Source organism: Rhodoferax sp. (genome assembly GCF_030646845.1).
Classification (GTDB): Bacteria; Pseudomonadota; Gammaproteobacteria; order Burkholderiales; family Burkholderiaceae_C; genus Rhodoferax.
The window spans coordinates 1-56,020 of the sequence record NZ_JAUSLE010000059.1 but is presented as its reverse complement, the minus strand read 5'-3'; the positions used below and the strand labels follow the sequence as shown (position 1 = coordinate 56,020).

Below are 56,020 nucleotides of genomic sequence, written 5' to 3'. Positions count from 1 at the left end.
CCAGCAACGCGATATCAACCTGGCCACCGCGCGCGAGCAGAACCGCCTCCATCGCGATGATGCGGGCAACGGCGCGCAGCGCCAGGTGTTCCCGGCCCAAAATGCGCATCGCCGGTCTCATGGCTGTTTCTCCTGGGTGGACGCAAAGCGGACACGCCGCTGGACCGCGAAAAAATGCAGGTCAAAGCGGCTGCTCATCAGCCCCCAGACACCGCGCGGAATCCAGAGCATGAATGCCACCGCAACGCAACCCAGCACAATCATGTACCAGCTGCCATAGTCGCTCAGGAACTGGCGCAGCACAAAGTAGATGAGCGTGCCGACGATCGGGCCCTCAATGGTGCCGATGCCGCCAATGATGACGACAAAGAACATCGCGGCCGTCCAGTCCATGGAAAACGCCGCCTCGGGCGCAATGCGCAACTTGGTGATGAAAATCAACGCACCCACCATGCCACAGCCCGCGGCGGCGGCAATATAGACAAACCATTTCATGCGGGCGACCGACACCCCCAGGCTCTCGGCCGCGTGTTCGCTGTCGCGCACGGCGGTCAGGGCCAGGCCATGGCGTGAACGCAGCAGCCAGTAGACCGCCAGCGTCGCCCCGCCGCCCAGTGCTATCGCCAGCCACAGCGTGGTGGACTCGCGCCACCAGGCGGGAATACCGGTCACAGTCTGGGTGATGGACGTGCCCGAGCCGCCCCCAACACTGGCGGTGTTGGCCACGATCAGCCGAAACACTTCGGCTACCACCCAGGTCCCGACCGCAAAGTAAGCGCCCCGCAACCGAAACAGCACCGCTGCCGTCGGGATCGCCACCAGCGCCGTCACCACCCCGGCCAGCGGCACGATCAGAAACGGGTTCAGCCCGAACTGCAGCCCCAGCACCACCAGGCAATAGCCGCCCAGGCCAACAAAGCCCTGCTGCCCAACTGACAGCAAGCCGCCATAGCCCGCCAGCAGATTCCACATCTGCGCCAGCGCCAGGGTGTAGAGAATTTCGGTCATCAGGCGTTGCGATGAGCGCTCCGCCCACCAGGGGGCCGAGGTCGCCGCCAGCAACACGAGCAGCGCCAACACCAGACCGGCCTGGCTGGCCCGTGTGCTGCGCTCAACGGAGGGGGTTTGGGTGTTCATGATGTCAGGCCGGTTAGCGGTCACGGGTGCGCGGGAACAAGCCATTGGGGCGCACCACCAGCACCGCCAGAAAGGCCAGGTGACCAGCCAAAATGCCCCAGCCTGGGTCGGCCTTGAGCCCGATCGACTGCGCGACGCCGAGAATGATGCCGCCGGCCAGGGTGCCCCAGATCGAGCCCAGACCGCCAATGATGACTGCCTCGAAGGCGTAGAGCAGGCGCAGTGGCCCGTCGGCCGGGCTGATGTTAGTGCGCATCGCCAGAAAGACGCCCGCCACGGCCACGATGGCCATGGCCGCGGCCATGGCCAGAGCGTAAATGTGGCGGTTGTCAATGCCCATCAATTGGGCCGCTTCACGGTCGTCCGATGCGGCACGAAAAGCCCGCCCCAAGGCAGTGGCCGAAAACAGCCACTGCAACCCCCCCAGCACCGCGAGCGCCGCCGCAAAAGTGAGCAGGGGCAGCACGCCCACCGCCACCTCGGTGCCCAGGTTCAGGCTGGCGGTGGCCAGATCGCCCGACGGCAAGCTGCGCGTATCGGCGGAAAACAGCACCAGCAGCAGGTTCTGGATGATGATGGAAAAACCAAACGTCACCAACAAGGGCGGCAAGATGTCCTGCCCCAGGGTGCGGTTCAGCACCACACGCTGCAGCAAATAGCCCAGGCCACCCATCAATGGCACGATGAGCAACAGCACCACAAACGGGTTCCATCCCAGGGGCTGCACCACGGCAATGGCGGCGAAGGCGGCCAAAATGGCAAAGTCCCCATGGGCGATGTTGATCATGCGCATGACACCAAACGACAAGGCCAGGCCTGTGGCAAACAGGGCATACAGGCCGCCCAGGAGCAGGCCTTGCAGCAGGGTGTTGATCCATTCCGTCATGACCTAGATTCCAAAATATGCATATGAAATCTGTTCACGCGTCAGGTCCGCCGAGCCACCGGTCAGTGACACCCGACCTTCCTGGAAGCAGTAGACCCGGTCCGCCACTTTCATGGCCTGGCCGACGTCCTGCTCCACGATCAACAGCGAGGTGCCCGTCGCCTTGATGCCCGGCAGCGCGGCGTAAATGTCCTTGATGACAACCGGTGCCAGCCCAAGCGAAATTTCGTCGCACAACAACAGACGCGGGTTGGACATGAGCGCCCGCCCGATGGCCACCATCTGCTGCTGCCCACCCGAGAGCGCCGTACCCGGGGTGTGGCGCCGCTCGGCCAGAATGGGGAACAAGGCGTAGAGGCGTTCCAGGTTCCACGGGCCGGGACGACGTGAATACGATCCCACCAACAAGTTCTCTTCGACCGTCAGACTGGGGAACAGGCGCCGCCCCTCCGGCACCAGCGCCAGTCCCATCCCCACGATGCGGTGCGCCGCCATGCCGCCGATGGCCTGGCCCGCAAACACAATGCTGTCCGCCGCGGCTTTTTGCAAACCAGTCAGGGTCCGCAGGAACGAGGACTTGCCGGCGCCATTGGAGCCAATGATGGCCACGGTCTCGCCCTCTTCCACACGCAGGTCAATGCCGTACAGGGCCTGGAAATCGCCATAAAAGGCGGTCACGCCGGTGGTGTTGAGCAAGCTCATTCGACCGCCATCCCGAGGTAGATTTCCTGGACTTCCGGGCTGGCCATCACCTCGGCCGGATTGCCCTGCAACAGCAGCTTGCCAAAGTTGATCACCAGCAGACGGTCCACCACGGCCAGCAAAGCGTGCACGATGTGCTCGATCCAGATGATGGACGTGCCGCTGGCGCGGATGTCCTGAATCGACTCGATCAGTTCGGCCACCTCATGCTCGGTCAGGCCACCGGCAATCTCGTCAAGCAACAACAAATCGGGCTGGGTGGCCAGGGCGCGCGCGAGTTCCAGCCGCTTGCGGTCCAACAACGGCAGTGCGCCGGCCAGACGGTTGGCTTTGGACAGCAGGCCGGTGCGCTCAAGCGCTGCCAGGGCCAGAGGCGTGCCCCCGCGCTCAGAGCGGCCGGCGCCAAAGGTCGCCCCTACCAGCACGTTTTCAAACACCGTCATGCCGCCAAACGGGTGCGGCACCTGGTACGAGCGGCCAATGCCAAGATGGCAGCGTGCCGACGGCGTGAGACGGGTGATGTCACGGCCATTGAAATGGACCGACCCCCGATCGGGCTGAACATTGCCTGCAATCAGGTTGAACAAGGTGGTTTTGCCCGCGCCATTCGGGCCAATGATCCCCAAAGCCTCACCTTTGCCCAGCGTCAGCGACAAGCCGTCGGTGACCGTGAGGGCACCGTAGGCTTTGCTGACATTATCGAGTCGGAGCAGTTGCATGGCTTGGGGCAAAGGGCTTGAGTGCGAGGCTTGATGGGCGGCGGCTTGCTTACTTCAAGGGCTCAAATTTGGCCTTGACCGGCACCATAGGGGCCTGGCTGTTTTCGACCACCACCAGGTCAAAGCCTTTGGCGGTTTTCTTCCACTGGCCACCGACCAAAGGTGTTTTGGCCACATTGGGCACGGGACCTTTCTTGAAGTTGATCGGTCCGACGATGGTGTTGAGGTTGGTGTCGCGAATGGCGTTGCGGATCGACTCGGGTTTGAGGTCGGCCGAGCGCTTGAGCGCATCCACAGCCACTTCAAACAGCGAGTGTTTAAACGCCAGCGGCATGGCCCAGGGCCGGCCGGTGGCCTTGGTGTAGGCGTCGGCCAGAGCCGCTGACGACTGGCCATTGAGGCTGGAGCTGAACGGGTGCGTGGGCGACCACCAGACTTCGACCGACAGGCCTTCGGCACGCGGGCCAAACGACTGGATCGCTGCCGGGAACTCGGTGGCTTTGGCCGCCGTGACGATTTTTGGTTTGAAGCCCTGCTGCGCGGCCTGCGACCAGAAGTTGGCAAAGTCAGGCGGCGGCAACACGCCGGTCACGATTTCGACGTTGTTCTTCTTGAACTCGGCGATGTAGCTCGAGAAATCGTCCGCTGGCGACTGGAAGCGCCCCTTGTCGATGAGCTTGAAGCCTTTTTGCGCCAGCACCGGCGGGAAACCCATCTTGGCGTCACCCCAGGCATTGCCATCGGAATCATTCGGGAACAGCGCGCCGACAACCTTGTTGGTCGGTGTTTGCGTCCACAGGTTGGTAAACACACCAATCACATCTTCCAGACCCCAGAAGAAGTGGTAGGTCCACTGAAAGCCGACTTTGGGATCGCCACCACGGCCGAAGAAGTGGGGCTGCCAGGGTGTGTCGTTGGTGATGCAGGGCACACCATTGAGCTCGCACTGATCGGCCACCGGGTTGGTGGTCGCCGGGGTCGAGCCGGCCACCACGATATTGACCTTGTCCTTGAGAATCAGTTCCGAGGCCGCCTCGGCAGCGCGGTTGGAGTTGGACTGGGAGTCCTTCACCACGAACTCGACGGCGTAGGTTTTGCCGCCGACCTTGATGCCACCGGCCAGGGCTTTTTTCATCTCTGCCAGGGTGAACGCGTCGGGCTCTGCAAAGATGGCCAATGGCCCGGTTTGTGGGCTGACATAGCCGATTTTGATGGTGTTGCTGGCCGCATGCACCCAAGGCGTCTGCAGCAGCGTGCCGGCAGCGAGTGTTTTGATGACGGTCCGACGGTCGATGTTGCTGGTCAATTCGCGGTTCATTGTGTCTCCTGTTTGTAGGTAAAACCCCAGCTCTGAGGCAGGCTCAAAAGGTCCAGGGTCGGGCTATCGTAAAAAGTAGTCTTGATACCGTCCAATACCATTTCGGCGATATGTCGATACCTTTTTGGTATTGCCAAAGTCCTCAAACCCGCTTGAACAGCGGGCTGCGCTGCCGGTTCGTATCTGCCGCCGAGAGAAACTTCTCGGTGTAGATATCGCGCTCGTACAAACGTCCCTGCATCAGGGTGGAGATACAGGCCTCGATCATCACGGGCGGCCCGCACAGGCAGGCCTGGTGGCCCGCAAACGTGCCGCCAAAGTGGGCCTTGGCTACCTCGTGCACAAAACCGCGTGCACCCGGCCAGTCGGAGCCCTCAGCTTCGCTGGAGAGCGACGGCACGTAGGTGAAGTTGGGGTGCCTGGCGGCGAGTGCACGAAACTCGTCGTCGTAATACAGTTCTTCGCGCACGCGTTGGCCATACAGCAACGTGATGGGCAGTTGGCTGTTCTCTTCCAGCAGGTCATGGATCATGGCGCGCGGGCTCGACAGGCCCGATCCGCCCGCCATGAAGATCATTGGCACGTTGGCGGACTTGCGCACAAAGAAGCGGCCATACGGGCCGGAGATCTGCAAGCGGTCACCCACGGCCAGCTGCTGGTGCAGCCAGGTGGTGCCTGCGCCGCCGGCCACGATGCGGACATTCAGCTCGATTTCACCACTGGCCTGCACCTGCGCGGGTGAATTGGCAATCGAAAACGCCCGGCTGCCTTCAACGCCGGGAATCACCACTTGCACATACTGGCCCGCCTGAAAATGAATCGGCTGGTTCAGCTTGAGGAAGATGGCCTTGATCGTGGGCGTCAGGGTCTCGATGCGCGACACCGTGGTCAGGAAGTCGCGCACCGGGATCACTTGCGCATCGGGGTCTTCGTCAATGTCCGCCTCGATGGTGGCATCGCTTTGCAGCGTGGCGCAGCAGGCCAGCGTCTTGCCGGCATCGCGCTCAAAGTCCATCAGCGCAAACGGGTTGGCATGGCCGTGCTCCACCTCGCCCTCACTCACCTGCACCTTGCAGGTACCACACAGGCCGTGGCCGCAGGCGTGCGGAATGTAGAGCCCAGAGCGCAAGGCGGCATCCAGCAGGGTCTGGCCTTCCTCCACCTCGATGGTCGCGCCCAGCGGCTCAATGGTCAGTTGGTAACTCATCGTCGGATCGGTCAGGGCTTAGTTGCAGGAGCCGTTCAGGCCCGAGAGTCCGGGTGTGCGAAAGCGGATCACGTCCTTGTGCTTCAAGCCGTTTTCGGCCAGCGACTTGGCCGGATCGGGCTTCCAGGGCTGGCCCGATTTCAACCACTCGACCTTGTCCCAGTCGATCCTGGCAAAGTCCGGGTGGTAGCCATAGGTGCCGGGCAGCACCGCCGCGCCCAGTGCGCCAAAGGGCGTGTCTGGTGGCAGGGGCAGGGCAATCGGCGCGCCGAACATCAGGTGGTCTTCCCAACCGATGAACAGCAGCGGCGCGGGGAAGTTCTCCCGCACGTCCTTGGCGGGAAAGCTGTAGGGTTTGAGGGCGACAACGCTCATTTTTGTGCTCCTTCTACGGAATCGCCGCGCCAGGCGGCAAAGTTCTTCTGGTCTTCCGAGCCGTCAAAGTCGAAGTTGTCGCTACCGACCTTCATGTTGTAGTAGTCCAGCACGGCCAGCAGCGGATCGAAACCTTCCTTGGCGGGATCGACCTCGGGCTTGAAGCAGTTGCCCTGGTAGATCTGCTGGGGCGGCAGCCAGGCCTGCACATACTTCTCGGGCTCGTTGTCAAAGATTTCCTTGCAGTGGTCACTGCAGCAGTGGTACTTGTTGCCCAGGTAGTCGGACTCGCGGTAGGCGATCTTGGTCGCATCACCCAACTCGGTGAAGATCATCGGGATCTGGCAGGTCTGGCACAGCATGGGCAAGGTCTTCTGGTAGAAACGGTTGCCCTTGTCGGCCTGCTCGCGCCAGTAGTCCCAGCGCGGCTTGTAAACCTGGTCAAAGGTCTCGGGGTACTTCTCCGACAGCCATGCCATTTCCTCCTCCTTGGGAATCCAGGTGTGGATGGCGGCCGCCGCGTTGTAGTTGTAGAAGATGGCGTAGGTCTGGTGGCTGATGTGGTCCTTGCCTTCGCAGGCCTGTATCCAGCCCTTGGGCTTGCGGATGCCGTAGCGGGCCAGGTCCTTGAACAGGGCTTCGCCGTTGTCTTCCACATACATTTCCCAGCTCTCGCGCCAGCTCATCACGCGCTTGGGCAGCATGTAGTCCTGCATCATGGCCACGATGCTCAGCAGGCGGTAGCCGCGCCAGAACCATTTGTCGATCCAGCCCTGCACGATGGGAACGTTGTCCGGGTCCTGCTCCAGCATGAACTTGATGCACTCGATGCCCAGCGTCATGTGGCGCGATTCGTCCGATTGCGCGCTGAAGCCAAAGGTCACGGTAGACATGTCGCCGTTGTGCGCGGCCCCCGACATGAAGGGCACGAACAGCAGGTTGGTCAGCACGTACTCGAACGAAAAGCTGACAGCGGTGAGGAACTCGAACGGGCCCCCGGTGTAGGCATCTTCAAAGAAGGACTTGGGCACCGACAGGTACCAGACCCGGTCAAACATGTGCTGCGGGCTGTGCAGGCCATTGAAGTACTTGTTGTAGTGGCTCAGCGCGTGGGTTTCGGTCTGGTAGTGGCGCAACTCGTCAATCGACTGCATCTGGCAGGCGACGCGGGCACCGGCACCGGTGAACTGGCGGCCGGCATGGGCGAAGCCACGGTAGGCGTAGTACTCCAGCGGCGTGACACCGGTCAGAAACAGTTTGAGGGCGTTGATGTAACGCGCATCGGACACGCCGAGCTGGCCGTTGTTCTGGGCGAAGGCTTCGATCACCGCGTACAGCTTTTTCTCTTTTTCGCCCTGGTACTTCCAGTAGGCGTCCATCGTCAGACGGAACGGGTCCTCCCATTTGTCCCAGTCGTGGATCTTGATGCCCTCGTATTTGTCATACGGAAAGACCTTGTCCATGGGCTGGTAGGTGGTGTCCCAGGCCAGGTCGCGGGTCATGGCGGCGTAGCGGTCCTTCAGACCGAGCTTCTTTTTGATGACGGGGGTGTCCATGTTGTCTCCTTCTGTGGTTCGGGTCTAGTGCGTCCAGCTCAGCGAAAACTGGTCGTCGTCTTCGTCAATGTGGCCCGAGAGGGTGACCAGGTTGACGTGGATCTGCTGCAGATTGAAAGAACGTCCAATCAGCCCTTCAATGCTTTCGCGGCGGATCACGAGGCTGCCGGGTGCATTGATCTTCACCAGGCCGGTGGGATACGTGGCCTCGGCGCTGGCGTTGTCGGCCAGAATCGCCTCGATGATGGGACGCGAATCTTCGTTGTCCTGAAAGGCTATGAATACATCTGACATGAGGTGTCTCCTTTTATTTGGGGGGGCCGCTCAGGCGGCGATGCCAGCCTTTTTGCCGCGCTGGTCCAGGCCGTCGCGTGCTTCCTCGAGTGCCTGCTGACCTTGCGCGCCCAGGGCGAGTTCTGCCACCGGTGCCAGCGCCGCCTGCGCGCGATCCGCCCAGGTCTTGACCCAGCCTGCAATCAGTTGCCGGTTGTCTGCCGATTCGGCTGCGGCAACCTTGAGCACCGCGTCAATCCAGCGCGCGCTCTCAAGATGCCACTCGGGCATGAAGGCGGTGAGCATGGCAACCGCCGTGCCGCCCTGCGGCACGATGTGCTCGTCCACAAAGCTGCCAAAGATCAGTGGGTAAAGCTGGCCGTCCAGGGCAAAGTTCTGGGCGATGAAGAGTTCGAACGGGTCCTGCAGCACCAGCGTGTCTTCCACATAGCGGCGCAACTCTTGCCAGCGGGCATCGCCCAGCCAGTCGTTTTTGCCGGCCTGCAACACACCGGGCTCATCCAGCGCCAGGCCCAGGCGGGTGATGAATTGCGCGGCGCCCAGGTGGTCCATGGCATGGAACATGGCCGGCGCCGTGAACGGTGTGCCGTAGCCATAAGCACCAATCGAACTGTTGTTCATATTGCCGCCCCAGGCCACGTGACGCAGCGGCATCAGCACCTGACACACCTTGGCACGCAAGGCGTCGGGCATCCTGGCCACCAGTCCGCGTGAATCCACAAACTCGTAGCTCGCCTCGATGGCGTCCTGCTGGCGCGCCCGTGCCATGGTCCACGTCGCGTAGTAGTACTGGCGCGGGTCGCGCAGCACGTTCCAGTCAGCCAGCTTGATGGCGGAGCGGGAGGCATCAAAGATTTCGTGCGCCGGGTCCCAGGTGGGGCGGTAATGGAAGTTATCGGTCGGCTGGGTACCGAGGGTCGCCTCCTGGTAGCGCGAGGCCGGCTTGTCGTTGCCAGCGTATTTCGCCGTATGGGTAAACGTGTTGCGCAAGGGCTTGATTTCACGGGTGTGGAGATCTACTGACATGGGAACAATCCTTTTAAAAAGATACGACCTGGGACTCAATCATTCAGGCGCTGCACTTGCTGCGCAACGCAGAATTCTTCAAAGGCCGGCCGTGGCAACATCAGGTCCACCGACAACTCAGGCCAGCCAATGGCGAACTCGAAACTGACCATGCCGTCCGGACGGGTTTCCTTGATCCGGACAAACCGGCGTGCAATATCGCAAGCGGGCAACTCGACCGTGGGATTCACAGGTTGGGTCATGGGGTACATCCTGAAAAGCACGAGCGCATCGCAACATGGCGATGGAAGAAACAGGGGCGTGACAAGGCGGGCAGCATGTTCAGTCATTGCAAGTTGCTTGCCACAACCGGCTGAATCAGCCAAATTCTCGAGATTTCTAGGGAAAACCCTAATTCAGAAGACGGATGTTTGCTCTTTTTTGGCGCCAGTCAATCCGAGAATCGCGATCATGGATACGCAGTTTTACCTCCAACCCGGACAGATTTGCTGATTTGATCAACTGAAATCTGCCGGACTTCACCAAATGATCAAATTTAGCGCTGACTTCCGGATTTTTGGCCTCGCCAAAGCCAAATACCGTAATATCGAGAATTCAGGCATGCCACCGGTCACAAAACCATCCGCTTATGAACCTCAAATACCCCCCGGACAGTGACTTGCGGCGCTTGTTGCGCTTTGAGCCCGACAGCGGCGCCATCTGGCTGGGCGATCGGCGCATGGTGCTGATGCACACCATGGCGCTGGCCGCGTTGCGCCAGGACCTGGTCAACTCCATTGGCCCTGAGCACGCCCGGCGCATCCTCACCCGCATGGGCTACGCCTCGGGTCTGTGCGACGCCGAGTACGCCAAAAAGATCCGCCCTGGCGAGTCGCTGATGGACAGTTTTATGGTCGGCCCGCAACTGCACATGCTCGAAGGCGCAGCGCGGGTCATCCCGGTCAAGCTCATACTGGATGTGCCAGCGGGCCAGTTCTATGGCGAGTTCCGCTGGGACCATTCGTGGGAGGCCCATGCGCACCAGCAGAAGTTCGGCCTCGTGGACGACCCGGCCTGCTGGACGCTACTGGGCTATGCCAGCGGTTACACCAGCGCTTTCATGGGACGGCTGATTCTGTACAAGGAGACCCTCTGCGCCGCTTGTGGCGCAGACCACTGCCTGATCGTCGGGCGTCCGATCGAGGAATGGCCCGATGGCGAAGCGCATCGCGTCTACTTCACCGACGACTCATTGATGGAAAAGATGGAGGCCCTGCAGTCGCAGGTCGAAGCCCTGAAATCGACGCTGGAGCCTGTCAGTCAAGGCGGCAAGCTGATCGGCATCTCGCCCGCTTTCCGCAAGGCCTACGCGCTGATGGAGAAGGTGGCGCAGACCCAGGTGACGGTGTTGCTGACGGGCGAGACCGGCGTCGGCAAGGAGCGCTTTGCGCGCACGCTGCACGAGCTCTCCAGCCGTGCCGAGGCGCCGTTCGTCGCGGTGAATTGCGCCGCCTTGCCGTCCGAGCTGATCGAGGCCGAGTTGTTTGGCGTAGAAAAGGGTGCCTACACCGGTGCCCATGCCGCTCGTGCCGGGCGCTTCGAGCGCGCCGACGGCGGCACCCTGTTGCTCGACGAAGTGGGCGAGCTGCCGCTGGCGGCCCAGGCCAAGCTGTTGCGCGTGCTGCAAGAGGGTGAAATCGAACGGGTCGGCGGCGAGACCACGAAAAAGGTCGATGTGCGCCTGGTGGCCGCCACCAATGTCAACCTGGAGGAGGCGGTGCGGGCCGGGCGCTTTCGGCGTGACCTGTTGTATCGGCTCAATGTCTATCCCATTGGTATTCCGGCACTTCGCGAGCGCCAGGCTGACATTGAACTGCTGGCGCAGAGCATGCTCGCGCGCTTCTGTACGCTCCACAACAAGCGCCTCACGGGCTTCGGCGAGCGCGCCTTGCAAGCGCTGCATCAGCATGACTGGCCTGGCAATGTGCGCGAACTGGAGAACCTGGTCGAGCGTGGCGTCATTCTGGCAAGCCAGGGTGGCATGGTCGAAGGCGAGCACCTGTTTCCCAACCAGCCCGAGACGGTGCAGACCGGTCTGGACGCGCACGGCCACCTGGCTGCGCTGCCCAGCGCGCAGGACGACGACCTGAGTGCGCGCATTCTGGACAGCGGCAGCTCACTGGAAGAAATTGAGGCGCGCGTGCTTGACCACGCCGTGGCCCGCGCACGCGGCAACCTGTCGGAGGCGGCACGTCTGCTCGGCCTGACCCGGCCGCAACTGGCCTACCGCCAGAAACGGCGCAACACCAGCGTTGCGGACACACCGCCACCTGATTCCGAACCTCCTCTGGGAACACTGCAATGACCAATTTGAAACTCCTCGCTGGTGTCAGCTCCGAAAGCGCCAGCGCTGCACCGCGCACCCTGGTCGAGCGCGCCTACCTGGGTCTGCGCCATGACGTGGTGTGCGGCAAGCTCGCGCCCGGAGAGCGGCTGCGCGTCGAGCACTTGAAGGACCAGTACGAGGTCGGCGCTGGCACCTTGCGCGAGGCCTTGTCACTGCTGGTGTCCGACGCGCTGGTCACGTCGGAAGGCCAGCGTGGCTTCCGGGTGGCACCCATCTCGCTGGCTGATCTGGAAGACTTGACCAACACCCGTGTCATGCTCGAGACTGAAGCGCTGCGCCAGTCGATCCGCCATGGCGATGCGAACTGGGAGGCCGCGCTGGTGGTCAGTTACGAACTGCTGACCAAGACCGAAACCGACCTTGCGGAATCTGGTTCCGACCTCTGGGAACGCCGCAACAAAGCCTTTCATGAAGCATTGATTGCTGGCTTCGATTCGACCTGGAGCAAATATCTCCTGTCCATCCTGTACCGCCACGCTGAGCGCTACCGCAACATCAACTGGCGGCTCACCGCCGCCCACGCCAGCGGGCGCGATGTGCACCGCGAGCACGAGGACATTTTTCGCGCCGCCATCGACCGCCAGGAAGCGCGCGCGGCGTTGGCTCTGGAAGCCCATGTGCGGCTGACGCACGACATCGTCAAACGTCAGGCGTAGCCCGGATGAAGCTGGGGCTTGATCCGGCTAGCCCGTCACTTTGCGGACAATGGGGCGGCCCACGACGCGGCCGCTGCAGCTTTCAGGGCGCGATAGCGCTCTTGAGCGCCCGTGCAATCGGCTGCGGCAGGTTAGCCAGTGACTGCAGCAGATACGGCAACACGCGCAGCTTCAAGCCGGCCAACGTCGGCGGCACGATCGCCTCAATCAGGTGCGGGCCTGGAGTACGCAGTGCGTGCTCGAAGGCGGCCAAAAACTCTTCGGTGGTGGTGACGCGTCTGGATGCCACACCCATGCCTTCCCCCAGGTGCACGAAATCAATCGGTGGTGTACGCAGGTCGAGCTGAGCCTTGGCCTTGTCGCCAGCACCGACCGCGCCCACACGCTGCAACTCGACGTTGAGAATGGCGTAGGAGCGGTTGTTGAAAATGATATTGATGACATCGAGCTTTTCGCGCGCCTGGGTCCACAAAGCCTGGATGGTGTACATGGCCGAACCGTCACCGGCTAGCGCAATCACCTTGCGCTGCGGGCAGGCAATGGCCGCGCCCACGGCGCTGGGCAGGCCCTGGCCGATGGCGCCGCCCGTGAGCGTGAGCACATCGTGGCGCGGGGCACCCGCGGTGTACATCGCCAGCATGATGCCCGAGGTCTGCGCTTCGTCCACGAGGATGGCGTTTTCGGGCATGAGCTGTCCAATCGCCTTGCATACCTTGTCGGCCGTGAATTTGCCACGTGGCAGGCCCGGGCGCTTGAGTGCCTGCAGCACCGGTGTAGCCTGATCGGCGCCGACGGCCCTGGAGAGTTTGTCCAGACTGCCGGTCACGTCCTGTGTGAAGGATGCCAGGGTGTGCAACTGGCAGCCTTCAGGCACCAGGTAGCTCTCTTTCCCTGGGTAAGCGAAGAACGAAACAGGCGCTTTGGCATCGACCAGGATGAGATGGTCCAGCCCGCTCAACTGCACCGAAGCCAGTTCGGCCAGGTAGGCGATGCGCTCCACTGGCGGCAAACCTGCACCGCGCTCAAGGCGTGTGGGGAAAACGTCGGCAAACAGCTTGGCACCGGTCTTGGCGGCGATGCGTGCCACCGCCATCAGCGCCGGTGTGCGCAGCGCGCGGCCCCCCAGCAGGATGGCCTTCTTGCCTTCGCCCTGGAGGGCCTTGGCAATGGCTGCCACAGTGGCGTCGTCCGCCGCTGCCGGCGGGGTGATCACGGGTGGCGCTGCGGGCACGCCGCCTTCGCCCCACGACACGTCAGCCGGCAGGATCAGGGTCGCGACCTGGCCGGGTGGCCCCATGCAAGCGCCAATGGCCTCCGCCGCGTCTTTGCACAGGTCCTGCGTGTTTTTGGAGGTGCGCACCCAGGGCGACACATTGCGCGCCACGGTTTCAATGTCGGACTGCAACTGCGCGTCGTACTGCACGTGATGGGTGGCGTGGTCGCCCACGATGTTCAGAATCGGCACCCGGCCCTTGCGTGCGTTGTGCAGGTTGGCCAGGCCGTTGCCCAGGCCGCAGCCCAGGTGCAACAGCGTCGCGGCGGGCTTGTCGGCCATGCGGCCATAGCCGTCCGCCGCGCCGGTGGCCACGCCTTCGAACAAGGCCAGCACCGCGCGCATTTCGGGCACGGTGTCGAGTGCGGCGACAAAGTGCATCTCGGAGGTGCCGGGGTTGGTGAAACAGGTGGTGATACCGGCATCGACCAGGGTCTGGATCAGGGCATTGGCGCCGTTGGACATGGAGGGTCTCCTCAGAATTTTTATAGGGAAATGCGGACAGGTCTCAGAGGCCGCGACCTGTATTGATGGATCGTGCCGCAGCACGCGCCGTGAGAATGCAGCCGGGCAGGAAGGTGCCTTCCAGCGAGCGTTTGCCACTGGCACCGCCGCCACCAAAGCCCGCCGCCTCGCCCACGCAATACAGGCCCGGCATGGCTTGGCCTGCGGCATTGAGCACGCGGCTTTGCAGATCGGTCTGCAGGCCGCCCAGGCTCTTGCGGGTGATGAGCTGCATCTGGATGGCAATATACGGCCCGGCGCCCGGCTTTTGCAAGGGCGCGGGTTTGCAGGTGCGCAGTTTGTCCGGCCCCCAGTGGCGCGCGTGTTCGATGCGGCGAATCTGGTCGTCGTTGACCACCGAATCACCGCGCGAAAAGTTCGCGTCGAAGGCGTCGACGGTGGCTTGCAGTACCTCGGGTTTCACATCAGCGGTGCCGGTCAGTGCATTCATTTTGGCGGCCAAGCCGGCCAAGGTATCGTCCACCAGAAAGTTCTTGCTCTCGGCCGCCATCTGCTTGACGAGACGGTGGTTGCCCAACAGGGTTTCCTTCAGGAACAGGGGGAACTGCAAATCGCGGATTCGCTGGTTGTGCTCGGCACCAGAGATGGCGAACTCCTTGACGGCGATGCGCCAGTTCATCAGCTGCCAGGTGTAGGGCTTCTCCTGTGCGGCGACGCGCTGGCACAGCTCGTGGGTGTCAAAGCCGGTGACCAGCGGCTGCGGGCCGATACGCTCACCCCGGTGGTTGAGCCACAACGCCGACTTGGCAGGGATGGCCGACAGGCCATGGCCCTCGAAATGCGGCTGTGGATGGGGAAAACCGGCGGCGTAGTTCCACATCTCGCCCGCATGGGTGATGTTCCCGCCCAACCCGGCCACCAGGTGGTGCAGCTTGCCATCGGCAAACGGGTGGGCGCCATTCAACATGGTGGCAGGCAGGGGGCGGCTCTTGACCCAATTGGCACGCGTCTCTGCGTGGCTGCCGTTGATGCCGCCCATGGCCAGCACCACCGCCTGCGCACTGAAACGTACCTCCTGTCCCGTGGCCTCGTTGATGCCGGTAGCACCCGTGACAACCCCATTTTGGGAATCCAGCGCGGTAATGCGGTGGCGGCTGAGCAGGTTCAAACGCTCGCCCGTGTTGGCCTGCTGCAGCGTCGCTATCATGCGCCGCGTGAGCTGGCGCGAAGTGCCCCACACCACGTGGTAGCGCGGCAGCGTGTTGCCGTCGCCCTGCATGCCACGCTCCACCCAACTGACGGCGGGCATGAACTTGAGGCCGTGGGCTATCACCCAGTCGTATACCTGGGCGCGCGAGTGTTCCACGTAGTAACTGGCCCACTGCCGCGGCAGCACATCGTCCTCACCCAGTTCGCCAAAACGCAGCCAGTCGGCCAGCGCAAGTTCGGGCGAGTCCTTGAGCTTCATGCGCCGCTGCAAAGGCGTATCCACCAGGGCCATGCCGCCAAAGGCCCACAGCGCCAAGCCGCCCAGGCGCTCGGGTGTGTCGCGGTCCACCAGCGTGACACTTTTACCGGCACGCAGGCATTCAATGGCCGTCACGATGCCGGCCAGACCACCGCCAATCACCAGCACATCCGACTGAACACAGGGGGAAGTCATACAACAGGGCTCCTCGGTTGGACCGCATGGGGTGAATCAAAGGTGCAACGATAGCGGCTTATTATGGCGAACCCCTTGACCTCAGGAGCCACCCATGTTGACCGCACAAGCCAGTGTTTCCATGAGCTGGATCAACACCGTGCTCGCTGCCGCCGAACGCCATGGCCTGAGCCGCACACAACTGCTGGCCCATGCCGGGGTGGGTGCCCAGCAGCTGAGCGACGAGCGCTGGCCCATCGACGACATCACCCGGCTGTGGCGTGCTGCCGCCGAGCTGACCCAGGACCCTGGTTTTGGCCTCAAGGCCGGCAGCCTGGTAGGGCCGGCCAGCTTCAATGTGGTGAGTTTCATCTTTCAGTCCTCGCCCACTCTGCGCGAGGCGATTGCGCTGGTACAAAAGTTTCAGCGCCTGATCAGCGACGGCGGGCGCTTCCAGATCGTGGGTGGCGACGACAAGAGCTGGCTGATTTACCACCCGCAGCAAGGCGAGCTGGCCTTCAGCCCGCACCAGATCGAAGCCGTGCTGGCCGCCGTGGTGAGCTTCAGCCGCTGGGTCACCGACCACCGCTTCGTCCCGGCGCGGGTGCAGTTCAGCCACAGTCAACTGGGGCCGCTGGCGGGCTACCAGACGGTGTTTCAAACCGGGGTGGATTTCAACCAGGCTTTCAGCGGCCTGCACCTGGACAACGCCTTGCTGGACCGCCCCCTGCCGCAAGCCGACACCCAACTGGCCGCCCTGAGCGACACCCCCGACTTCTCGGCCCAGGTCCGCCACTGGCTGGGGTCGAACCTGGCGACCGGCGTGCCGGAGCGCTCGGCCGCCGCCGAGCAGTTTGCCTTGAGCGACCGGGTGTTTGCCCGCCGCCTGCAGAGTCAGGGCCTGAGTTACTCCGATGTGGTGGATGCCGTGCGCAAGGAGGCCGCATGCACCGCCGTGGCCGACACCGATGACACGTTTGTCGACATTGCCCAGCGCCTGGGCTTCTCGGAGGCCAGCGCGTTCAACCGGGCCTTCAAACGCTGGACCGGGCACAGCCCCGGCGAATGGCGGCTTACGCAGCAAAGTCGATAGGTTTCGCTATTGTTTTTATAGCTGCTTGCACAGTATCTGCGAGGGCTATAGTGATGAACTGCATTCGGGTGCGGTTGCGCACGGGTAGCGGCACACCGGGAATCCGCTATCCCGCGGCCACGATCACATGCGCCTGAATTTTGCCGGCCACCGGGCCAACGCCATGGCGGCTGGCGATCGCCTCCGTCGCGCGGTCCGTCGCGAGCGCAAGCAAGCTGGCGTCGCGTGTCTCGATTTCGTTGCGCAGCGGCGTTCCCTGGCAATAGGCGGTGGCAACTTCGCGTGCCGAGGGCGCGCGACTCACCTTCTCGCGCGTCTCGATCCTGATGTCGGCGAACCCGGCGCGGCTCAGTTCCTCGCGGATCAGTGCGATGTCGTGGTAGCCGTGCGGCGTGCGGGCGAGGAATCGCGGCGGGTCGTGCGGAAACACCGCGGCGACAGCGTTGGTGACGTCGTCGGCAAAGGCGTTCTCTTCGATGCGGTCCCATACACTGAAGACAAAGCGCCCGCCTGGCCTCAGCACGCGACGCGCCTCGGCATAGCCGGCGACCCGGTTGGGAAAGAACATCGCGCCGAACTGGCAGCACACGACGTCGAACGACGCATCTTCGAACGGCAGGTCGAGCGCGTCCGCCTGCCGCCATGTGATGTGGCTGTCAAGCCCCTGCCGCGTGGCGGCATAGTCGAGCATGGGCTGGTTGAGGTCGGTCACCACGTAGCACGCGTCGAGCTTAAGTTTTGGCGCAAGCAAGCGCGTGACCGCGCCGCTGCCGGCCGCCGTTTCAAGCACCGAGCCGGGCGAGGAGGCCGCGACCAGCTCCGCCATGTCGGCGGCATAGGCCTCGAATATCAGGGGGACCATCAGCGTGTCGTAGAACTTCGGGATCGAGCCCGTGAACACCTTGTCGCTCTCAGCCATGAGACCTCCTCAAAATCTCTGAGAGGCGCCCTTGACCACCCATTCCAGAGCAGGCCAAGCCTCTCCAACGAGTCCGCCGCCTGATTGGGAATTGGCGGTGATGCGTTATTTTGGCCGCGCAATCCAGCTTCGTCAAACCCATCGCAACCGAGGGCATCGGATCACCGTGATTCCTTGGAACAACGAAAATGGGACGAATGCAAACACCATCCCTCTTTCCAGCATCAGCCCGCTGCAGACTTATTCCCGCCTTGCTGGCGATCTTCGTGCTTGCGGGGTGCGCCTCCACCCCGTCGGTCGATACCACAGTGCCGGCCCCATCGGTAGTCGGCACTGTTCCGACGCCGGCCGAATCCATGGAGGTCGAACACAGCCAGAAATTCGCCCGCTGGGTGGCCGAGTTCAGCACCCGCGCACGCGCAGCCGGCATTGATGAGGCAACGCTGCACATCGCGTTCGACAACGTCCGCTTCGTCCCCAGTGCCATCGCGTCGGACCGGGCGCAGCCCGAGTTCACCCGTCCTGTGTGGGACTACCTGGACAGCGCGGTGTCGCCGCAGCGCATCGCGCGGGGTGAGGCCAAGCTGCAGCAACTGCGCTCCGCCGGGAATGTCGACGTAGATGCCATTGCGGCGCGCTACGGTGTGCCAGCCGAGGTGCTCGTCGCAATCTGGGGCCTGGAGAGCAGTTACGGCAGTTTTATGGGCGACATCCCCACCATCGACGCCTTGGCGACGCTGGGTTTTGAGGGCCGCCGCGAGGAGTGGGCGCGTGGCCAGTTGCTTGCCGCTCTGAAAATTTTGCAGAACCGCGATATCGACCGCGCGCAGATGATTGGCTCGTGGGCCGGTGCCATGGGGCAGACGCAGTTTCTGCCATCGGCCTTTTTGGCCTATGCGGTGGATGCCGATGGGGATGGCCGACGCGACATTTGGGGCAGCGTGCCCGATGTGATGGCGTCCACCGCCAATTTTCTGGCACGCTCCGGTTGGCAGACGGGTCAGCCCTGGGGGCTGGAGGTGCGCTTGCCACTCCGTTTTGACTACGCGCGCGCCGATGCCGATGTGCGCCAGCCAAGCGCCCAATGGGCGGATGAGGGCGTGCAAACCCTGGACGGCGCGCCGCTGCCGACCTTGCTTGAGAGTTCCATCCTGCTCCCGGCGGGCGCTCGCGGGCCGGCCTTTTTGGTGGGGCCCAACTTCCGCACCATCCTGCGCTACAACAACGCGACCAGTTATGCGCTCGCCGTCAACCTGCTGGCGCAGCGGCTGGCCGGCGGCGCCGTGGTGCAGGCCCCCTGGCCGCGCGACTTGCAGCTACTGTCGCGCAGCCAGTTGCTGGCGTTGCAGACCGCGCTGAACGCGCGGGGCTTTGACAGCGGCACGCCCGACGGCATGCTGGGCCCGGCCACGCAGCGCGGCGTTCGCCAGTACCAGCGCAGCCTGGGCCTGGCAGCGGACGGCTATCCGACCCTGGACCTTTTGCAGCGCCTGCAGCATGGCGAAAGTTTGCATTAAATCGGGCTGTAGCCCACGTGGAATATGCGCAGGCAGCTACCAAAACGATAGCGAATAGACGCTAACCAGCCGCCAAGCCACAGCCCCGCAAGATCAGCGACACCACATGTTCGGTCGCGCGGGCATGGTCTGGCGCACTCAGGGATTCCTTTCCCAACACCGCGCACACCTGCACATCAAAGTCGGCATAGGTCTGGGTGGCCGCCCAGATGGTGAAGAACAGGTGCACCGAATCCACCGGCGCCATGCGCCCGGCGGCAATCCAGCCGTCGATCACGGCGGCCTTGGCCAGCACCATCTTGCGCAACTCGGTGGCCAGCAGCGCTTTGACCACCGGCGCGCCATGCAAGAGCTCGTTGGCGAACACTTTGGAGGCATGGGGCCGCTGCGCGGACAGGGCCATTTTGTCGCGGATGTAGCGCTCAATCGCTTCCCGCGGGTCGGCCTTGGGCGTGATGCCATGGGTGGGCACCAGCCAGTCTTTCAGGGTGCGCGCCAGCACGGTGCGGTAGAGCTCCTGCTTGCTGCCAAAGTAATAGTGCAGATTGGCCTTGGGCAGGCCCGAGGCTTCGGCAATGGCCGCCATGGTGGCGCCGCCAAAGCCGGCGCCGGCAAACACGCCCTCAGCGCCGGCCAGAATCAGGGCCTCGTTGGCCTGGCGAATCTGGCCTTTTGTCGCGTCATCGGATACGCGCTTCGATTTGCTGTGGGAGATAGGAATCATGGTGTGAAGAAAAAAGGGGTCGTACCCGTCAGGATAAGACCCCTGTTCGCAAGAAACGGTAGCTTACTTGCTGGCGGCTTCCCACACGGCATGTGAGTAGGCAGCTTTGCCCGGATCTTTTTTGATCACCGGTGAGCTGCCCGCGGCCAGCAAGACCTTGACGGTGCGCTCATACGCGGCGGGCTCCAGGTAGCCCATCTTCTTCGTACCCGCCGTGGTGATCAGTTTGGCCACGTTTTCCATCTGGCGCTTTTGCACCTTCTCGGATGCGCTGCCGGAGGTGTCCGCGGCGACCACGATCTTGGCGGCTTCCGCGGGGTTCTTCACGGCATCGTTCCAGCCCTTGAACGTGGCCTTGAGGAACTTGCCCATGCGCGCCACAAAGACGGGGTCTTTCAGCTTGGACTCCAGCACATACAGGCCGTCTTCCAGCGAGGCAACGCCTTCTTTTTCATAGAAGAAAGTCACCAGGTCGCTTTCCTTGACGCCCGCATCCACCACCTGCCAGTACTCGTTGTAGATCATGGTGGAGATGCAGGCGGCCTGGTTCTGCAGCAGCGGGTCGACGTTGAAGCCCTGCTTGAGAATCTTGATGTCGGTGTCGGTCTTGTAGCCGAGCTTGGCCATCCAGTTCAGGAAGGGGTATTCATTGCCGCCGTACCACACGCCCAGGGTCTTGCCCTTGAAGTCTTTGGGGCTGGAGACACCGCTGGCCTTCTTGCAGGTCAGCATCAGGCCCGACTGGTTGAACACCTGGGCGATATTGACCAGCGGCACACCGGCTTCGCGCGCGGCGAGTGCGTCGGGCATCCAGTTCACCACCACGTCCGCGCCGTTGCCGGCGATCACCTGCACTGGCGAGATGTCGGGGCCACCGGGTTTGATGGTCACATCCAGCCCCTCCGCCTTGTAGTAACCCTTGCTTTGTGCCACGTAGTAGCCGGCAAACTGCGCTTGCGGCAGCCACTTGAGCTGAACGGTGACCTTGTCCGCCGCGCTGGCGTTCGCGCCGACGGTCACACCGCACACGGCCAGCACCGCAGCCAGCAGGCTGTTGGTGAACTTGGAAGAACGAATCATGGAAAGCTCCTTGGGTTGGAAAAGAACAAAGAAACGGTCAGCCGGGAATGGCTGGCCACACGGCAGGAAACACGATCATCCTTCACGCACCGAAGGATGCCAGAACGCGGCACGGCGTTCCAGCTGAACCAGCACGGCATAGGCGACCGACCCGGTCACCGCCGCCACCACAATGGCACCCCACACCAGCGGCATGTTCATGCGAGACGCCTCGGTCGAAATACGAAAGCCCAGCCCCGACGTGGGCGAGCCAAAAAACTCGGCCACGATGGCACCGATCAGGGCCAGTGTGGCATTGACCTTGAGCGCGCCGAACATGAAGGGCAACGCGGCCGGCAATCGCAGCGCCAGCAGGGTGCGTGTGTAGCTGGCCGCGTAGCTGTACATCAGCTCGCGCTCCAGCTTGCCCGAGGCTTTGAGCCCGGCCAGCGTGGACACCAGCATGGGGAAGAAGGTCATCAGCACCACGACCGCCGCCTTGGACTGCCACTCGAAGCCAAACCACATCACGGCGATCGGCGCCACCGCCACCAGGGGGATGGTGCTGGTCAGGGACGCCAGCGGCAGCAAGCCGCGTTGCAGGAAGGGCATGCGGTCAATGGCAACAGCCACCGCAAAACCCAGGCCGGAGCCCAGCGCCCAGCCGATTAGCACCGCCTTGAGCACGGTTTGCACAAAGTCGCCCCACAGCGTGGACCAATGGCTGGCGATGGATTGCAGGATCAGACTGGGCGGCGGCAGCAAGACCCTGGGCACCTCAAACGCGACCACCAGCAACTGCCAGAAATAGACCACCCACAGGCCAAACAGGGCTGCCGTCAACATGCCGTAAATGCGGGCACCATCGAGAGCGGCCATGCGCCGGATCGACTGCACGGCCAATACCGCCAGTACGACCGTGGCCAGCCAGAACAGCGGCGTCGGCGGCTCGTCACCGGCGGCAGACGCCAGCGGCATCAACAGTACCGCGCCGGCCAGGCAGGCCAACACCAGCAGCGCGGTCAATTTTGTGGTGCGCGTCATGCCTGGCTCCGGTGTCGCAGCACCAGGCGCTCAACGCCGGCCACGACCGTGGTCAGCGTCAGGCCGAGCAAGGCCGACATCACCAGCGCTGACCAGATTTGCACCGTGTTGCCGTAATAGGAGCCGGTCAGCAGACGCGCGCCCAGGCCGGCCTGCGCGCCCGTGGGCAACTCGGCCACCATGGCCCCCACCAGGCCGGCGGCGATGCCGACACGCAGGGCAGGAAACAGAAAAGGCAAGGCAGCCGGCAGGCGCAGCAGCCACAAGGCCTGCCAGCGCGTGGCGGCATAGGTGTGCAGCATCTCGGTCTCGATGCGCTGGGGCGAGCGCAGGCCCTGCACCATGGCCACCGTGACCGGGAAAAAGCACAGGTACATGGCGATCACCGCTTTGGGCGCGACACCGGCAAAGCCCAGGCTGCCCAGAATCACCAGCACGATGGGCGCAATCGCCAGCACCGGCACGGTTTGCGAGGCCACGATCCAGGGCAACAGGGCCCGGTCCAGCGTGCGCGAATGGACAATGCACACCGACAGGATCAGGCCCAGCAGGGTGCCCATGACGAAGCCCCACAACGTGGACTCCGCGGTCACCGCCACGTGGTACAGCAGGTTGCGCGGAGAGTCCAGCGGCCAGTCCACCAGACTGGACCAGAGATCCAGCGCCACCTGATGGGGCGCGGGCATAAGGGGGCGCTGCATCGACATGGTGGCGCCCAGCAGGTCTTGCCAGTTCCATGCACCGTCCTGGGGCAGCACGCGTTCGATCGCGCCCGGGGCATTGAGCCACCAGGCCGCGCCATACCAGGCCAGCAATACCGCCAGCAGCATGACGGCCACGGGCAAGCCCTGCAGCCTGAGCCGCGCCATGCTGCTGGTGCCGAGGGTGTCAGTCATGGTGGCCATCAGCCAGGGCTTCGCGCACCGCGTGCGCCACTTCGATGAATGCCGCGGTGTCGCGCAGCCCCAGGTGCCGCTCATCCGGCAGGGGTGAGTCAATCACCTTGACAATGCGCCCGGGACGCGGCGACATGACCACGATGCGGGTGGACAAATAGACCGCCTCGGCAATGGAATGGGTGACAAACACGACAGTGCGGCGCTCCCGCTGCCAGAGCTGCTGCAACTGCTCGTTGAGCCGGTCACGCGTGATTTCGTCCAGCGCACCAAAGGGTTCATCCATCATCAGAATACGCGGCTCGAACGACAGGGCCCGCGCGATGGAAACGCGCTGCTGCATGCCGCCGGACAGCTGCCAGGGGTACTTCTGCTCGAAACCCGTCAACCCGACGCGGGCCAGTTGTTCCAGCGCAATCGCCTTGCTGTCAGCCCGGGAGCGGCCCTGAATCTGCAGCGGCAAGGTGACGTTGGCCAGCACGGTGCGCCACGGGAACAGGGCTGGCGCCTGAAAGACATAGCCATACGCGCGGGCCAGACGAGCCTGGTGCGGGGTGACGCCGTTGACCAGGACCTCGCCGGCGCTGATTTTCTCCAGATCGGCAATCACGCGCATCAAGGTCGTCTTGCCACAACCCGAGGGACCGATCAGCGCAACGAACTCGCCCTCACGGATGTCCAGGTCAATGTCGCTGAGGGCGTGAACGGGTGAATCCGTAGCCTGGTAAATCACACTGGCATTGCGGACTTGGACGGCCAAGGGGGAGGCAACCGACAACCTTGACGACACTTCAGGATTTTTCATTGACACGCAAAAATTAAGCGGGGCTGCACCATAAAGAAGAAACTAACCAATTGGTCAAGTTATTCTATCGACACAAGCTAGTTTCGTGCCAAAAATATCACTAGGGTTTGTACCGCCCGGCGTCACCACTTTGCGTGACCGTTGCCCGGGTGTCTTTCGCGTTTGCACAGACCCCGCTGATAAAATTGGCCGGTCACTGGGGAGCAGTCGGATCTCGACTTGGCAAGACCTTTGGCCGCACCCCCTTCGGATGGGCCGGGGGAGTTGAGTGGTCATTGTTTTGTCCGGCCCGGGAATTCATCATGGAAGCTCTCTTCATCTCAACCGGCGTGGTTGCGCTCGCCGAAATCGGCGACAAGACCCAGCTGCTCGCGTTCATCCTCGCAGCGCGTTTCAAAAAACCAATACCCATCATTGCGGGCATCCTGTGCGCCACGCTGGTCAATCATGGCCTGGCAGGCGCGTTGGGGGCGTGGATCACGTCGGTGGTGAGTCCCGAGACCATGCGCTGGGCGCTGGGCCTGTCGTTTATCGGCATGGCGATCTGGACCATGATTCCCGACAAGATCGAGGAAGAAGAAACCCAGGTGGCGAAACATCTGGGCGTCTTCGGGGCCACGTTCATCACGTTCTTTCTGGCTGAGATGGGTGACAAGACCCAGATTGCCACGGTAGCCCTGGCAGCGCACTATGGCGCTCCGCTGCTGGTGATCGCCGGCACCACGCTGGGCATGCTGCTGGCCGATGTGCCTGCGGTATTTCTGGGCAACAAGTTCGCCGCAAAGATCCCCATGAAACTGGTCCACTCCATTGCAGCGGGGATCTTCGCGCTGATGGGATTGTTGACGCTGCTCAAAGTCGAAAAGCTGTTTCAGTAGAAGATCAGCCACAGGACCAAGTCGCAAAGGGCCGAAATAAGATATCGCTTGCTACCGTTCAAGGACCACCATGCGACCCACAGCCAGAATCATCGCCCCGATCATCTTCACATTGGCCCTCCTTTCCAGCAGCCTGTGTCTGGCCGGTCGCCCGCTGGCGGTAGACGATGCCAACGTCAACGAGGTGGGCTCGGGTCATGTAGAAGCCTGGTATGCACAGCAGCCCGGTGGGGCCGATGTGTGGACCGTGGCGCCTGCCTACGGATTGACCGAGGGCATGGAGATTTCCGCCTCCTGGGCACGCGACGCAAGCAACGAGGTCAACACCACCGCACTGCAGGCCAAGTTCCGTCTCACGCCGTCCCTGAAGGACGGCTGCAATGTGGGGGCTGCCATCGGCGCCTCACGGCCCAATGACGGCAGCGGCAACACGCCCTTCATCAATGGTCTGCTGAGCTGCAATATGGACGCGGGCTCCCTGCACCTCAACCTGGGCGCGAATCGCCCGCCTGATGGCCCAACACTGAACACCTGGGGCGTGGCCTTTGAGCGCGAGTTCGGCGCCATGACCGCTCATGTCGAGTACTTTGGCCAGGAACAATCAAGCCCCACTTTCCAGCTGGGGCTGCGCACCGAGCTGGTCAAAAACGTTCAGATCGACGGCACCGTGGGCCACTCCAGTGGTGACGCCCTGTTCAGCCTGGGTCTGAAATTCCAGTTCTAGCCCGTAGTGCAACCACACCCACCCTGCCCTAGCGCAATCAACCCATCACTCCCCCGAGATCATGAACAGACTCCAATTCTGCATAGGGTTCCTGGGCGGGCTGGCGTTTGCAGCGTCGCCATTGTCTGTGCATGCACAAGCGTCCCCAGCGGCGGCGACAAGGATGGATACCGCCTCCGCCGTGAATATGGCCGGGCGTCTGCGCATGCTCTCGCAGCGCATGGTGAAGGCGTACCTCCTGCTGGGACAGGGAATCGCGGCCGATGACGCCCGGACCATCCTGCAAGGATCGATCAATCAGTTCGAATCCGAACTCGCGGCGCTGAAAACGTTCCAGCCGACCCCGATGGTGCGCAGTGCGCTCGCGAAGCTGGAAGGCGCATGGCCAAAATGCAGGGCGCTGCTGTCAGCTGCACCGGGCAAGGCGGGTGCGACTGAGCTCTACGACGCCAACGAGGCGCTGCAGCAAGCGGCACACAGCGCGACGCTGGCCTACGAGCAGGTCAACGCGACGCCACTCGATCACCTGGTGAGCATCGCGGGACGCCAGCGCATGCTCTCGCAGCGCATGGCCAAGTTCTATTTCTATCGCACCTGGGGACTCCATGACGATGCGGCCGATATGGAATTGCACCTCAGCCGCGCGCATTTCACTGCCGTGCTGATCCAGATTGAAAGTTCGCAACTTCCATCGGCGCAGAGCAAGGCAGGCGTTGCGCGAATCCGGCGCGAGTGGGAACCGTATCAACAGCTGCTGTTCGCGAGCCGGGAGCCCGCGAAGATGCGCGGGGATGCCGCGCGCGTCGCCGAGTTGAGTGAGCGCGTGCTCGCGGCCACCGAGGAACTGGTTGCGCAGCTCGTGGCCCAGGCACAGGCTGTGCCCCGTTAGCGGAAGTTGCCGATCATCACCGTGGCGCCACTGCAGCCAGAACGGCTGCTGGCGTGACGTCCTGGTTTCAAGTTCGGCAGACTATTCACTCGCCCCTGACTGACGCGAACGCGCCAGTGCCACATACCACTCCAGACAACCCGGATTGGCCATGGCCTCGCGGTTGACCACCTTCTCCAGCGGTTGGCCCAGCAGCAGCTTCTTGATCGGCAGTTCCTGCTTTTTGCCCGAGAGGGTGCGCGGAATTTCTGCCACCTGAAAGATCTCGTTGGGAACAAAGCGCGGTGACAGGGCAGTTTTGATGGCCTCATTGATCCTGCTGCGAACCGTGTCGTCCAGCGTCACGCCCTCGCGCAGCACCACAAACAGCGGCATGTAGCTCTCGCGCCCCAGGTACTCCAGATCGACCACCATCGAGTCCAGCACTTCGGGCAAGGCTTCCACCGCGCTGTACAGCTCGCTGGTGCCCATGCGCAGGCCGTGCCGGTTGATGGTGGCGTCACTGCGGCCATAGATGATGCAGCCGCCGTGGCGCCCGACCTTGAGCCAGTCGCCATGGCGCCAAACGCCGGGGTACATGTCGAAGTAGCTGGAGAGGTAGCGCTGGTTGCCCTCGTCGCCCCAGAAATACAGCGGCATGCTGGGGATGGGCTGGCTGCACACCAGCTCGCCCACCTCGTCGATCACCGGCTGGCCCTGCTCGTTCCAGGCCTCCACCGCACAGCCCAGCAAGCGGCACTGCATTTCACCGGCGACTTGCGGCAGCTCGCGGTTGCCCCCAATGAAAGCACCGGCAAAATCAGTGCCGCCCGAAATATTGCACCACCAGATGTCCTTCTGGGCCTCGGTGCCGGCCAGCCGGGCGAACTGCTCGGTGCCCCAGCGTTGCGCTTCTGCACTCAGGGGGGAGCCGGTGGTGCCCAGCGCCCGGACGCTGGAGAGATCGCCGCAAGTTGCCAGGTCCACACCCGCCTTCAGGCAGTTGGCAAAAAATGCGGCACCAGCGCCGAAGAAGGTCACACCCAGCTCGGCCGCAAACCGCCACAGCGTGGTCCAGTCGGGCGCCACCTTGTTGCCTGCGGCATCGACGGTGCTGCCACCCGGGTTGCCGTCAAAAATGCAGCAGGTGGTGCCGCTCAGCAGCCCGCTGATCTGCGCGTTCCACATCACCCAGCCGGTGGAGCTGTACCAGTGGTAGCGCTCGCCCAGGGAGTTGGCGTCGTAGCTGCAGCCCACATCGTTGTGCAAGCCTTTGAGCGCCTGCGCCACGATGACCGTACCGCCATGACCGTGCACGATGGGCTTGGGCAGGCCGGTGGTGCCGCTGGAATAGACAATCCACAAGGGATGGTCAAACGACAGCCACATCGGCTCGAACGCATTGGTTTGCGCATCATTTCGGGCTGTAGCCCCCGTGAAATCAGCGCATGTCGCTATCTTTTTAATAGCACTCGTGTCCAGGCCCAGGTTGTCGTGCAGGATCACATGCCGTACCGAGGGCAGTGCCGCACACAACTCGGCCACCACCGCAGTGCGGTCAAAGTCGCGCCCACCATAGGTGACGCCATCGCAGGCGAACAGCACCTTGGGCTCGATCTGCCGGAAGCGGTCCAGCACCGCGTGGGTCCCCATGTCGGGCGCGCAGATGCTCCACACGCCGCCGATGCTCACGGTTGCCAGAAACGCGACCGCGGCCTCGGGGATATTGGGCAGGTAGGCGGCCACGCGGTCACCGGGCTGCACGCCCTGCGCCTGCAGGTGCAGGGCGAGCGAAGCCACCTGGCGGCGCAGCTCGGGCCAGCTCAGATGCCGCGCAGGCGCGGTGCCCAGGCTTTTCTCGTTGTGGCTGATGATGGCTGAGAGACCTGCTGCATCAGCCGCCCCGACATGCCGCAAGACCTGCTGCGCATAGTTGTATTGGGCACCGACAAACCACTTGGTGCGCGGCATGGGCGCGCCGTCACACACCACGCTGTGCGGCGTGGGCGACCGCAGATCGCCGTAGTCCCAGATGCTTTGCCAGAACGCGTCCAGATCGGTCGTGGACCAGCGCCAAAGGTCGTCATACGAATCAAACGACAGGCCGCGCTGCTCGCGCAACCAGTTCTGATACAGGCGAATCTGCGGAACGAAGGGCGGTGTTGTGGGTTGAGTCATATGCCAAGGGTAGCGCGACTCGGCGCATTCGGGCAAGCGCATGTGCGTCAGGGTTTGCACGGATGTTCAATTTCTTGTACGGTTGTCCAATGGCGTCATGAGCCCGCTTTCACCGACCGCTCCCGCCAGCCCACGCCAGCCTCCGGCACGCGCGGCGCGCCGAACCGTCGCGCGCCCCGATCGCAAGGCGGCCATCTTGCTGGCGGCAGAAAAACTGTTTGCGCAGCGCGGCTACCACGCCGTCAGCATCCGGCAAATTGCCGAGGAGGCCGGTGTACCACTGGCCCTGGTCGCTTATTACTACGGCCCGAAGCATGAGCTCTTCTACGCCATTTTTGAGCACTGGAACGACACGATTGAGGAGCGCCTGGCGGCGCTGCGCCGCATCCCGCATGACCCACAAGACCCGCGCACGCTGGCGCGCATTGTTGAAGCCTTCACCGGGCCGGTGCTGCGGCTGCGCACCAGTGCCGAAGGCGAGTACTACGCGCTGCTGGTGGCACGCGAGCTCTACCATGCGACCGCGGAAACCGACCGGGTGCTGCGCGCCTACTTCGACCCGCTGGCCAATGCTTTCATTGACGCCATGCACGGCGTCCTGCCCCATGCCGCACGCGGGCAGGTCGCCTGGTGTTATCAATTTGTCCTGGGCGCGTTGTTGCACCATCTGAGCGACACCCGGGTAGAGCGCCTGTCCAGAGGCGAGAGTGTGCAGGGTGACCCGGCCGCCGGCGTCCTGCTCAACAAGTTCATTGTGGGCGGCATACGCGCTGCCTTGCCCACGCCGGCCCCAACTACAACCAGGTTTCATAAACCGACGAGGAGACAAGCATGAAGAAAAAACTGTTCCAGAAAACTCTGCTGATCACTGTCCTGGCCCTGGTCGCCAGTAGCGGCGCTCACGCGCAGCAGGTGATCAAACTCACCGCTGCGGCCGGCCACCCGCCGGTGTTTCTGTGGATCAAGACGCTCGACGAAGTGTTCATTCCCGAAGTGGACAAGAAGCTCGCCGCGGGTGGCAAGTACAAGATCGAATGGACCAAGGCCTGGGGCGGCACGCTGATGAAACTGGGCAGCGAGTCCAAGGGCGTGGCCGATGGCGTGGCCGATGTGGGCGTGGTGAGCACGCTGTTCGAGGCGGCCAAGTTCCCGCTGCAAAACATCTCCTACTACACGCCCTTCGGCAGCGACCGCATTGACCTGGTGAGCAAGACAATCGCCGACATGCAAAAGAACATTCCCGCCATGTCCGACGCCTGGACCAAGAACGGCCTGGTTTACCTCGGCGGCATGGCGCTGGACTCGTACCACATCTGGTCCAAGTTCCCGATCACCCGGTATGAAGACCTCAACGGCAAGAAGATCAGCGCGCCCGGCCCTGCGGCCAACTGGATCCGCGGCACCGGCGCAGTGGGCGTGGCCGGCTCGCTCAACACCTATTACGAAGACATCAAGTCCGGCGTGTCGGACGGCGCGGTGGTGTTCACCACCGGTGCCTGGGGTGCCAAGCTGCACGAAGTGGCGCCTTATGTGACCAAGGTCAATTTCGGTGCCATGTTCGCCGGCGGCGTCGTCATCAACAAGAACCGCTTCGACCGCCTGCCCCCCGAGGTGCAGACCGCCATCCGCGAGGCCGGCGACACCTGGACGGCGCAATATGCCAAGGCCCAGAGCGCGCTGGTGGACACACGTGTGAAGGAGATGACCGCGGCCGGCGCCAAGTTCAGCGAACTCAGCGACGCCGAACGCAAGCGCTGGGCCGACGCCCTGTCGCCGGTGGCCAAAACCTGGGCGGCCGACGCTCAGAGCAAGGGCCTGCCGGCCAATGAGGTGCTCAACGCCTATATGTCGAGCCTGACCAAGGCCGGCGCCAAGGTGCCGCGCGACTGGAGTAAATGAGGTGACCCAAGCCGCGCAACGGCAAGCCCACGCCGCGCCTGCCGCAGGCGCGATCGCGTCCGACTCCTACGGCACGGCGCTGCCGTTTGGCCTGCACCATCTGGTCAGCGGCATGAACGCACTGGGAACCCTGTGGATCCTGGCGCTGATGGTGCTGATCAACCTGGACGTGTTCGGCCGCAACCTGCTGGGTGTGCCGGTGCGCGGCGTCACCGAGCTGGTGTCGCTGTCCATCGTGGGCATCGTGTTCCTGCAGCTGGGTGACACCCTGCGCAGCGGCCGCTTCACGCGTGCCGACATTCTGCTGGACCGGCTCAAGCACACCCGCCCCGCCCTGACCGATGCGCTGCACGCGCTGTACCACCTGGTGGGCCTGGCGCTGATGCTTGTCATTCTCGCGGCGAGTTGGGAGCCTCTGGTCGAGTCGATCCGCATCCGCGAATACGTGGGCGCAATCGGCGACTTCCAGGCACCGGTGTGGCCGGTGCGGCTGATCACGCTGCTGGGCCTGGCGGTCACGGCGCTGTGTTTTCTGATGCTGGCCTGGCTGGACCTGCGCCGCATGGCCAGCCGCCGCACCACCGGAGGCCGTTCATGAGCAGTGTGACGATTGCCCTGGGCTCGCTGGTGCTGATGCTGGTGTTCATCTACGCCGGCCTGCATGTCTCCATCACGCTGGGCCTGATCAGCTTCGTCGGGGTGTGGCTCATCCGTGATGACGCGGGCGTCGCCGCCAACCTGCTCGCGCAGGCGGTGAGCGACTCCATTGCCAGCCACATCTTCGGCGTGGTGCCGCTGTTCGTGCTCACCGGCTTTCTGGTCGCGTATGCCGACATCGGGAAGGATGCGTTTGACGTGGCCAACCAGGCGTTCCGGCGCATCCGTGGCGGGCTGGGCGTGGCCACGGTGGCCGCCAACGCGGTGTTTGCGGCGATCACCGGGATTTCCATCGCCTCGGCGGCGGTGTTCACCCGGGTGGCCGTGCCGCAGATGCTGCGCTTTGGCTATCAGCCCAAATTTGCGGTCGGCGTGGTGGCAGGCTCATCGGTGCTGGGCATGCTGATTCCACCCAGCTTGCTGATGATCCTCTACGGCTTCCTGGCCGACCAGTCGGTGGGCGACCTCTTCACCGCCGGCATCGTGCCCGGCCTGCTGCTGGCGGTGGCTTTCGCCGTGGTCATCGTCGCGATGGCCCACCTGCGCCCGGATATGGTGTACCGGGACGGCACGCCGCAGGCCGTGGAAGACGACGCGCTGATGCCGGTGAGCGAGATGCTGCTCAAGATCGTCCCTATCGTGCTGCTGATCGGCTCCATCCTGGGCGGCATCTACGCCGGCCTGTTCACCGCCACCGAGGCCGGGGCCGTGGGCGCGCTGATGGCGTTGTTGATCGCCGTGGTCCGGCGCAAGCTCACACTGCGCAGCTTCTGGGGGGTTTTGACCGAGACCGGCCACGTCACCGTCTCGGTGAGCTTCCTGATCATCTGCGCCAACATCTACACCCGTATGCTGGCCATGAGCGGCACACCTCAGGCCCTGCTGGAATGGATGTCGGTGGCCGGCTTCGGCGTGGTGGCGTTCCTGCTGATCTATGTGGTCATCATCATTCTGCTGGGCACCATCATCGACTCGTCATCCATCCTGCTGATCGTGCTGCCGCTGATGCTGCCGATCGCGCAGCAGTTTGGCTTGAACCTGATCTGGTTCGGCGTGATCACGGTGGTGGCGGTGGAGATCGGCCTGCTGACGCCCCCCTTCGGCCTCAGTGTCTACGTCATCAAAAGCACGCTGGGCAACACGCTCGATATCCGGCTGGGCGACATCTTCCGCGGCACGGCGCCCTTCACGCTCACCATGCTGGCGGTGCTGGCGCTGCTGATGGCGTTTCCCCAGATCAGCCTGGTGCTGCTTAAATAATTCCCAAGAGAAAGCGGAGCAATCCATGACACGCAAATTTGTTGATCTGTCGATCTACCTTGAAAACGATGTGCTGAGCGATCCACCGGCCTTTGCGCCCAAGATCGAGTACTTCACGCACGAAAACACCTTCGAGCAGATCGAGCCCTTCTTCCCCGGCCTCAAGAAAGAAGACCTGCCCGATGGCGAGGGCTGGGCGGTCGAGCGGGTGGCCCTGTCGACCCACAACGGCACCCACCTGGACGCGCCCTACCACTTTCACAGCACCATGAACAAGGCGCTGGGGCACCAGGAGCGCGCAATTGCCATCGACGAGGTGCCGCTGGAATGGTGTTTCCAGCCCGGCGTGAAGCTTGACTTCAGCCAGTTGCCTGACGGCTATGTGGTGACCGCCGCGGATGTGGAGGCCGAGCTCAAGCGCATCGGGCACACCATCTCGCCACTGGAGATTGTGGTGGTCAACACGCGTGCCGGTGCGCGCTACGGCGAGCCGGACTACGTGTCGTCCGGCTGCGGCATGGGCTATGAAGCCACCATGTACCTGCTGGAGCGCGGCGTGCGCCTGACCGGCACCGACGCCTGGAGCTGGGACGCGCCCTTTGTGCACACGGCCAAGAAATACGGCGAAACCCATGACGCCTCGCTGATCTGGGAAGGCCACAAGGCCGGGCGCGACATTGGCTACTGCCATCTTGAGAAGCTGCACAACCTTGAATCCCTGCCGGCCACCGGCTTTTACATCTCCTGCTTCCCGCACAAGATTCGCGGCGCATCGGCCGGCTGGACCCGCGCCGTGGCCATCTTCGATGACCGGCTGAACGCCGCCTGAAACCCCATGAGCCCGACGATGCAACTCAACCACACCCACGATGTCACGGCCACGAGCTGGCTTGAATCGGCCAATGCCGCCGGCTGTGACTTCCCCGTCCAGAACCTGCCGTTCTCGGTGTTTCGCCGCACTGGCAGCAACGAAGCCTTTCGCGGTGGCGTCGCCATTGGCGACCAGGTGATTGACCTCGCCGCCTTGAACCGTGCCGATTGCCTGGAGGGGCTGGCGGCCAAGGCAGCCGGCCAATGCACGCAGTCCGTGCTCAACGACTTCCTGGCCATGGGACCGGCGGCCTGGCAGGCGCTGCGCCACGCCCTGTTTGCGCTGCTGCAAAGCACCGCGTCCGCCACGTCGGTGGCGGCCGTGCGCGCCTGCCTGGTGCCGCAAGGCACGGTGGAATACGCGGTGCCGACCCGCATTGGCGACTACACCGATTTCTACACGTCGATTCACCACGCGCTCAACATCGGCAAGATGTTCCGCCCGGATGAGCCCATCACGCCGAACTTCCAGTGGGTGCCGATTGCCTATCACGGCCGCGCCTCCAGCATCGGTGTCAGTGGCCAGATGTTTCGCCGGCCCATGGGCCAGGCCATGCCGCCTGGCGCCAGCGCGCCGGTGTACGGCCCCTGCGCACGCCTGGACTATGAACTGGAGCTGGGCATCTACATCGGCCAGGGCAATGCGCAGGGCGAACCGATTGCACTGGACCAGGCCGAGCCCCACGTCTTTGGCATCTGCCTGCTCAATGACTGGTCAGCACGGGACATCCAGTTCTGGGAGATGGCGCCACTGGGTCCCTTCCTGGGCAAGAACTTTGCCACCACCATTTCGCCCTGGATTGTGACGCTGGAGGCGCTTGCGCCCTACCGCCAACCCTGGAGCCGCCCGCCCGGCGACCCGCAGCCGCTGGCCTATCTGGAATCGAAGGGCAACCGGGCACAGGGCGCCATTGATATTCAGCTGGAAGTCTGGCTGGAAACGGCACAACAGCGCGCGCGGGGTCTGGGTGCGGCCCGTCTGTCGCATACCAGCTTCCGGCACCAGTACTGGTCGGTGGCGCAAATGGTGACGCACCACACCATGGGCGGCTGCAACCTGCAGCCGGGCGACTTGCTGGGCAGCGGCACCATCTCCGGCCCCACCGCGCAGGAGGCCGGCGCGCTGATTGAGCTGACCGAAGGCGGCCGCAAACCGGTGATCCTGGACGACGGCGAGCAGCGCGGCTTTCTGCACGACGGCGACGCGGTCATCCTGAAGGGCTGGTGCGAGAAACCCGGCCATGCCCGCATCGGCTTTGGTCAGAGCCAGGGAGAAATCCTCCCCGCCCTCGGCAACTGAAAATCGGCCTGGCGCTTGCCATGAAACCAACAGCTGGTGACACCTGTTTGACAAGGGAGGGCATCCGGTTTTGTTTATAGTTCCACCAACGAATCTGCCTGGAACCTTGATGCGCATCTGGAAAAAACCAATCTCTGTGGACGAGCTCACCACGATCAGCCTCAACACAGCGACCTCCCATTTAGGCATTGAGTTTCTGGAGGTGGGCGACGACTTCATCCGGGCCCGCGTGCCGGTGGACAAACGCACCGTACAGCCCTACGGCCTGCTGCACGGCGGCGTGAGCGTGGTGCTGGCCGAGACGCTGGGTTCCTGCGGCGCCGCCTATGCCAGTCCCGAGGGTCATGGCGCCGTCGGACTGGACATCAACGCCAATCACCTCAAGGGCGTGAGCAGCGGCTGGGTCACCGGTACCGCACGCCCGGTGCATATCGGCCGTACCACGCAAGTCTGGCAGATCGAGATGCGCAACGACAGCGGCGAACTGACCTGCGTGTCGCGCATCACGATGGCGATGCTGACGCCCCGTTAGGCATCAAATCGGGCCCTAGCCCCCGTCGAATAAGCGCCACATGCTATCTATTTAATAGCAATTGCGTCGGTTCGTTATTCCGAAGCGGCTTGCGCCAGCTTCTCACTCTTCCAGTACACGTCATCACCTGCCGTGCCGTCGGTGCGGTAGCGGTTGAGCACGCGCGCCAGCACAAACATCAGGTCACTCAGGCGATTCAGGTACTGACGCGGCGTGTCTTTCAGTGCCTCCTGGCCTTCCAGCGCCACCACCGCACGTTCGGCGCGGCGCGCCACAGTGCGGCAGACATGGGCCAAGGATGCGGCGCGGCTGCCGGCGGGCAGGATGAACTCCTGCAAGCGCGGCAGTGCGGCATTGTGCTCGGCCAGTGCGACGTCCAGCGCCAGCACGGCCTCCGGCTTGAGCAGCTCGAAACCGGGAATGGACAACTCGCCACCGAGGTTGAACAGCTGGTGCTGGATTTCCACCAAAAGTAAGCGCACGCTCTCGGGCATGACTTCGCACAGCAAGACGCCGATGTTGGAATTGAGCTCGTCCACGTCGCCCATGGCGTGCACGCGCAGGCTGTTCTTGGATACCCGCGTGTTGTCGCCCAGCCCCGTGGTGCCGTTGTCGCCGGTGCGGGTGGCAATTTGTGTCAGTCGTTGTCCCATGATGGAGCGCTCCTTTGTGGCCGCTATTGTCACGCCAATCGCGGCACGACGGCGCCGCAGCGCGGGGCTGCGCCGTGGCTCTGCGTCAGGTCAGGACACAGCCCGCCGTGGTCAGCGCGGCCGCAGCGCCGGCCACTGCGTTTTTGACCTGCACGATCTCGGCCACGATGGACACCGCGATCTCGGCCGGCGTTTTGGCACCCAGTGCCAGTCCGACCGGGCCGTGCAGGCGCTCCAGCTCTTCGTGGCTCAGGTCAAAGTGCTCGGCCAGGCGCCGCTTGCGCGCGTCCTGGTTGCGGCGCGAGCCCAAGGCGCCGACGTAAAACGCATGGGACTTGAGCGCTTCGAGCAAAGCCATGTCGTCGAGCTTGGGGTCGTGCGTGAGGGCCACGATGGCCGTGTGGGCATCGGGCGCCATCTCGCGCACGACGTCATCCGGCATGCCCTCCACCCGGCGGATGTCCGCCATTCCCGGCAGGCCCGCCATCAGGGTGGCGGCGTATTCTTCGCGCGGGTCGCACACCAGCACTTCAAAGTCGAGCATGAGCGCGATCTGCGCCACGGCCTGCGACAGCTGGCCGGCGCCAATCAGCAGCAGGCGCCATTTGGGGCCAAACACGGTGCTCAGCGTGGCGCCGTCAAAGGCCATGGTCTGGCCGCGCACGGCGCTGGAGAGTTGCACGGCGCCGCTGGCCAGGGTGAGGGTGCGCGCCACCAGCTGGTGGTCTGCCGTGCGGGCCAGCAGTTGCGTCACCCAGGCGGTGTCGAGCAGCGGCTCCTGCACCAGGCGCAGGGTGCCGCCACAGGGCAGGCCGAAGCGGGCGGCTTCTTCCTGGCTGACGCCGTAGACGATCATGGCGGGTTTGCGCAATGCGGACGTATCACGATCGGTCGCCTTAAAGCCGGCCTTGGTGCGGGCAATCAGGTCGTCTTCGACGCAGCCACCCGAGACGGAACCGCTGACCACGCCGTCATCGCGCACCGCCAGCAGGGCGCCCGGCGGGCGCGGCGCGCTGCCCCAGGTTTGCACCACGGTGACCAGCGTGACCGCGTGGCCGGCCGTGCGCCAGGCCAAGGCATCGGCCAGCACGCGGAGATCAAGACTTTCCATTACGCCGCCTTTTTAGTCTGGGCGCGGTTGCGCAGGGTGAAGAAGCCGCGGTACAGCGCCACACTGATCACCATACCCCAAGTCATGCCGACGAACATGCCGCCCAGCATGCCCGGCAGTGTGCTGGTACCCGCAGCAAGTTGCCAGCGCGACAGCCACAAGGCACCGGCGGTCATGCCCACCAGCATCCAGCTGGAACACATCAGGTTCTGGGCAAAGAGCGAGCACAGGTAGCGACCGCAATGGGCCCTCAGCAACCGCAGGCTGGGGATCGCCAGCAGTCCGCCGACCAGCATGCCCGCGTGCATGCCGGGCAGGAATTCAAGGTGAAGTTGCAGGCTGTCCATGAAGCCCAGGTTCGCGGACTGGGCACACAGGCTGTCCAGCCGGGCGGGGCCCGCGTCATAGAAGTCGTACAGCAGGCCCAGCAGCATGCCGCCAAACCCGAGCGACAGCATGACATGCGGGGGCGACAGCCCGGCGCGCTGGGGACGTATCCAGGCCAGGGCGGCACAGCCCGCGGCGACCGCAGCCAGCGTCAGAAGGATGACAACGGTCTGGTGACTCTGGGTGCCGACCGCACCGGATTGTCCGACCGCCCACAGCGTGAGCCCCACCAGCAAAATCAATACGGCGGGTGTCAGGGCGGCAGAACCGATGCCGCGGGCCAGCCAGTGGGGAGGGGCATTCATGGCAATCGTTCTATTCACATTAACAAACGAAAAAATGATTCATTAGGGCAAACCCCATATTCACCTGGACCTTGCGACCGCAAAATTCGGCGGCAGACGCGCAAGAGCCGGGTGAGCTTTTTCTTCACAAACCGACCAGTTCAGGCATGCGACTCTAGCGGCGGGTCCACGGGACTGCGCGACCCATGAACGAAGCGCGCCTGAAATGCATGAGCGTCCGTATTCCGGCACGAAGGCGCCCGCAGCGAATCGCACTTAATCTCACGAGCACTTTTTTGATGAAAACTTGCCCCATCGGTTCCCCTTCCGCCCCGCCTTCGAGTTCATGGCTTTATCTGCTGGAACGATTTGACGTCGGTGTCGTTCATCTGGACCTTGAGTTGCGGGTGATGGGGATGAACGACTACGCGCGGCGCAGCCTGCCGCTGCAGGACAAGATGCCCTTTGGCAAGATCGTGACCTCGTTCCATCCGGAGGCGGCACAGACCAAAGTCAAGTTCCTGCTGGGTCAGGCCGAGTGCCCGGTGAACAACGCACCGCCCATGGCCATGATGATCAACATTCCTGATCGGATGCTGCTGATCAAGGTGTCCAAAATCGGGGATGCGCAGGGTGCAACCACCGGGTATACCCTGGTCTTCTATGACATCACCGAGGTGGTGAGCCATGAGACAGAAGTTGGCACGACCGCCCGTGGCGCGCGCGAAGGCGGCGACAAGCGGCAATTGCGCAAGATACCCACCATCAAACAAAACCGCGTGCTGCTGGTGGATGTGCCCAGTGTCTCGTTCATCCGTTCCGAAGGGCACTACACCTGGGTTCACACCGGACAGGGCAGCCAGTTCTGCAACCTCAACATTGGGGACCTGGAGAGCCGGCTCGATCCGCAGCTGTTCCTGCGGGTGCACCGCAGCTACATCGTCAACCTGTCCCACGTCGACGAGATCGTGCGCAACGACGGCCGCATGACACTGCGCATGATGGGATCGGCGCCGGTGGAGATTCCGGTGTCACGCGCGAGTGCGCCGCTATTGATGGAGCAGCTCGGGCTGGGAGACGCCATTCCGGTCAAGCCAGGAACCTGACGCATGGCGGGCCTCGGGCTTATGGGTTCTGCGGCTCCCGCTTATCGTTCGTGCAACGTTATTGCCATTCGTGCAACGTGAGCGACCGTTGATTGCTTAGCTTCCCCCGCCGGATTGGCTGGCGCTAGAGTCGCGCTCCTAAAGGTCAACAAGGCCGTACAGGAGACAAAGTGATTCCACCCTCATTCGCGTACCACGCGCCCCGCTCCATTGGCGAGGCACTCACATTGCTGACCGAACTGGGCGACGACGCCAAGCTTCTGGCCGGCGGCCACAGCCTGTTGCCCATGATGAAACTGCGCTTTGCGCAGCCGGGCACGCTGATCGACATCAACCGCATTCCCGAACTGCGCGGCATCCGCGAGGAAGGCGGCCTGATCCGCATCGGCGCCATGAGCAGCGAGAGCGACCTGATCGCCTCCAAACTGTTGCAGGAACGCCTGCCTTTGCTGCCCGAGGCGGCCCTGCTCATTGCCGACCCGCAGGTGCGCAACCGCGGCACCATCGGTGGCGACATTGCCCATGGCGATCCCGGCAACGACCACCCTGCGATCGCGATGGCGCTGGACGCCACTTTTGTGTTGCAGGGGCCCAAAGGCGAGCGGCAGGTGAAGGCGGTGGACTTCTTCCACGGCACCTACATGACGGCGCTGGCCGAGAACGAAATCCTCACTGCCATTCTGGTGGCGCCGTTCCAGGCCGGCACCGGCTACGCCTACCAGAAGCTCAAGCGCAAAACGGGCGACTGGGCAACGGCCGGCGCTGCCGTGGTACTGCGCATGGCCGGGGGTCTGGTGACGCAGGTCAGCATCGGGTTGACCAACGTGGCGCCCACCGCACTGCGCGCCCGGGACGCGGAAGCCGCCCTGCTGGGCAAGGCAGTCAACGACACCACGCTCAACGCAGTGGCACAGGCGGTGCGTGCGGTGTGCGAACCGGCGGAAGACCTGCGCGGCGACATTGAATACAAGACCGCCATGGCAAGCGAGATGGTCAAGCGGGCGATTCGTGCCGCCGCTGCCCGTTGCCACTGAAACCAGACAAGAACGACAAGGAGACTTTCAATGAGCAAAACACTAGTGTCAATGACCCTCAACGGCCGCCAGGTGGAAGAGGCGGTCGAACCGCGTACCCTGCTGGTGCACTTTCTGCGCGAGAAGATGAACCTGACCGGCGCCCACATTGGCTGTGAGACCAGCCACTGCGGCGCCTGTACCGTGGACATCGACGGGCAGTCCGTCAAGTCCTGCACCCACCTGGCGGTGCAGTGCGATGGCAGCGACGTCAAGACCGTCGAAGGCCTGGCCAATGTCGGCGTGCTGCATGCGGTGCAGGACGGGTTCTACAAGGAGCATGGTTTGCAGTGCGGCTTCTGCACGCCCGGCATGCTGATGCGCGCTTACCGCTTCCTGCAGGACAACCCGACGCCCACCGAAGAGGAAGTGCGGGTTGGCATGGCGGGCAACCTGTGCCGCTGCACCGGCTACCAGAACATCGTCAAGGCCGTGCTGCACGCAGCCAACGCATTGCAACAAAACAAGGTCGCCGCGTAAGCGCGCGCCCACAAAGGAGACATGCATGAACGCACCCGCAAGTGATCGCGAAAAAGCCCTGATGGGCATGGGCGAGTCCCGCCTGCGCAAGGAAGATGCGCGCTTCATCCAGGGCAAGGGCAATTACGTGGATGACATCAAGCTGCCCGAGATGTTGCACATGGATATCGTGCGCTCGCCGGTGGCCCACGCCCGCATCCTGCGCATCAACAAGGAAGAGGCGCTGAAAGTACCGGGCGTCATCGCCGTGCTGACCGCCGAGGACCTCAAGCCACTCAAGCTGCACTGGATGCCCACGCTGGCGGGCGACGTCGCGGCCGTGCTGGCCGACGGCAAGGTCCATTTCCAGATGCAGGAAGTGGCGGTGGTGATCGCCACCGACCGCTATGCGGCCGCCGACGGGGTGGAAGCGGTGGAAGTCGAATATGAAGAGCTGCCGGTGGTGATTGACCCGTTTGAGGCCCTCAAACCTGGCGCACCCGTGATTCGGGAAGACCTGGCCGGCAAGACCGAGGGCGCACATGGCAAGCGCTACCACCACAACCACATCTTCACCTGGGATGCCGGCGACAAGGACGCGACCGATGCCGTCTTCGCCAGCGCCCCGGTCACCGTGAAGCAGGACATGCATTACCCGCGCGTGCACCCGTGCCCGCTGGAAACCTGCGGCGCGGTGGCGTCTTTCGACCCGATCCGCGGCGAGCTCACCACCTGGATCACCAGCCAGGCACCGCACGTGGTGCGCACCGTGGTGTCCATGCTGTCGGGCATTCCGGAATCCAAGGTCCGCATCATCTCGCCCGACATTGGCGGCGGCTTTGGCAACAAGGTCGGCATTTACCCCGGCTATGTGTGCGCGATCGTCTCGTCCATCGTGCTGGGTAAGCCGGTCAAATGGATCGAGGACCGGATCGAGAATCTCTCCAGCACCGCGTTTGCGCGTGACTACCACATGACAGGTGAACTGGCGGCCACCGCCGACGGCAAGATCCTGGCGCTGCGCACCAATGTGATCGCGGATCACGGCGCCTTTGATGCCTGTGCCGATCCGACCAAGTTCCCGGCCGGCATGTTCCACATCGTCTCCGGCAGCTACGACATCCCCACCGCCTATTGCCGCGTCGATGGCGTCTACACCAACAAGGCGCCCGGCGGCGTGGCTTACCGCTGCTCGTTCCGCGTGACCGAAGCGGTGTACCTGGTCGAGCGCATGGTCGATGTGCTGGCGCAGAAGCTGGGCATGGACAAGGCCGAGATCCGCTCGAAAAACTTCATCAAGCGCGAGCAGTTTCCCTACACCTCGGCCTTCGGTTTCGAGTACGACTCGGGCGACTACCAGACCGCGCTCGACAAGGTGCTTAACGCCGTCGACTACAAGGGCTTGCGCGCCGAGCAGGCGGCCAAGCGCGCCGACCCGGAGTGCCCGACGCTGATGGGCATTGGCCTGGTCACCTTCACCGAAGTGGTGGGCGCGGGTCCGAGCAAGATTTGCGACATCCTGGGCGTGGGCATGTTCGATTCGTGCGAGATCCGGGTGCACCCCACCGGCTCGGCCATCGCCCGCATGGGCACGATCTCGCAGGGGCAGGGCCACCAGACCACCTATGCGCAGATCATCGCCACCGAGCTGGGCATCCCCAGCGAAGTGATCCAGGTCGAAGAGGGAGACACCAGCACGGCACCGTACGGACTGGGCACCTACGGCTCACGCTCTACGCCGGTGGCGGGTGCGGCCATTGCCATGGCCGCGCGCAAGATCCACGCGAAAGCGAAGAAGATCGCCGCCCACCTGCTGGAAGTCAGCGAGGCCGATCTGGAATGGGAAATCGACCGCTTCAAGCTGCGCGGCAACGACGCCAAGTTCAAGACCATGAAGGACATCGCCTGGGCCGCCTACAACCAGCCACCGGCCGGGCTGGAGCCTGGCCTGGAGGCCGTGCACTATTACGACCCGCCCAATTTCACCTTCCCCTTTGGCGCCTACCTGTGTGTGGTGGACATCGACAAGGGCACGGGCGAGACCAAGATTCGCCGCTTCTATGCGCTGGACGACTGCGGCACCCGCATCAACCCGATGATCATCGAAGGCCAGATTCATGGCGGCCTGACCGAAGGTTTTGCCGTGGCGATGGGCCAACTGCTGTCATTCGACAAGCAGGGCAACATCCAGGGCAATACGCTGATGGATTACTTCCTGCCCACCGCGGTGGAAACGCCGAAATGGGAGACCGACTACACCGTGACCCCGTCACCGCACCACCCGCTGGGCGCCAAGGGCGTGGCCGAGTCGCCGCACGTGGGCAGCATTCCGACCTTCACCAGCGCCATGGTGGATGCCTTTGCCCACCTGGGCGTGACCCACTTCAACATGCCGCACACCGCCTACCGCGTGTGGCAACAACTCAAGGCTGTCGGCATCGCCAGCTGAGATCCGATTGACCAGGGCGGGTGCATTGCGGTGCACCCGCCCTCTTGTATTTTCAGAAAGTTTCCATGGAAGTTGTGCTCGATAAACAGTACCCGGTCGCGGCCGGTCTTGATGCCGGTTGGGCTGTGCTCTCCAACATGCATGAGCTCGCCACCTGCATGCCGGGCGCGCAAATCACTGAAGATATTGATGCCACCCACTACAAGGGCAGCGTCCGGGTCAAGGTCGGGCCGGCGGTGGCCGCCTTTGCCGGCACCATTGACGTGCTGACGCTGGACCCGGCCACCCGCACGCTGAAGATGATGGGCAAGGGTGCCGACAAGAGCGGGTCTTCCGCCTCGATGGAACTGACGGCCACGTTGGTCGCGGCAGAGAACGGCCACAGCACCCTGCAAGGCCATGCCGAAGTGATTGTCAACGGCAAGTTCGCCCAGTTTGGCGGGCGCATGATGACCTCGGTCTCGGACATGATTCTGGCGCAGTTCGCCGAGGTCTTTTCACAAAAGGCGCAGGCGCTGCAGGGGGCTGCGGCACCCGTTGGCGGTGCCGAGCCGGTGCCAGCACCCAGCGCGCCAGTGGTGGCCAAGGAATTCAATGCGCTGGCCTTCATGTGGGCCATGATCCGCAAGTTCTTCGCCGACCTGTTTCGCCGCAAATCCTGAGCTCTTGCTGCACCATGTCTTCAACTGCCACTGACGCGTTGACCACACCCGAGGGCTTGCGCGAGCGCCTGTTCAAGGCCGGCTACATTGCCGACGAAGACCTGGCCAGCCTGATCTGGATGGGCCTCACGCTGGAGCGCCCGCTCTTGCTGGAGGGCGAGGCTGGCGTCGGCAAGACCGCCATTGCCGGCGCCTGCGCGCGTGCGCTGGGCCGGCCCTTGCTGCGCCTGCAGTGTTATGAGGGGCTGGACCTGAGCCAGGCCGTTTACGAGTGGAACTACAGCCGCCAGTTGCTGGAGATCCGGCTGGCCGAAGCGGGGCAAGGCGACCGCGCGGCGCTGCGCGACAACCTTTTTTCAGAGGCCTTTTTGCTGGAGCGGCCTTTGTTGCAGGCGATCCGTTCGCCAGAGCCGTGCGTCTTGCTGATCGACGAAATCGACCGCGCTGACGAAGCCTTCGAGGCCTTCCTGCTGGAGATGCTGTCGGAGTACCAGGTCACTGTGCCCGAGATCGGCACGCTCACGGCGCGCAGCAAGCCGCTGGTGATTCTGACGAGCAACGGCACGCGTGATTTGTCGGATGCGCTGCGGCGGCGCTGCCTGTTCCACTATCTTGATTTTCCGACGCTGGCGCGCGAGACGCAGATTGTGCGAACGCTGGTGCCCGAGGCCGCCAGCCGGCTGGTCGAAGAGGCCGTGGCATTCGTGCAGCGCCTGCGCCGGGAAGACCTGGAAAAAGTCCCGGGCGTGGCGGAGACGCTGGACTGGGTCCGGGTTCTGTTCCACATGGGCCATGGCGAATTGCCGCTGGATCCGCAGTCGCTGGTGCCGACGCTCGCCGCCCTGCTCAAGACCCGCAGCGACCGCTGGCAGGTGACGGCCGAACGGGTAGGCAAGCTGATTGACGGGCCACGCATCGCGCAGGATGTAGGCGTGGCCGGCGCCATGAAATGAATGGCCCGCCATGAACGCCGCCGATCCGCGGGCCATGGACCCGAGACAGCGTCTTGGTGAGTTCGCCCACTATTTGCGCGAGCATGGTTTTGCGCTGGGCTATGCCGAACTGGAGCTGATGGTGCGTGCCGCCGCCGCATTGCCGCTGGCGCAATGGGCCCGGGTCGAGGCGCTGTGGCGCGGCATCGCAGCAGGCAGCCACAAGCAGTGGCTCAAGTACCCGGAATTGCACCAGGCCTTCTGGTTCCCGCACCAGGTCCGGGCGTCGACGCGCAGCTCGGGGCTGACGCGGCGCGGCCGAACCCTGCCCGAGCTGGTGCAGCAGCTGCACGATGAACTGGGCAACTCGCCGCCCGGGCAAACCACGCCAACGCAGGGCATGGCCGAGCAGCAGGCCGAAGGCGACCTCGAGGCCAGTGAGTCCCCGCCCCGCGCCCAGGGCGGCGCCAGCCGCACCGACCCGCTCGACCAGCGTGATTTCGCCGACTGGATGCCCTCCGACATGGACCGTTTTGAGCCGCTGGTGGAAGCGCTCAAGCGCCGCCTGCGCTCCCAGCTGTTGCGTCGGCTGCAAAGCCACCGTGACAGTGGCGCGATTCATTTGCGGCGCTCCCTGCGCGCCGCGCTGGCAACCGGCGGCGAGCTGGTGAAGTTGCACCATGTGCGACGCCAGCGGCGTCCGCCGCGCGTGGTGGTGCTGGTGGACGTGAGCCGGTCCATGGAAGTGCATGCGCAGTTCTTCTTGCGGTTGACGCGGGCCTTTGTCGAAGTCATGGACGCACGGGCCTTTGTCTTTCACACCCGGCTGGCCGATGTGACGCCGCTGATGCGGCGGCGCAGTGAGCGGGTGCAGGAAAAGGTCAACGCAGTGACCTTCGGCTTTGGCGGCGGCACCCGCATTGCCAGTTGCCTGCACGAGGCGCTACACCAGCATCTGGGCCGGTCCCTGGGGCGGGGCGACCTGTTCATGGTGTTCAGCGATGGCTTTGACACCGACGAGCCCGAGGCCCTGGCCGGGGTGCTGGCGCAGGTGCGCGCCCGCGGGGCCCGCGTGTGCTGGTTGCACCCAACGGTGCAGGTACCCCAGTCGGCGGCCATGGCACTGGCGACGCGCCATGTCACGCGCTTCATGCCGGCGCACAATCTGGCCAGCCTGTCGCGACTGTCCGAGCTACTGGTCTGAACACTTTTTCAACAACGCTCACAACTCCAGGAAACACGACCATGGGATGCTTGCTTAAACAGGGGGGAGGCCTCTTCCCCCGCCTGCGCATTGGGGCGGTCGTGCTGGCCGCCGGCGAGGGTGCGCGCATGGGTGGCGTGGCCAAGTCCCTGATCCGCCTGCAGGGCGTGCCGCTGATCAATCGGCAACTGATTGCGCTCAGCGGTGCCGGGGTGGATGAAGTCGCGGTGGTCACGGGCCACGCGCGCGAAGCCGTGGAATCCCAGGTGCAGAGTTTTCCGATCACGCTGGCCCACAACCCCAACTACCGCGAGGGCCAGCAAGGCTCGGTGCGGGTCGGCCTGGCAGCACTCAGTGGCAACTTCGATGCGGTGTTCATCGTGCTGGCCGACCAGCCGCTGATCGGGACCGGGGATTTGACCGAGTTGATCGCGGCGTTCAAGAAACGCCCCAGCGGCAACGTGGTGGTGCCGGTGGTGAACGGCCAGCGCGGCAATCCGATCCTGCTGGATGCGGACGCCCGGGCACAAATCCTGGCGAGTGACACGAATCTGGGCTGTCGTCACCTGATCGAGCGCCAGCCCGAACTGGTGCATGTGCATGAAACGGCCAACACCCGTTTTGTGACCGATCTCGACACACTGGAGGACGTGCAGCAACTGGCGTTGCGGACCGGCTGGAAGCTGGAACTCCCCGCCAGCGAGGCGACCGCGTGAGTCCGGTGGCAGCACCGGGTGCGCTGCAGCAACACTGGCCGGTGCCGATGGCCGTGCACCGTTTCGCGCGGGCATCGGAGGTGAATCCCGTGCTGGCGCGCGTCTTTCAGGCCATGCGCGTAACCGATCTCCCGGCCGCGCAAGGCAGCTTCTACGCCAGCGCCGATGACTTGCTCAAACGGGTGGACCTCCCTGAATTCACGGCCCTGCTGCAATTCATCGCCGCCTCCTTGCAGACCACGGCAGCCCAGGCGAATGCGGGTGTGTGGCCGGCGGGGCGTCATGGGCTGCAGCTGGAGCTGATGGGGGTCTGGTTCCAGATCCAGAATGGTGCCGCGTTTCATGACATCCACACCCATGGCAATTGCTCCTGGTCCGGGGTGTACTACGTGCAGATTGACCCCGTCGAGCAGCGCCACAGTCACGCCGAGTTCGGCGCGCTCAACGGCGCCACCCGCTTCTACAGCCCGATGTTTCCCCTGCTGGGCGGTGCCCACATCGACATGGGCAATGCCTGGCTGCAGCAGGCCACGCTAGATGTCACCCCGCAGGAGGGGGACCTGGTGCTGTTCCCCTCGTTCCTGCCCCACAAGGCCATGCCCTATGCCGGCGAACGCGACCGCGTCATCGTGTCCTTCAATGCGCAGATCCGCGCGCCGGGTGGTGATCAGCTCTTTCGCTACGCGGGGACTTGACGCCGGGTCGCCGCCCGCGCGACAGTTCGGGATAATGGACCCAATTCCTGGAGAACCCCGATGAACGCTCCCACTGCTCTCGCTCACCTTGTACCTGACATTCACCAACGGGACGTCCCCGCCGCGCTGATTGACGCGCTGAAGAAGCGCTTCAGCGAGCGCTGCTCCACCGCGCTGGTCGTGCGTGAACAGCACGGGCGCGACGAGTCCTCTTTCGAAGCCCCGCCGCCGGCGGCCGTGGTGTTTGCCGAGAGCACGCAGGACGTGGCGGATGCCGTGAAACTTGCCAGCGACTTCAATGTGCCGGTGATTCCCTTTGGCATCGGCTCCTCGCTCGAAGGCCATTTGCTGGCGGTGCAGGGCGGCATCAGCGTCGATGTCAGCCGCATGAACCAGGTGCTCTCCATCAACGCCGAAGACCTGACGGTGACGGTGCAACCCGGCGTGACGCGCAAGCAGCTCAATGAGGCGGTCAAGTCCACCGGCCTGTTCTTCCCGATCGACCCCGGCGCCGACGCCACCCTTGGCGGCATGAGCGCCACCCGCGCCAGCGGCACCAACGCCGTGCGCTACGGCACCATGCGCGAGAACGTGCTGGCGCTGGAAGTGGTGACGGCACAAGGCGACATCATCCGCACCGGCACGCGCGCCAAAAAGAGCAGCGCCGGTTACGACCTGACGCGCCTGATGGTGGGCAGCGAAGGCACGCTGGGCGTGATCACCGAGGTGACGGTGCGGCTCTACCCCCTGCCCGAGGCAATCTCGGCGGCCATCTGTTCGTTCCCGAGCATCGAGGCGGCGGTGCGCAGCACCATCCAGATCATCCAGATGGGTATTCCGATTGCGCGCGTGGAACTGATTGACGCCAACACCGTGCGCATGGTCAACGCCTACGCAAAATTGGGCCTGCGCGAAGAGCCGCTGCTGCTGATGGAGTTCCATGGCTCGCCGGCGGGCGTGAAGGAGCAGGCCGAGCTGGTGCAGGAGATCGCCAGCGAGTTTGGCGGCAACGCCTTTGAGTGGGCCACCACACCGGAGGAGCGCACGCGGCTGTGGACCGCCCGCCACAACGCCTACTTTGCCGCCATCCAGTCCAAGCCCGGCTGCCGCGCCATTTCAACCGACACCTGCGTGCCGATTTCCCGGCTGGCCGACTGTCTGCTGGACTCGGTGGCCGAGGCCGATGCCACCGGCATCCCCTACTTCCTGGTCGGCCACGTCGGCGACGGCAATTTCCACTTTGGCTATCTGATCGACCCCAACAAGCCGGAGGAACGCGATATCGCCGAGAAGCTCAACCATGCGCTGGTGGCACGTGCGCTGCGCCTGGAAGGCACTTGTACCGGTGAGCACGGCGTGGGCTTGCACAAGATGGATTTTCTGGTAACCGAGACCGGCGCGGGCGCGGTGGAGATGATGCGCACCATCAAGCGGGCGCTGGACCCGAAGAACATCATGAATCCGGGCAAGATCTTTACGCTATAAATAGAATAGCTACTCAGGCATACTGCACGCGGGTTGTAGGCCAATTCGGCTTATAACCTGACTTCCTCGGCAATGGCGTTTGCCATGTACTCGATCTTGCGCTGCAGGTCCGCGTCGGTGTCAGCGAAGCGCTGTGCGATGGCGTGGAATTCATCCTGGATTTCAATGAAGGCGTCGACCATGTCGGGATCAAAATGGCTGGCGCGCCCCTGGAAAATGACGACCACTGCCTGGTCGTGCGGCACGCCGGCTTTGTAGACGCGGTCGGTGATGAGCGCGTCGTAGACATCGGCAATCGCCATCAGGCGCGCCGACGCCGGAATCTGGTCCCCTGACAGCCCCTGCGGGTAGCCGCTGCCATCCCACTTTTCCTGATGGGAGTACGCCAGCTCCTTCAGCGTCTGCAGTTGTTCTGCCCGGTAGCCCAGGGTTTTTTCAGCGAGCTCGATCGCATCGCGTGCCAGGGTGGTGTGCGTTTTCATGATCTCGAACTCGGCTGGCGTCAGGCGGCTGGGTTTGAGCAGAATCCGGTCCGGAATGCCGATCGTGCCCATGTCATACAGGGGCGCCGACTGGAACAGATCGCCGATGAACGAATCGGTCAGCACCGCCGAAAAACGCGGGTGCGCCTGCAGCCGCTGCGCCAGCGTCCTGACGTAGTGCTGGATGCGCACGATGTGGTTGCCGGTGTCGGAGTCGCGCGTTTCTGCCAGCGAGGCCATGGCAAAAACCGTCACGGCCATGGCGGCACGCACGGGGTCGGCCTCAAGGTGCGGGCTGCTGTCGGGTGAATTCAAAATAGTGCTCCAGTGTCCAAGTCTTTTCAAATCTTGTTCCGACCGCCAGTTTAGGGGCGACGGGCGCAAACGCAGTGTGATTTCCGCCGTCGCCGTGAACAGCGCCGTTTCAGGCGTTGCGCGTCTGAAACGGTGCGCGGTACAGCCAGACCGGGCGGCCATCGGCGCACTGCAGGGTCGCCTGGGCCTCGAGTTGCGGCGCCTCGAACTCCAGGCTCACCAGCCAGGCGCCCGGCTGGAGTTGGGCCCGCGCTTTGTCCACCGCCCGTGCCATGCTCTCGGGCCGTTGAAACAGATAGACCAGGGCGTAGGGGCGCCAGTCGGCGCGCCAGATATCGCCGTGGCGGATGCGGGCCCAGGGGCAGCGCAGGGCGGCCAGACCGCGCAAGGGCCAGCTCCACTCCAGACCATGCAGCTGGGCCGCCGGGTAGGCCTCACGCAAGGCCTTGAGCCCATCGCCCAGACCGCACCCGGCATCCAGCACCCAGGCACCCGCCGGCAGCGGTGCCTGCGCGGCCAGATCGCGCAAGGCGTGGGCCGGGGTGGGAAACAGGGGGGCGTCGCGCCAGGCGTTCAGGGGATAGATCAGCAGCAACAGGGCCAGCGGCAACAACCAGGCCCAGGCCGGCAAGGTGACCACGCCCGAGAGCGCCAGCGACAGGGGAAAGCCCAGGCCAATCAGGGCACGGCGCCACCAGGTGCCCCCCCACAGGCTGAGCGCCACGCCAAAAGCCGAGGCCACCGCCAGCGACACCCAGGCCGACAGGCCCAGTCTCTGCAAACCCCAGAACAAGGCCCAGGCGCAAGCCCAGGCCAACAGCGCCGGTGCCGGCCAGGGCAGTCGGGCAAGCATGGTTGCGACGCGCCCGGCCTTCAGCGCGTTGCGACGCGCTGAAGCTTCTCGATCAGGCCATTGAGTTCATCGAGCGATCCAAACTGGATGCTGACTTCGCCCATTTCTTCCATGCGCCCTGCCCGCTTGACGCGCTTTTTCACGCGCACCTCGACCTCGGCGGTCAACAGATCGGACAGCTCTTCTTCGACGCGTCGCATGTCGCGCGATTTTTCCTGCCGGGGCTTGGTCGAGGTCAGCGTGAAGTCGGCACTGAGCTTTTTGACCAGGCTTTCGGCTTCGCGCACCGACATCTTTTTGGCGCTGATCTGGCTGGCCGCCGTGATCTGGGTCCCCCGGTCCAGCGCGAGCAAGGCGCGGGCATGGCCCATGTCCAGGTCGCCCGCCATCAGCATGGTTTGCACCGGGTCGGCCAGATTGAGCAGACGCAGCAGGTTGCTGGCGGCACTGCGGGAGCGCCCCACGGCCTGCGCCGCCAGTTCGTGAGTGAGTCCAAACTCCTTGACCAGGCGCTGCAAACCGTGGGCTTCTTCCAGCGGATTGAGGTCTTCGCGCTGAATATTCTCGATCAGTGCCATCGCCGCCGCGGCCTCGTTGGGCACATCGCGCACCAACACCGGCACACTGTCCAGCCCGGCCAATTTGGCGGCGCGAAAGCGCCGCTCGCCGGCAATGATCTCGTACTTGCCCTGGTTCGCGCCGTCCTGGAGCTGACGCACCAGGATCGGCTGCAGGATGCCCTGCACCTTGATGGACTCGGCCAGCTCGTACAAGGCGCCCTCATCCATGCGGGTGCGCGGCTGGTACTGCCCCGCCACCATGTCGATCAGCAGCAGCGAAGCCGGCAGCCCGGGGCTGGTGGGATTGCCTTCGGAAGAGGCAAATGAGGCCATCTCATTCACAATGGGTCCGAGCAGGGCTTCAAGTCCACGGCCCAGGCCTTTGGGTTTTTTGGTAACCATTCAATCTTCCTTTTTTGATTCCTGGCGGGACAGCTCTTTAACGCTGCCCGCCACTGTTGAGGGGGCCAACCGGCGCAGCAACGCTTGTCCGTCGGGCCAGGCGCCCAGACCCGATTCGGCATTGATGTGGCCACGGTCGCCATAGTCGATGAACTCGGAGCCCCAGGCGCGGGCGAAGACCCTGGCGCGCTCGGCACTGCAATACGGATCGTTGCGGCTTCCCACCAGCATGCTTTTGAATGGCAATGTCTGCAGGGCGATGGGCGACCAGCTGGTGAGAACCGGGCGCATTTCCTCGCGCTCGGCGTCACCCGGCGCCACCAGCAGCGCGGCGCTGACGCGGTCGGTGTGGCGCGAGTGCGCCGCCCAGGCCGCCACCAGCAGACACCCCAGACTGTGGGCCACCAGCACGGCCGGCCCGTCCCGTTCCAGATCGCGCTGCAACAGCACGTCTTCCAGCCGGGCAATCCAGTCGCCACGCAGCGGGCGCAGCCAGTCGTGCTGCTCGACCCGCTGATAGCCGTGCGCCGCCTCCCACCGGCTTTGCCAGTGGTCGGGCCCGGAGTTTTGCCAGCCGGGCAGGATGAGGACCGGAGAGACGTTCATTTGCTATAACTTTGGTAGCTACCAGCGCAGATTCGACGTGGGCTGGAGGCCAATTTGTTCACATTTTTTCGATGCGCTCGACCATCTCCTGGGCAAAGGCCACATAGGCCTGTGCCCCCTTGGACGAGGGATCAAACACCACGCCGGGAACCCCATAGCTGGGGGCCTCGGCCAGTCGGACGTTGCGCGGGATCACGGTGTCAAACACCTTGTCGCCGTAATACTGTTTGAGCTGCTCGCTCACCTGCTGCTGCAGCGTGATGCGCGGGTCAAACATGACGCGCAGCAAACCGATGATGGCCAGATCCTTGTTCAGGTTGGCGTGCACCTGCTTGATGGTGTTGACCAGATCGGTCAGGCCTTCCAGGGCAAAGTACTCGCACTGCATCGGCACGATGACGCCGTGCGCGCTGCACAGGCCATTAAGCGTCAGCATCGACAAGCTGGGCGGGCAATCGATCAGGATGAAATCGTAATCCTGATCCACCTCGGCCAGTGCCAGCTTGAGGCGTTTTTCCCGCCGCTCCACATCCACCAGTTCCACCTCGGCCCCCGCCAGTTCCCGGTTGGCACCCAGGATGTCGTAGCCACAGCCGCCTTCGATCAGCTTGTCGCTTTTGACCCGTGCTTCGGCCACCGAGGCCGACTCCAGCAGCACGTCATAGATCGTGAGCGCGAGCTTGCGTTTGTCGACACCCGATCCCATGGTGGCATTGCCCTGCGGGTCCAGGTCGACCATCAGCACGCGCTGGCCGACCTTGGCCAGACCGGCCGCCAGATTGACCGTGGTGGTGGTCTTGCCGACACCGCCCTTTTGGTTGGCGACGCAGAATATTTTGGCCATGGATTGCTTACCTGCTATGGGAATGGATACGGAACGAAAAAATCAGTGTTTCACGTGAAACTATTCAGGCGTGCGCACTCAGCGCGACAGTGCGAGCTTGGCGCCAAAGCCGATGAGAAACAGACCCGCCACCTTTTCAAGCACGCGCGCGATGACCGGGTTGGCGCGCACACGCTCGGCCAGAAAGTGCGTCAGCAACACCACCGTCAAGCCATAGGCAAAGGTCAGCGCGGCAATGGTCACGGCCATGAAGGCAAAGGTCGTCAGGCCCTGATGGCGGGCCGGGTCCACGAACAGGGGGAAGAACGCCATGTAAAACACGATCGCCTTCGGATTGAGCAGCGTGATCGTGAGCGCCTGGCGCAAATAGTGGCGCGGCCGGATGTGCAGGATCGGTGCCGCCCCCGGCTTGGCCAGCAGCATCTTGCCGCCGAGCCAGGCCAGATAGAGGGCGCCCAGCCACTGCACTGCATGGAAAGCGGTGGGATAGGCCGTCAGCAAGGCGGCGACACCGGCGACCGCCAGCCACAACAAGACCTGATCGCCCAGGATCACGCCCAGGGTCGCCGCCAGCCCGCCCTTGATGCCGCCTTTGCCGGTCGAGGTGATCAAGGCCAGGTTGCCCGGGCCGGGAATCAGCAGGAAAACGATGATTGCGACGACAAAGGCGCCGTAGTCGGCTATGCCAAACATGGGGATTCTCTTTCTGGTTGAGGGGTGAGTTTACGTTACGTTTTTGTTCGCTTACTCCGTTTTGCCGGGAGGTTCTCCCCCCCCTATCCCCCCGGCCCCCTTTCCACCCCCGCCGGGGTGGAAAGGGGGAGCCTTCATTTTGATGTTGGTCTCCGGCAACGGAAATACCGGGGGCTGTTACGACTGCGTCTGGTGCGGCCAGATTTCGGGGTGTGAGTTCCGAGCGCCGGAGGTGGACTGGCTGAATGGGAATTTCGCCTCTGCTCTTGCTGCCGGATGAGCCCAGGATCGGATGAGCTGCTGAGCTAAGCTGGGCAAATACTGGAGCTAAAGCGGCGTTTGCCCCAATTATTTCAGGACAAGGTCAACCATCAACCCAAGCCGCCTCCGGCGCTCGGAACTCGCCCCCTGAAACCTCAGCACCCCAACCAAGGCGGCAACCTGTCCCGATATTTCCGTCACCGGCGCGGGTGGTCAAATGAGGCTCCCCTCTTTCGCCCGGCGGGGCGAGAGAGGGGCTGGGGGAGTGAGTGGGGAAATTACGATTTATGCATCCACACAATGCACCGCTCGGCATCCAGCCCCGGCACAGCCAGCTGTTCCACGTGAAACACCCTGACATTCACAGGCAAGACGGCAATTTCATCAGCAGGATGCTTGCCCTTCATCGCCAGCCAGACGCCCTGCTCTGCCAGCGCCGCCGATGACCAGCGCGTGAAATCTACCAGTGAGGCGAACGCCCGGGAGCTGATGACGTCGTATTTCTCCGCCAGACTCTCCACCCGCGCATGCAATCCCCGCAGGTTGGGCAGCTTCAGGGTAGCGGCCACTTGCCGGATGAAGGCGGCCTTCTTGGCCACCGTGTCCACGCAGTCCACCGAGACATCCGGACAGCAAATCGCGATCACCACGCCTGGCAAGCCGGCACCCGACCCGACATCGAGCAGCCGCACTTGGTGGGCATCCGCCACCCCCGCCTTGTCCGCCTGCACCGCCAGCTGCGCACGCAAGGGACCGATCACCGCCAGGCTGTCCAGCAGATGGTGCGTCAGCATTTCCTCGGGATCGCGCACCGCCGTCAGGTTATAGACCTTGGTCCACTTCTGGATCAAGCCCAGGTACGCCAGCAGGTGGTCAATTTGCGCATCGTCCAGCACCAGCGCCAGATCCGCCAAACCCTGGCGCAAGGCCTGGTCCAGCCCGCGCATCAGGCCGCCACCTCGTTGCCGCCACCCAGCTCCGGGGCGACTTTGCCGGCCGCGGCGAAGCCCTTGAAGTTGCCCTTTTTCAGATGGATCAACAGCAGGGAGATGGATGCGGGTGTAATGCCCGAAATGCGCGAGGCCTGACCCAGCGTTTCCGGCCGGTGCTTGGCCAGCTTTTGCCGGGCTTCGATGCTCAGCGCAGACACCTGCAGATAGTCCAGCTCCGCCGGCAGCTTCAGGTTTTCGTAATGCGCCGCGCGGCTCACCTCGTCCTTTTGCCGATCGATGTAGCCCGAGTATTTGGCCGAAATTTCGACCTGCTCAATCACCACCGCCACAAACGCCAGCTCGGCTGTCAACGCGTCACCGGCTTCCAGCGCGGCACTTGGCTTGAGTTCGGGTTCGGCGTACTTGCCACCAGCCAGCGACATCAGACCGGCATAGCTCACATCCGGGCGGCGCAGCAAGTCGGCCAGACTGTATTCATGTTCAATCATCTTGCCCAGCACGCGCTCCGACTCGACCGCAGCCAAATTCTTGGGGCTGACCCAGATCGAACGCAAGCGTTCTGTTTCACGTGAAACAGCATCGCGCTTGCGACAAAAAGCATCCCAGCGGGCGTCATCCACCAGGCCCAGCTGGCGCCCGACTTCCGTCAGGCGCAGGTCGGCGTTGTCTTCCCGCAATTGCAGGCGGAACTCGGCCCGGCTGGTGAACATGCGGTAGGGCTCTGTCACGCCCTTGGTGATCAGGTCGTCCACGAGTACCCCGAGGTAAGCCTCGTCGCGCTTGGGCAGCCAGGCTTCCTTGCCCTGGCATTGCAAGGCGGCGTTGATGCCGGCAAACATGCCCTGGGCCGCCGCCTCCTCGTAGCCGGTCGTGCCATTGATCTGTCCGGCGAAGAACAGGCCGCCGATCTGGCGGGTCTCGAAACTGGTCTTGAGTGAACGCGGGTCGAAGTAGTCGTACTCGATGGCGTAGCCGGGCCGCAGGATGTGGGCGTTTTCCATGCCGGCCATGGAGCGCACCAACGCGTACTGGATGTCGAAAGGCAGGCTGGTCGAGATGCCGTTGGGATAAATCTCGTGGGTGGACAGGCCTTCCGGCTCCAGGAAAATCTGGTGGCTGTCCTTGCCAGCAAAGCGGTTGATCTTGTCTTCCACACTCGGGCAATACCGCGGCCCGACGCCGTCGATCTTGCCGGTAAACATCGGGCTGCGGTCAAAACCCGAGCGGATGATCTCGTGGGTGCGCTCGTTGGTGTGGGTGATCCAGCAGGGCATTTGCCGGGGGTGGGCGATCTGCCCGCCCATGAAGCTGAACACCGGGACCGCGCCCGGCGTGCCGCCGGGCATGCCGTCACCGGGCTGTACCGTGCATTGGCTGAAGTCGATGCTGCGCCCGTCGATGCGCGGCGGCGTACCGGTTTTGAGCCGGCCCTGTGGCAGCTTGAGCTCTTTCAGCCGCGCCGAGAGCGACACCGCCGGCGGGTCGCCCGCCCTGCCCGCCGAGTAATTCTGCAGGCCCACATGGATCTTGCCGTCCAGAAAAGTGCCGGCGGTCAGCACCACGGTGCGCGAGCGGAACCTGATGCCGACCTGGGTGACGGCGCCGACCACCCGGTCGCCCTCCACCATCAAATCGTCCACCGCCTGCTGGAACAGCCAGAGATTGGGCTGGTTTTCGATCATGCGGCGAATCGCCGCCTTGTACAGGATGCGGTCGGCCTGCGCCCGCGTGGCGCGCACGGCCGGGCCCTTGGAGCTGTTGAGGATGCGGAACTGGATGCCGCCTTCGTCGGTGGCCAGCGCCATCGCGCCGCCCATGGCATCGACCTCCTTGACCAGGTGGCCCTTGCCGATACCGCCTATCGACGGGTTGCAGCTCATCTGGCCCAGGGTCTCGATGTTGTGCGTCAGCAGCAGGGTCTTGCAGCCCATGCGGGCAGCAGCCAGCGCGGCCTCGGTGCCGGCATGGCC

56 protein-coding genes (1 of these 56 cut by a window edge) are annotated in these 56,020 nt (G+C 63.7%); 24 read left to right on the top strand and 32 right to left on the bottom strand.

Annotated elements, in window-relative coordinates; translation table 11 throughout:
* The 12 genes from Q7T10_RS14400 to Q7T10_RS14345 all read right to left on the bottom strand — a co-directional run.
* Positions 1-121 carry the beginning of a hemerythrin domain-containing protein gene (locus Q7T10_RS14400; RefSeq protein WP_304749481.1) on the bottom strand. Its footprint begins 449 nt before the window's first position, so the window shows 121 of its 570 coding nt (coding positions 1-121); the start codon lies at positions 119-121; its stop codon lies beyond the left edge, outside the window.
* A complete protein-coding gene (locus Q7T10_RS14395; protein ID WP_304749479.1) occupies positions 118-1,137 on the bottom strand; it encodes a branched-chain amino acid ABC transporter permease in 1,020 nt (339 codons plus the stop codon). Before Q7T10_RS14395 ends, Q7T10_RS14400 begins: the two co-directional genes overlap by 4 nt.
* Before the next feature lie 13 nt (positions 1,138-1,150).
* Positions 1,151-2,023, bottom strand: coding sequence for a branched-chain amino acid ABC transporter permease (locus Q7T10_RS14390; protein ID WP_304749477.1), 873 nt, complete (start codon positions 2,021-2,023; stop codon positions 1,151-1,153).
* Positions 2,024-2,026: 3 nt separating this feature from the next.
* On the bottom strand, positions 2,027-2,725 hold the full coding sequence (locus Q7T10_RS14385; protein ID WP_304749474.1) for an ABC transporter ATP-binding protein: 699 nt from the start codon (positions 2,723-2,725) through the stop codon (positions 2,027-2,029).
* Positions 2,722-3,444, bottom strand: coding sequence for an ABC transporter ATP-binding protein (locus Q7T10_RS14380; protein WP_304749472.1), 723 nt, complete (start codon positions 3,442-3,444; stop codon positions 2,722-2,724). The genes Q7T10_RS14385 and Q7T10_RS14380 overlap by 4 nt, the downstream gene beginning before the upstream one ends.
* Positions 3,445-3,493: 49 nt before the next feature.
* A complete protein-coding gene (locus tag Q7T10_RS14375) occupies positions 3,494-4,762 on the bottom strand; it encodes an ABC transporter substrate-binding protein (protein WP_304749470.1) in 1,269 nt (422 codons plus the stop codon).
* Positions 4,763-4,904: 142 nt separating this feature from the next.
* A complete protein-coding gene (locus Q7T10_RS14370; RefSeq protein WP_304749467.1) occupies positions 4,905-5,969 on the bottom strand; it encodes an NADH:ubiquinone reductase (Na(+)-transporting) subunit F in 1,065 nt (354 codons plus the stop codon).
* A gap of 18 nt (positions 5,970-5,987) precedes the next feature.
* Complete coding sequence (locus Q7T10_RS14365; RefSeq protein ID WP_304749464.1) at positions 5,988-6,344, bottom strand: phenol hydroxylase subunit P4; 357 nt, start codon at positions 6,342-6,344, stop codon at positions 5,988-5,990.
* Complete coding sequence (locus Q7T10_RS14360; RefSeq protein ID WP_304749462.1) at positions 6,341-7,900, bottom strand: aromatic/alkene/methane monooxygenase hydroxylase/oxygenase subunit alpha; 1,560 nt, start codon at positions 7,898-7,900, stop codon at positions 6,341-6,343. Before Q7T10_RS14360 ends, Q7T10_RS14365 begins: the two co-directional genes overlap by 4 nt.
* A gap of 24 nt (positions 7,901-7,924) precedes the next feature.
* On the bottom strand, positions 7,925-8,194 hold the full coding sequence (locus tag Q7T10_RS14355; protein WP_304749460.1) for an MmoB/DmpM family protein: 270 nt from the start codon (positions 8,192-8,194) through the stop codon (positions 7,925-7,927).
* A 30-nt stretch (positions 8,195-8,224) separates the two neighbouring features.
* Positions 8,225-9,220: a phenol hydroxylase gene (locus tag Q7T10_RS14350; protein WP_304749459.1), complete on the bottom strand. Its 996-nt coding sequence runs from the start codon at positions 9,218-9,220 to the stop codon at positions 8,225-8,227.
* Between the two features lie 35 nt (positions 9,221-9,255).
* Entirely contained in the window at positions 9,256-9,462 is a 207-nt protein-coding gene (locus Q7T10_RS14345; RefSeq protein ID WP_304749457.1) for a phenol hydroxylase subunit, read from the bottom strand.
* A 386-nt stretch (positions 9,463-9,848) separates the two neighbouring features.
* On the opposite strand from Q7T10_RS14345, the gene Q7T10_RS14340 reads away from it, so the two are divergent.
* Together Q7T10_RS14340 and Q7T10_RS14335 are read left to right on the top strand one after the other, a co-directional pair.
* On the top strand, positions 9,849-11,564 hold the full coding sequence (locus tag Q7T10_RS14340; protein WP_304749454.1) for a sigma-54-dependent Fis family transcriptional regulator: 1,716 nt from the start codon (positions 9,849-9,851) through the stop codon (positions 11,562-11,564).
* Complete coding sequence (locus Q7T10_RS14335) at positions 11,561-12,262, top strand: GntR family transcriptional regulator (protein ID WP_304749450.1); 702 nt, start codon at positions 11,561-11,563, stop codon at positions 12,260-12,262. The genes Q7T10_RS14340 and Q7T10_RS14335 overlap by 4 nt, the downstream gene beginning before the upstream one ends.
* Before the next feature lie 82 nt (positions 12,263-12,344).
* Here the strand turns inward: Q7T10_RS14335 and Q7T10_RS14330 are convergent, their stop codons facing one another.
* Both Q7T10_RS14330 and Q7T10_RS14325 read right to left on the bottom strand, forming a co-directional pair.
* The gene (locus Q7T10_RS14330) at positions 12,345-14,000 is read right to left on the bottom strand and encodes an acetolactate synthase large subunit (protein ID WP_304749448.1); all 1,656 of its coding nucleotides are present in this window, start codon (positions 13,998-14,000) and stop codon (positions 12,345-12,347) included.
* 43 nt (positions 14,001-14,043) lie between these two features.
* A complete protein-coding gene (locus tag Q7T10_RS14325; RefSeq protein WP_304749447.1) occupies positions 14,044-15,663 on the bottom strand; it encodes an FAD-dependent oxidoreductase in 1,620 nt (539 codons plus the stop codon).
* A gap of 94 nt (positions 15,664-15,757) precedes the next feature.
* Here Q7T10_RS14325 and Q7T10_RS14320 point away from each other — a divergent pair, with 94 nt between their 5' ends.
* Positions 15,758-16,735, top strand: a complete 978-nt coding sequence (locus Q7T10_RS14320; protein ID WP_304749444.1) for an AraC family transcriptional regulator — start codon at positions 15,758-15,760, stop codon at positions 16,733-16,735.
* A gap of 106 nt (positions 16,736-16,841) precedes the next feature.
* Here Q7T10_RS14320 and Q7T10_RS14315 read toward each other — a convergent pair whose 3' ends face one another.
* Positions 16,842-17,654, bottom strand: a complete 813-nt coding sequence (locus Q7T10_RS14315; RefSeq protein WP_304749441.1) for a class I SAM-dependent methyltransferase — start codon at positions 17,652-17,654, stop codon at positions 16,842-16,844.
* 188 nt (positions 17,655-17,842) lie between these two features.
* On the opposite strand from Q7T10_RS14315, the gene Q7T10_RS14310 reads away from it, so the two are divergent.
* Positions 17,843-19,171: a lytic murein transglycosylase gene (locus Q7T10_RS14310; protein WP_370653773.1), complete on the top strand. Its 1,329-nt coding sequence runs from the start codon at positions 17,843-17,845 to the stop codon at positions 19,169-19,171.
* A 61-nt stretch (positions 19,172-19,232) separates the two neighbouring features.
* On the opposite strand, the gene Q7T10_RS14305 is transcribed toward Q7T10_RS14310, so the two are convergent.
* From Q7T10_RS14305 to Q7T10_RS14285, 5 genes are all read right to left on the bottom strand, one after another.
* Positions 19,233-19,895, bottom strand: a complete 663-nt coding sequence (locus tag Q7T10_RS14305) for a TetR family transcriptional regulator C-terminal domain-containing protein (RefSeq protein WP_304749436.1) — start codon at positions 19,893-19,895, stop codon at positions 19,233-19,235.
* 63 nt (positions 19,896-19,958) lie between these two features.
* Positions 19,959-20,975: an ABC transporter substrate-binding protein gene (locus tag Q7T10_RS14300; RefSeq protein ID WP_304749433.1), complete on the bottom strand. Its 1,017-nt coding sequence runs from the start codon at positions 20,973-20,975 to the stop codon at positions 19,959-19,961.
* A 75-nt stretch (positions 20,976-21,050) separates the two neighbouring features.
* On the bottom strand, positions 21,051-21,998 hold the full coding sequence (locus Q7T10_RS14295) for an ABC transporter permease (protein WP_304749430.1): 948 nt from the start codon (positions 21,996-21,998) through the stop codon (positions 21,051-21,053).
* Complete coding sequence (locus Q7T10_RS14290; protein WP_304749427.1) at positions 21,995-22,894, bottom strand: ABC transporter permease; 900 nt, start codon at positions 22,892-22,894, stop codon at positions 21,995-21,997. Before Q7T10_RS14290 ends, Q7T10_RS14295 begins: the two co-directional genes overlap by 4 nt.
* On the bottom strand, positions 22,887-23,654 hold the full coding sequence (locus Q7T10_RS14285; RefSeq protein ID WP_304749425.1) for an ABC transporter ATP-binding protein: 768 nt from the start codon (positions 23,652-23,654) through the stop codon (positions 22,887-22,889). The genes Q7T10_RS14290 and Q7T10_RS14285 overlap by 8 nt, the downstream gene beginning before the upstream one ends.
* Before the next feature lie 347 nt (positions 23,655-24,001).
* On the opposite strand from Q7T10_RS14285, the gene Q7T10_RS14280 reads away from it, so the two are divergent.
* The 3 genes from Q7T10_RS14280 (at position 24,002) to Q7T10_RS14270 (ending at position 26,190) form a co-directional block, all read left to right on the top strand.
* On the top strand, positions 24,002-24,577 hold the full coding sequence (locus Q7T10_RS14280; protein ID WP_304749422.1) for a TMEM165/GDT1 family protein: 576 nt from the start codon (positions 24,002-24,004) through the stop codon (positions 24,575-24,577).
* Between the two features lie 70 nt (positions 24,578-24,647).
* On the top strand, positions 24,648-25,301 hold the full coding sequence (locus Q7T10_RS14275; RefSeq protein ID WP_304749419.1) for a hypothetical protein: 654 nt from the start codon (positions 24,648-24,650) through the stop codon (positions 25,299-25,301).
* Positions 25,302-25,464: 163 nt separating this feature from the next.
* Positions 25,465-26,190 carry a type IV pili methyl-accepting chemotaxis transducer N-terminal domain-containing protein gene (locus Q7T10_RS14270; RefSeq protein WP_304749416.1) on the top strand — a complete coding sequence of 242 codons (726 nt, stop codon included), beginning with the start codon at positions 25,465-25,467 and terminating at the stop codon, positions 26,188-26,190.
* A gap of 81 nt (positions 26,191-26,271) precedes the next feature.
* Here the strand turns inward: Q7T10_RS14270 and Q7T10_RS14265 are convergent, their stop codons facing one another.
* A complete protein-coding gene (locus Q7T10_RS14265) occupies positions 26,272-28,347 on the bottom strand; it encodes an acetoacetate--CoA ligase (protein WP_304749413.1) in 2,076 nt (691 codons plus the stop codon).
* A gap of 97 nt (positions 28,348-28,444) precedes the next feature.
* Between Q7T10_RS14265 and Q7T10_RS14260 the strand changes: the two genes are divergently transcribed.
* The 7 genes from Q7T10_RS14260 to Q7T10_RS14230 all read left to right on the top strand — a co-directional run bounded on the left by Q7T10_RS14260 (position 28,445) and on the right by Q7T10_RS14230 (position 34,865).
* Positions 28,445-29,182, top strand: a complete 738-nt coding sequence (locus tag Q7T10_RS14260; protein ID WP_304749410.1) for a TetR/AcrR family transcriptional regulator — start codon at positions 28,445-28,447, stop codon at positions 29,180-29,182.
* A complete protein-coding gene (locus Q7T10_RS14255; protein WP_304749407.1) occupies positions 29,179-30,246 on the top strand; it encodes a C4-dicarboxylate TRAP transporter substrate-binding protein in 1,068 nt (355 codons plus the stop codon). Before Q7T10_RS14260 ends, Q7T10_RS14255 begins: the two co-directional genes overlap by 4 nt.
* A 1-nt stretch (position 30,247) precedes the next feature.
* Complete coding sequence (locus tag Q7T10_RS14250; protein ID WP_304749404.1) at positions 30,248-30,844, top strand: TRAP transporter small permease subunit; 597 nt, start codon at positions 30,248-30,250, stop codon at positions 30,842-30,844.
* Positions 30,841-32,163 carry a TRAP transporter large permease gene (locus tag Q7T10_RS14245; protein WP_304749402.1) on the top strand — a complete coding sequence of 441 codons (1,323 nt, stop codon included), beginning with the start codon at positions 30,841-30,843 and terminating at the stop codon, positions 32,161-32,163. The genes Q7T10_RS14250 and Q7T10_RS14245 overlap by 4 nt, the downstream gene beginning before the upstream one ends.
* Positions 32,164-32,188: 25 nt before the next feature.
* Positions 32,189-32,992, top strand: coding sequence for a cyclase family protein (locus Q7T10_RS14240; RefSeq protein ID WP_304749400.1), 804 nt, complete (start codon positions 32,189-32,191; stop codon positions 32,990-32,992).
* An 18-nt stretch (positions 32,993-33,010) separates the two neighbouring features.
* A complete protein-coding gene (fahA, locus tag Q7T10_RS14235; RefSeq protein WP_304749497.1) occupies positions 33,011-34,333 on the top strand; it encodes a fumarylacetoacetase in 1,323 nt (440 codons plus the stop codon).
* A 109-nt stretch (positions 34,334-34,442) separates the two neighbouring features.
* The gene (locus tag Q7T10_RS14230) at positions 34,443-34,865 is read left to right on the top strand and encodes a hotdog fold thioesterase (protein WP_304749397.1); all 423 of its coding nucleotides are present in this window, start codon (positions 34,443-34,445) and stop codon (positions 34,863-34,865) included.
* Between the two features lie 74 nt (positions 34,866-34,939).
* Here Q7T10_RS14230 and Q7T10_RS14225 read toward each other — a convergent pair whose 3' ends face one another.
* The 3 genes from Q7T10_RS14225 to Q7T10_RS14215 form a co-directional block, all read right to left on the bottom strand.
* On the bottom strand, positions 34,940-35,518 hold the full coding sequence (locus tag Q7T10_RS14225; protein ID WP_304749394.1) for a cob(I)yrinic acid a,c-diamide adenosyltransferase: 579 nt from the start codon (positions 35,516-35,518) through the stop codon (positions 34,940-34,942).
* Between the two features lie 85 nt (positions 35,519-35,603).
* Complete coding sequence (locus Q7T10_RS14220; protein ID WP_304749391.1) at positions 35,604-36,629, bottom strand: XdhC family protein; 1,026 nt, start codon at positions 36,627-36,629, stop codon at positions 35,604-35,606.
* Positions 36,629-37,321, bottom strand: coding sequence for a hypothetical protein (locus Q7T10_RS14215; protein ID WP_304749388.1), 693 nt, complete (start codon positions 37,319-37,321; stop codon positions 36,629-36,631). The genes Q7T10_RS14220 and Q7T10_RS14215 overlap by 1 nt, the downstream gene beginning before the upstream one ends.
* A gap of 278 nt (positions 37,322-37,599) precedes the next feature.
* Between Q7T10_RS14215 and Q7T10_RS14210 the strand changes: the two genes are divergently transcribed.
* The 10 genes from Q7T10_RS14210 (at position 37,600) to Q7T10_RS14165 (ending at position 48,081) form a co-directional block, all read left to right on the top strand.
* The gene (locus Q7T10_RS14210) at positions 37,600-38,406 is read left to right on the top strand and encodes a LytTR family DNA-binding domain-containing protein (protein ID WP_304749385.1); all 807 of its coding nucleotides are present in this window, start codon (positions 37,600-37,602) and stop codon (positions 38,404-38,406) included.
* Between the two features lie 170 nt (positions 38,407-38,576).
* The gene (locus Q7T10_RS14205) at positions 38,577-39,440 is read left to right on the top strand and encodes a xanthine dehydrogenase family protein subunit M (protein ID WP_304749383.1); all 864 of its coding nucleotides are present in this window, start codon (positions 38,577-38,579) and stop codon (positions 39,438-39,440) included.
* A gap of 30 nt (positions 39,441-39,470) precedes the next feature.
* Positions 39,471-39,959 carry a (2Fe-2S)-binding protein gene (locus tag Q7T10_RS14200; protein ID WP_304749382.1) on the top strand — a complete coding sequence of 163 codons (489 nt, stop codon included), beginning with the start codon at positions 39,471-39,473 and terminating at the stop codon, positions 39,957-39,959.
* A 25-nt stretch (positions 39,960-39,984) separates the two neighbouring features.
* Complete coding sequence (locus Q7T10_RS14195; protein WP_304749381.1) at positions 39,985-42,387, top strand: aerobic carbon-monoxide dehydrogenase large subunit; 2,403 nt, start codon at positions 39,985-39,987, stop codon at positions 42,385-42,387.
* A gap of 65 nt (positions 42,388-42,452) precedes the next feature.
* Entirely contained in the window at positions 42,453-43,049 is a 597-nt protein-coding gene (locus Q7T10_RS14190) for a CoxG family protein (RefSeq protein WP_304749380.1), read from the top strand.
* Between the two features lie 14 nt (positions 43,050-43,063).
* Positions 43,064-44,002, top strand: coding sequence for a MoxR family ATPase (locus Q7T10_RS14185; protein WP_304749379.1), 939 nt, complete (start codon positions 43,064-43,066; stop codon positions 44,000-44,002).
* Positions 44,003-44,012: 10 nt separating this feature from the next.
* Positions 44,013-45,185, top strand: a complete 1,173-nt coding sequence (locus tag Q7T10_RS14180) for a VWA domain-containing protein (protein ID WP_304749378.1) — start codon at positions 44,013-44,015, stop codon at positions 45,183-45,185.
* Between the two features lie 41 nt (positions 45,186-45,226).
* Positions 45,227-45,901 carry a nucleotidyltransferase family protein gene (locus Q7T10_RS14175; protein WP_304749377.1) on the top strand — a complete coding sequence of 225 codons (675 nt, stop codon included), beginning with the start codon at positions 45,227-45,229 and terminating at the stop codon, positions 45,899-45,901.
* Positions 45,898-46,596, top strand: coding sequence for a TIGR02466 family protein (locus Q7T10_RS14170; RefSeq protein WP_304749375.1), 699 nt, complete (start codon positions 45,898-45,900; stop codon positions 46,594-46,596). The genes Q7T10_RS14175 and Q7T10_RS14170 overlap by 4 nt, the downstream gene beginning before the upstream one ends.
* A 60-nt stretch (positions 46,597-46,656) precedes the next feature.
* On the top strand, positions 46,657-48,081 hold the full coding sequence (locus Q7T10_RS14165) for an FAD-binding oxidoreductase (RefSeq protein WP_304749373.1): 1,425 nt from the start codon (positions 46,657-46,659) through the stop codon (positions 48,079-48,081).
* A gap of 50 nt (positions 48,082-48,131) precedes the next feature.
* Here Q7T10_RS14165 and Q7T10_RS14160 read toward each other — a convergent pair whose 3' ends face one another.
* The 8 genes from Q7T10_RS14160 to mnmG form a co-directional block, all read right to left on the bottom strand.
* The gene (locus Q7T10_RS14160; RefSeq protein ID WP_370653772.1) at positions 48,132-48,878 is read right to left on the bottom strand and encodes an HD-GYP domain-containing protein; all 747 of its coding nucleotides are present in this window, start codon (positions 48,876-48,878) and stop codon (positions 48,132-48,134) included.
* 109 nt (positions 48,879-48,987) lie between these two features.
* Positions 48,988-49,731, bottom strand: coding sequence for a trans-aconitate 2-methyltransferase (locus Q7T10_RS14155; protein ID WP_304749371.1), 744 nt, complete (start codon positions 49,729-49,731; stop codon positions 48,988-48,990).
* Positions 49,732-49,751: 20 nt separating this feature from the next.
* Positions 49,752-50,693 (bottom strand): ParB/RepB/Spo0J family partition protein, encoded by a 942-nt coding sequence (locus Q7T10_RS14150; protein ID WP_304749369.1) that lies wholly within the window; start codon positions 50,691-50,693, stop codon positions 49,752-49,754.
* A complete protein-coding gene (locus tag Q7T10_RS14145) occupies positions 50,694-51,299 on the bottom strand; it encodes an alpha/beta hydrolase (RefSeq protein WP_304749367.1) in 606 nt (201 codons plus the stop codon).
* Positions 51,300-51,357: 58 nt separating this feature from the next.
* Positions 51,358-52,143, bottom strand: coding sequence for a ParA family protein (locus Q7T10_RS14140; protein WP_304749366.1), 786 nt, complete (start codon positions 52,141-52,143; stop codon positions 51,358-51,360).
* A gap of 78 nt (positions 52,144-52,221) precedes the next feature.
* A complete protein-coding gene (locus Q7T10_RS14135; RefSeq protein ID WP_304749364.1) occupies positions 52,222-52,836 on the bottom strand; it encodes a LysE family transporter in 615 nt (204 codons plus the stop codon).
* A gap of 539 nt (positions 52,837-53,375) precedes the next feature.
* Complete coding sequence (gene rsmG, locus Q7T10_RS14130; RefSeq protein WP_304749362.1) at positions 53,376-54,044, bottom strand: 16S rRNA (guanine(527)-N(7))-methyltransferase RsmG; 669 nt, start codon at positions 54,042-54,044, stop codon at positions 53,376-53,378.
* On the bottom strand, positions 54,044-56,020 hold a 1,977-nt coding region (mnmG, locus tag Q7T10_RS14125), incomplete at its 5' end, for a tRNA uridine-5-carboxymethylaminomethyl(34) synthesis enzyme MnmG (protein WP_304749360.1). The genes mnmG and rsmG, both read right to left, overlap by 1 nt.

Excerpts from the sequence above, each read along its gene's own strand:
- Q7T10_RS14215 (WP_304749388.1), bottom strand. The coding sequence starts at position 37,321 with ATGAATGCCCCTCCCCACTGGCTGGCCCGCGGCATCGGTTCTGCCGCC.
- Q7T10_RS14375 (WP_304749470.1), bottom strand. The coding sequence starts at position 4,762 with ATGAACCGCGAATTGACCAGCAACATCGACCGTCGGACCGTCATCAAA.
- Q7T10_RS14260 (WP_304749410.1), top strand. The coding sequence starts at position 28,445 with ATGAGCCCGCTTTCACCGACCGCTCCCGCCAGCCCACGCCAGCCTCCG.
- Q7T10_RS14300 (WP_304749433.1), bottom strand. The coding sequence starts at position 20,975 with ATGATTCGTTCTTCCAAGTTCACCAACAGCCTGCTGGCTGCGGTGCTG.
- Q7T10_RS14230 (WP_304749397.1), top strand. The coding sequence starts at position 34,443 with ATGCGCATCTGGAAAAAACCAATCTCTGTGGACGAGCTCACCACGATC.
- Q7T10_RS14200 (WP_304749382.1), top strand. The coding sequence starts at position 39,471 with ATGAGCAAAACACTAGTGTCAATGACCCTCAACGGCCGCCAGGTGGAA.
- Q7T10_RS14185 (WP_304749379.1), top strand. The coding sequence starts at position 43,064 with ATGTCTTCAACTGCCACTGACGCGTTGACCACACCCGAGGGCTTGCGC.
- Q7T10_RS14290 (WP_304749427.1), bottom strand. The coding sequence starts at position 22,894 with ATGACTGACACCCTCGGCACCAGCAGCATGGCGCGGCTCAGGCTGCAG.
- Q7T10_RS14175 (WP_304749377.1), top strand. The coding sequence starts at position 45,227 with ATGGGATGCTTGCTTAAACAGGGGGGAGGCCTCTTCCCCCGCCTGCGC.
- Q7T10_RS14395 (WP_304749479.1), bottom strand. The coding sequence starts at position 1,137 with ATGAACACCCAAACCCCCTCCGTTGAGCGCAGCACACGGGCCAGCCAG.
- Q7T10_RS14210 (WP_304749385.1), top strand. The coding sequence starts at position 37,600 with ATGAAAACTTGCCCCATCGGTTCCCCTTCCGCCCCGCCTTCGAGTTCA.
- Q7T10_RS14190 (WP_304749380.1), top strand. The coding sequence starts at position 42,453 with ATGGAAGTTGTGCTCGATAAACAGTACCCGGTCGCGGCCGGTCTTGAT.
- Q7T10_RS14295 (WP_304749430.1), bottom strand. The coding sequence starts at position 21,998 with ATGACGCGCACCACAAAATTGACCGCGCTGCTGGTGTTGGCCTGCCTG.
- Q7T10_RS14150 (WP_304749369.1), bottom strand. The coding sequence starts at position 50,693 with ATGGTTACCAAAAAACCCAAAGGCCTGGGCCGTGGACTTGAAGCCCTG.
- Q7T10_RS14145 (WP_304749367.1), bottom strand. The coding sequence starts at position 51,299 with ATGAACGTCTCTCCGGTCCTCATCCTGCCCGGCTGGCAAAACTCCGGG.
- Q7T10_RS14330 (WP_304749448.1), bottom strand. The coding sequence starts at position 14,000 with ATGTCCAACGGCGCCAATGCCCTGATCCAGACCCTGGTCGATGCCGGT.
- Q7T10_RS14320 (WP_304749444.1), top strand. The coding sequence starts at position 15,758 with ATGTTGACCGCACAAGCCAGTGTTTCCATGAGCTGGATCAACACCGTG.
- Q7T10_RS14180 (WP_304749378.1), top strand. The coding sequence starts at position 44,013 with ATGAACGCCGCCGATCCGCGGGCCATGGACCCGAGACAGCGTCTTGGT.
- Q7T10_RS14270 (WP_304749416.1), top strand. The coding sequence starts at position 25,465 with ATGGATACCGCCTCCGCCGTGAATATGGCCGGGCGTCTGCGCATGCTC.
- Q7T10_RS14305 (WP_304749436.1), bottom strand. The coding sequence starts at position 19,895 with ATGATTCCTATCTCCCACAGCAAATCGAAGCGCGTATCCGATGACGCG.
- Q7T10_RS14140 (WP_304749366.1), bottom strand. The coding sequence starts at position 52,143 with ATGGCCAAAATATTCTGCGTCGCCAACCAAAAGGGCGGTGTCGGCAAG.
- Q7T10_RS14370 (WP_304749467.1), bottom strand. The coding sequence starts at position 5,969 with ATGAGTTACCAACTGACCATTGAGCCGCTGGGCGCGACCATCGAGGTG.
- Q7T10_RS14340 (WP_304749454.1), top strand. The coding sequence starts at position 9,849 with ATGAACCTCAAATACCCCCCGGACAGTGACTTGCGGCGCTTGTTGCGC.
- Q7T10_RS14280 (WP_304749422.1), top strand. The coding sequence starts at position 24,002 with ATGGAAGCTCTCTTCATCTCAACCGGCGTGGTTGCGCTCGCCGAAATC.
- rsmG (WP_304749362.1), bottom strand. The coding sequence starts at position 54,044 with ATGCGCGGGCTGGACCAGGCCTTGCGCCAGGGTTTGGCGGATCTGGCG.
- Q7T10_RS14265 (WP_304749413.1), bottom strand. The coding sequence starts at position 28,347 with ATGACTCAACCCACAACACCGCCCTTCGTTCCGCAGATTCGCCTGTAT.
- Q7T10_RS14195 (WP_304749381.1), top strand. The coding sequence starts at position 39,985 with ATGAACGCACCCGCAAGTGATCGCGAAAAAGCCCTGATGGGCATGGGC.
- Q7T10_RS14355 (WP_304749460.1), bottom strand. The coding sequence starts at position 8,194 with ATGTCAGATGTATTCATAGCCTTTCAGGACAACGAAGATTCGCGTCCC.
- Q7T10_RS14240 (WP_304749400.1), top strand. The coding sequence starts at position 32,189 with ATGACACGCAAATTTGTTGATCTGTCGATCTACCTTGAAAACGATGTG.
- Q7T10_RS14345 (WP_304749457.1), bottom strand. The coding sequence starts at position 9,462 with ATGACCCAACCTGTGAATCCCACGGTCGAGTTGCCCGCTTGCGATATT.
- Q7T10_RS14225 (WP_304749394.1), bottom strand. The coding sequence starts at position 35,518 with ATGGGACAACGACTGACACAAATTGCCACCCGCACCGGCGACAACGGC.
- Q7T10_RS14325 (WP_304749447.1), bottom strand. The coding sequence starts at position 15,663 with ATGACTTCCCCCTGTGTTCAGTCGGATGTGCTGGTGATTGGCGGTGGT.
- fahA (WP_304749497.1), top strand. The coding sequence starts at position 33,011 with ATGCAACTCAACCACACCCACGATGTCACGGCCACGAGCTGGCTTGAA.
- Q7T10_RS14255 (WP_304749407.1), top strand. The coding sequence starts at position 29,179 with ATGAAGAAAAAACTGTTCCAGAAAACTCTGCTGATCACTGTCCTGGCC.
- Q7T10_RS14310 (WP_370653773.1), top strand. The coding sequence starts at position 17,843 with ATGGGACGAATGCAAACACCATCCCTCTTTCCAGCATCAGCCCGCTGC.
- Q7T10_RS14245 (WP_304749402.1), top strand. The coding sequence starts at position 30,841 with ATGAGCAGTGTGACGATTGCCCTGGGCTCGCTGGTGCTGATGCTGGTG.
- Q7T10_RS14385 (WP_304749474.1), bottom strand. The coding sequence starts at position 2,725 with ATGAGCTTGCTCAACACCACCGGCGTGACCGCCTTTTATGGCGATTTC.
- Q7T10_RS14135 (WP_304749364.1), bottom strand. The coding sequence starts at position 52,836 with ATGTTTGGCATAGCCGACTACGGCGCCTTTGTCGTCGCAATCATCGTT.
- Q7T10_RS14315 (WP_304749441.1), bottom strand. The coding sequence starts at position 17,654 with ATGGCTGAGAGCGACAAGGTGTTCACGGGCTCGATCCCGAAGTTCTAC.
- Q7T10_RS14390 (WP_304749477.1), bottom strand. The coding sequence starts at position 2,023 with ATGACGGAATGGATCAACACCCTGCTGCAAGGCCTGCTCCTGGGCGGC.
- Q7T10_RS14380 (WP_304749472.1), bottom strand. The coding sequence starts at position 3,444 with ATGCAACTGCTCCGACTCGATAATGTCAGCAAAGCCTACGGTGCCCTC.
- Q7T10_RS14275 (WP_304749419.1), top strand. The coding sequence starts at position 24,648 with ATGCGACCCACAGCCAGAATCATCGCCCCGATCATCTTCACATTGGCC.
- Q7T10_RS14165 (WP_304749373.1), top strand. The coding sequence starts at position 46,657 with ATGAACGCTCCCACTGCTCTCGCTCACCTTGTACCTGACATTCACCAA.
- Q7T10_RS14220 (WP_304749391.1), bottom strand. The coding sequence starts at position 36,629 with ATGGAAAGTCTTGATCTCCGCGTGCTGGCCGATGCCTTGGCCTGGCGC.
- Q7T10_RS14360 (WP_304749462.1), bottom strand. The coding sequence starts at position 7,900 with ATGGACACCCCCGTCATCAAAAAGAAGCTCGGTCTGAAGGACCGCTAC.
- Q7T10_RS14335 (WP_304749450.1), top strand. The coding sequence starts at position 11,561 with ATGACCAATTTGAAACTCCTCGCTGGTGTCAGCTCCGAAAGCGCCAGC.
- Q7T10_RS14155 (WP_304749371.1), bottom strand. The coding sequence starts at position 49,731 with ATGCTTGCCCGACTGCCCTGGCCGGCACCGGCGCTGTTGGCCTGGGCT.
- Q7T10_RS14350 (WP_304749459.1), bottom strand. The coding sequence starts at position 9,220 with ATGTCAGTAGATCTCCACACCCGTGAAATCAAGCCCTTGCGCAACACG.
- Q7T10_RS14365 (WP_304749464.1), bottom strand. The coding sequence starts at position 6,344 with ATGAGCGTTGTCGCCCTCAAACCCTACAGCTTTCCCGCCAAGGACGTG.